This window comes from Tardiphaga sp., assembly GCF_028290785.1.
Classification (GTDB): domain Bacteria; phylum Pseudomonadota; class Alphaproteobacteria; order Rhizobiales; family Xanthobacteraceae; genus Tardiphaga.
This window is the reverse complement of record NZ_JAQGJD010000240.1, coordinates 1-43,209: the sequence shown is the minus strand read 5'-3', so window position 1 is coordinate 43,209 and position 43,209 is coordinate 1. Positions and strand designations below refer to the sequence as shown.

Annotated in this window: 45 protein-coding genes and 1 tRNA gene; 28 read left to right on the top strand and 18 right to left on the bottom strand. The window is 64.1% G+C overall.

All coding sequences use genetic code 11. The features are described from left to right. Window positions 1-1,702 (bottom strand): RNB domain-containing ribonuclease (locus JWR89_RS15205; protein ID WP_299717546.1); only part of this gene is annotated, 1,702 nt, incomplete at its 3' end. 2 nt (window positions 1,703-1,704) lie between these two features. Further along, window positions 1,705-4,491, bottom strand: coding sequence for a type I DNA topoisomerase (gene topA, locus JWR89_RS15200; protein WP_299717544.1), 2,787 nt, complete (start codon window positions 4,489-4,491; stop codon window positions 1,705-1,707). Window positions 4,492-4,817: 326 nt separating this feature from the next. Between topA and JWR89_RS15195 the strand changes: the two genes are divergently transcribed. Further along, window positions 4,818-4,949, top strand: coding sequence for a hypothetical protein (locus tag JWR89_RS15195; protein WP_299717542.1), 132 nt, complete (start codon window positions 4,818-4,820; stop codon window positions 4,947-4,949). Here JWR89_RS15195 and JWR89_RS15190 read toward each other — a convergent pair. Further along, a complete protein-coding gene (locus tag JWR89_RS15190; protein WP_299717540.1) occupies window positions 4,938-5,393 on the bottom strand; it encodes a helix-turn-helix domain-containing protein in 456 nt (151 codons plus the stop codon). The two genes, JWR89_RS15195 and JWR89_RS15190, sit on opposite strands and share 12 nt — an antisense overlap. Before the next feature lie 124 nt (window positions 5,394-5,517). Here JWR89_RS15190 and JWR89_RS15185 point away from each other — a divergent pair, with 124 nt between their 5' ends. Together JWR89_RS15185 and JWR89_RS15180 are read left to right on the top strand one after the other, a co-directional pair. Beyond that, entirely contained in the window at window positions 5,518-6,291 is a 774-nt protein-coding gene (locus JWR89_RS15185) for a glucose 1-dehydrogenase (protein ID WP_299717539.1), read from the top strand. A 166-nt stretch (window positions 6,292-6,457) separates the two neighbouring features. Next, window positions 6,458-6,613: a hypothetical protein gene (locus JWR89_RS15180; protein WP_299717537.1), complete on the top strand. Its 156-nt coding sequence runs from the start codon at window positions 6,458-6,460 to the stop codon at window positions 6,611-6,613. 1 nt (window position 6,614) lies between these two features. Here JWR89_RS15180 and JWR89_RS15175 read toward each other — a convergent pair whose 3' ends face one another. Then, a complete protein-coding gene (locus tag JWR89_RS15175; RefSeq protein WP_299717536.1) occupies window positions 6,615-7,223 on the bottom strand; it encodes an NAD(P)H-dependent oxidoreductase in 609 nt (202 codons plus the stop codon). A gap of 98 nt (window positions 7,224-7,321) precedes the next feature. Between JWR89_RS15175 and JWR89_RS15170 the strand changes: the two genes are divergently transcribed. Further along, window positions 7,322-7,702 (top strand): helix-turn-helix domain-containing protein, encoded by a 381-nt coding sequence (locus tag JWR89_RS15170; RefSeq protein WP_299717534.1) that lies wholly within the window; start codon window positions 7,322-7,324, stop codon window positions 7,700-7,702. Between the two features lie 6 nt (window positions 7,703-7,708). Here the strand turns inward: JWR89_RS15170 and dprA are convergent, their stop codons facing one another. Then, window positions 7,709-8,827, bottom strand: a complete 1,119-nt coding sequence (dprA, locus tag JWR89_RS15165; protein ID WP_299717532.1) for a DNA-processing protein DprA — start codon at window positions 8,825-8,827, stop codon at window positions 7,709-7,711. Between the two features lie 117 nt (window positions 8,828-8,944). On the opposite strand from dprA, the gene JWR89_RS15160 reads away from it, so the two are divergent. Continuing rightward, entirely contained in the window at window positions 8,945-9,403 is a 459-nt protein-coding gene (locus JWR89_RS15160) for a hypothetical protein (protein WP_299717530.1), read from the top strand. 26 nt (window positions 9,404-9,429) lie between these two features. On the opposite strand, the gene plsY is transcribed toward JWR89_RS15160, so the two are convergent. The 3 genes from plsY to JWR89_RS15145 are packed head-to-tail and all read right to left on the bottom strand — an operon-like array spanning window position 9,430 to window position 12,283. Beyond that, the gene (plsY, locus tag JWR89_RS15155; protein ID WP_299717528.1) at window positions 9,430-10,017 is read right to left on the bottom strand and encodes a glycerol-3-phosphate 1-O-acyltransferase PlsY; all 588 of its coding nucleotides are present in this window, start codon (window positions 10,015-10,017) and stop codon (window positions 9,430-9,432) included. A 6-nt stretch (window positions 10,018-10,023) separates the two neighbouring features. Next, window positions 10,024-11,325: a dihydroorotase gene (locus JWR89_RS15150; RefSeq protein WP_299717550.1), complete on the bottom strand. Its 1,302-nt coding sequence runs from the start codon at window positions 11,323-11,325 to the stop codon at window positions 10,024-10,026. A gap of 4 nt (window positions 11,326-11,329) precedes the next feature. Further along, entirely contained in the window at window positions 11,330-12,283 is a 954-nt protein-coding gene (locus JWR89_RS15145) for an aspartate carbamoyltransferase catalytic subunit (RefSeq protein WP_299717526.1), read from the bottom strand. Window positions 12,284-12,481: 198 nt separating this feature from the next. Here JWR89_RS15145 and JWR89_RS15140 point away from each other — a divergent pair, with 198 nt between their 5' ends. Both JWR89_RS15140 and JWR89_RS15135 read left to right on the top strand, forming a co-directional pair. Further along, window positions 12,482-14,128 carry an acyl-CoA dehydrogenase family protein gene (locus JWR89_RS15140; RefSeq protein WP_299717524.1) on the top strand — a complete coding sequence of 549 codons (1,647 nt, stop codon included), beginning with the start codon at window positions 12,482-12,484 and terminating at the stop codon, window positions 14,126-14,128. Further along, window positions 14,125-14,910 (top strand): CPBP family intramembrane glutamic endopeptidase, encoded by a 786-nt coding sequence (locus tag JWR89_RS15135; RefSeq protein ID WP_299717522.1) that lies wholly within the window; start codon window positions 14,125-14,127, stop codon window positions 14,908-14,910. The genes JWR89_RS15140 and JWR89_RS15135 overlap by 4 nt, the downstream gene beginning before the upstream one ends. Before the next feature lie 2 nt (window positions 14,911-14,912). Here the strand turns inward: JWR89_RS15135 and JWR89_RS15130 are convergent, their stop codons facing one another. Together JWR89_RS15130 and ruvX are read right to left on the bottom strand one after the other, a co-directional pair. Beyond that, window positions 14,913-15,839, bottom strand: a complete 927-nt coding sequence (locus tag JWR89_RS15130; protein WP_299717520.1) for an AEC family transporter — start codon at window positions 15,837-15,839, stop codon at window positions 14,913-14,915. 2 nt (window positions 15,840-15,841) lie between these two features. Next, the gene (gene ruvX / locus JWR89_RS15125; protein WP_299717518.1) at window positions 15,842-16,333 is read right to left on the bottom strand and encodes a Holliday junction resolvase RuvX; all 492 of its coding nucleotides are present in this window, start codon (window positions 16,331-16,333) and stop codon (window positions 15,842-15,844) included. Between the two features lie 44 nt (window positions 16,334-16,377). On the opposite strand from ruvX, the gene JWR89_RS15120 reads away from it, so the two are divergent. From JWR89_RS15120 to gatB, 8 genes are all read left to right on the top strand, one after another. Next, window positions 16,378-16,602, top strand: a complete 225-nt coding sequence (locus tag JWR89_RS15120) for a hypothetical protein (RefSeq protein ID WP_299717517.1) — start codon at window positions 16,378-16,380, stop codon at window positions 16,600-16,602. An 86-nt stretch (window positions 16,603-16,688) separates the two neighbouring features. Further along, a complete protein-coding gene (locus JWR89_RS15115; protein WP_299717515.1) occupies window positions 16,689-17,765 on the top strand; it encodes a nitronate monooxygenase family protein in 1,077 nt (358 codons plus the stop codon). A 70-nt stretch (window positions 17,766-17,835) separates the two neighbouring features. Then, window positions 17,836-18,123 carry an Asp-tRNA(Asn)/Glu-tRNA(Gln) amidotransferase subunit GatC gene (gene gatC, locus JWR89_RS15110; RefSeq protein ID WP_299717514.1) on the top strand — a complete coding sequence of 96 codons (288 nt, stop codon included), beginning with the start codon at window positions 17,836-17,838 and terminating at the stop codon, window positions 18,121-18,123. A 16-nt stretch (window positions 18,124-18,139) separates the two neighbouring features. Beyond that, window positions 18,140-18,358: a hypothetical protein gene (locus tag JWR89_RS15105; protein ID WP_299717513.1), complete on the top strand. Its 219-nt coding sequence runs from the start codon at window positions 18,140-18,142 to the stop codon at window positions 18,356-18,358. Then, window positions 18,359-19,837: an Asp-tRNA(Asn)/Glu-tRNA(Gln) amidotransferase subunit GatA gene (gatA, locus tag JWR89_RS15100; RefSeq protein WP_299717511.1), complete on the top strand. Its 1,479-nt coding sequence runs from the start codon at window positions 18,359-18,361 to the stop codon at window positions 19,835-19,837. A gap of 110 nt (window positions 19,838-19,947) precedes the next feature. Continuing rightward, window positions 19,948-21,045: a histidine kinase dimerization/phosphoacceptor domain -containing protein gene (locus JWR89_RS15095; protein ID WP_299717509.1), complete on the top strand. Its 1,098-nt coding sequence runs from the start codon at window positions 19,948-19,950 to the stop codon at window positions 21,043-21,045. Window positions 21,046-21,237: 192 nt separating this feature from the next. Further along, the gene (locus JWR89_RS15090; protein WP_299717507.1) at window positions 21,238-22,626 is read left to right on the top strand and encodes a patatin-like phospholipase family protein; all 1,389 of its coding nucleotides are present in this window, start codon (window positions 21,238-21,240) and stop codon (window positions 22,624-22,626) included. Window positions 22,627-22,706: 80 nt separating this feature from the next. Beyond that, window positions 22,707-24,191 (top strand): Asp-tRNA(Asn)/Glu-tRNA(Gln) amidotransferase subunit GatB, encoded by a 1,485-nt coding sequence (gene gatB, locus JWR89_RS15085; protein WP_299717505.1) that lies wholly within the window; start codon window positions 22,707-22,709, stop codon window positions 24,189-24,191. A 118-nt stretch (window positions 24,192-24,309) separates the two neighbouring features. On the opposite strand, the gene JWR89_RS15080 is transcribed toward gatB, so the two are convergent. Further along, window positions 24,310-24,696, bottom strand: coding sequence for a hypothetical protein (locus tag JWR89_RS15080; RefSeq protein WP_299717503.1), 387 nt, complete (start codon window positions 24,694-24,696; stop codon window positions 24,310-24,312). Window positions 24,697-25,568: 872 nt separating this feature from the next. On the opposite strand from JWR89_RS15080, the gene JWR89_RS15075 reads away from it, so the two are divergent. Further along, window positions 25,569-25,838 carry a hypothetical protein gene (locus JWR89_RS15075; protein WP_299717501.1) on the top strand — a complete coding sequence of 90 codons (270 nt, stop codon included), beginning with the start codon at window positions 25,569-25,571 and terminating at the stop codon, window positions 25,836-25,838. Between the two features lie 81 nt (window positions 25,839-25,919). Here JWR89_RS15075 and JWR89_RS15070 read toward each other — a convergent pair whose 3' ends face one another. Next, on the bottom strand, window positions 25,920-27,077 hold the full coding sequence (locus tag JWR89_RS15070; protein WP_299717499.1) for an AAA family ATPase: 1,158 nt from the start codon (window positions 27,075-27,077) through the stop codon (window positions 25,920-25,922). A gap of 146 nt (window positions 27,078-27,223) precedes the next feature. On the opposite strand from JWR89_RS15070, the gene JWR89_RS15065 reads away from it, so the two are divergent. Next, window positions 27,224-27,526, top strand: a complete 303-nt coding sequence (locus tag JWR89_RS15065) for a hypothetical protein (RefSeq protein ID WP_299717497.1) — start codon at window positions 27,224-27,226, stop codon at window positions 27,524-27,526. 75 nt (window positions 27,527-27,601) lie between these two features. Here JWR89_RS15065 and JWR89_RS15060 read toward each other — a convergent pair. Next, window positions 27,602-27,693 (bottom strand) — tRNA-Ser (locus tag JWR89_RS15060). A 687-nt stretch (window positions 27,694-28,380) separates the two neighbouring features. Here JWR89_RS15060 and JWR89_RS15055 point away from each other — a divergent pair. Beyond that, window positions 28,381-29,907 carry a porin gene (locus JWR89_RS15055; protein ID WP_299717495.1) on the top strand — a complete coding sequence of 509 codons (1,527 nt, stop codon included), beginning with the start codon at window positions 28,381-28,383 and terminating at the stop codon, window positions 29,905-29,907. A 193-nt stretch (window positions 29,908-30,100) separates the two neighbouring features. Here JWR89_RS15055 and JWR89_RS15050 read toward each other — a convergent pair whose 3' ends face one another. Both JWR89_RS15050 and JWR89_RS15045 read right to left on the bottom strand, forming a co-directional pair. Further along, window positions 30,101-32,254, bottom strand: a complete 2,154-nt coding sequence (locus tag JWR89_RS15050) for a transglycosylase SLT domain-containing protein (RefSeq protein ID WP_299717548.1) — start codon at window positions 32,252-32,254, stop codon at window positions 30,101-30,103. 56 nt (window positions 32,255-32,310) lie between these two features. Next, window positions 32,311-32,586: a hypothetical protein gene (locus tag JWR89_RS15045; protein WP_299717494.1), complete on the bottom strand. Its 276-nt coding sequence runs from the start codon at window positions 32,584-32,586 to the stop codon at window positions 32,311-32,313. Here JWR89_RS15045 and dapA point away from each other — a divergent pair. The 4 genes from dapA (at window position 32,576) to JWR89_RS15025 (ending at window position 35,160) form a co-directional block, all read left to right on the top strand. Continuing rightward, a complete protein-coding gene (gene dapA, locus JWR89_RS15040; RefSeq protein WP_299717492.1) occupies window positions 32,576-33,466 on the top strand; it encodes a 4-hydroxy-tetrahydrodipicolinate synthase in 891 nt (296 codons plus the stop codon). The two genes, JWR89_RS15045 and dapA, sit on opposite strands and share 11 nt — an antisense overlap. A 58-nt stretch (window positions 33,467-33,524) precedes the next feature. Then, window positions 33,525-33,941, top strand: coding sequence for a large conductance mechanosensitive channel protein MscL (gene mscL / locus JWR89_RS15035; RefSeq protein ID WP_299717490.1), 417 nt, complete (start codon window positions 33,525-33,527; stop codon window positions 33,939-33,941). Between the two features lie 67 nt (window positions 33,942-34,008). Further along, window positions 34,009-34,482, top strand: a complete 474-nt coding sequence (gene smpB / locus JWR89_RS15030; protein WP_299717488.1) for an SsrA-binding protein SmpB — start codon at window positions 34,009-34,011, stop codon at window positions 34,480-34,482. 102 nt (window positions 34,483-34,584) lie between these two features. After that, complete coding sequence (locus JWR89_RS15025) at window positions 34,585-35,160, top strand: peroxiredoxin (protein ID WP_299717486.1); 576 nt, start codon at window positions 34,585-34,587, stop codon at window positions 35,158-35,160. A gap of 12 nt (window positions 35,161-35,172) precedes the next feature. On the opposite strand, the gene JWR89_RS15020 is transcribed toward JWR89_RS15025, so the two are convergent. Further along, window positions 35,173-36,051, bottom strand: a complete 879-nt coding sequence (locus JWR89_RS15020; protein WP_299717484.1) for an NmrA family NAD(P)-binding protein — start codon at window positions 36,049-36,051, stop codon at window positions 35,173-35,175. 108 nt (window positions 36,052-36,159) lie between these two features. Between JWR89_RS15020 and JWR89_RS15015 the strand changes: the two genes are divergently transcribed. Further along, on the top strand, window positions 36,160-37,053 hold the full coding sequence (locus JWR89_RS15015; protein WP_299717482.1) for a LysR family transcriptional regulator: 894 nt from the start codon (window positions 36,160-36,162) through the stop codon (window positions 37,051-37,053). A 22-nt stretch (window positions 37,054-37,075) separates the two neighbouring features. On the opposite strand, the gene JWR89_RS15010 is transcribed toward JWR89_RS15015, so the two are convergent. Further along, window positions 37,076-37,786, bottom strand: coding sequence for a uracil-DNA glycosylase (locus tag JWR89_RS15010; protein ID WP_299717480.1), 711 nt, complete (start codon window positions 37,784-37,786; stop codon window positions 37,076-37,078). Further along, a complete protein-coding gene (locus JWR89_RS15005) occupies window positions 37,764-38,393 on the bottom strand; it encodes an NYN domain-containing protein (RefSeq protein ID WP_299717478.1) in 630 nt (209 codons plus the stop codon). Before JWR89_RS15005 ends, JWR89_RS15010 begins: the two co-directional genes overlap by 23 nt. 362 nt (window positions 38,394-38,755) lie before the next feature. On the opposite strand from JWR89_RS15005, the gene rpoZ reads away from it, so the two are divergent. The 5 genes from rpoZ to JWR89_RS14980 all read left to right on the top strand — a co-directional run bounded on the left by rpoZ (window position 38,756) and on the right by JWR89_RS14980 (window position 43,128). Next, window positions 38,756-39,148 (top strand): DNA-directed RNA polymerase subunit omega, encoded by a 393-nt coding sequence (gene rpoZ, locus JWR89_RS15000; protein WP_299717476.1) that lies wholly within the window; start codon window positions 38,756-38,758, stop codon window positions 39,146-39,148. A gap of 154 nt (window positions 39,149-39,302) precedes the next feature. After that, a complete protein-coding gene (locus tag JWR89_RS14995; protein WP_299717474.1) occupies window positions 39,303-41,612 on the top strand; it encodes a bifunctional (p)ppGpp synthetase/guanosine-3',5'-bis(diphosphate) 3'-pyrophosphohydrolase in 2,310 nt (769 codons plus the stop codon). 30 nt (window positions 41,613-41,642) lie between these two features. Continuing rightward, on the top strand, window positions 41,643-42,410 hold the full coding sequence (locus tag JWR89_RS14990; protein ID WP_299717472.1) for a pyridoxine 5'-phosphate synthase: 768 nt from the start codon (window positions 41,643-41,645) through the stop codon (window positions 42,408-42,410). Then, entirely contained in the window at window positions 42,407-42,826 is a 420-nt protein-coding gene (gene acpS, locus JWR89_RS14985; RefSeq protein ID WP_299717470.1) for a holo-ACP synthase, read from the top strand. Before JWR89_RS14990 ends, acpS begins: the two co-directional genes overlap by 4 nt. A gap of 68 nt (window positions 42,827-42,894) precedes the next feature. Next, window positions 42,895-43,128 (top strand): hypothetical protein, encoded by a 234-nt coding sequence (locus tag JWR89_RS14980; protein WP_299717468.1) that lies wholly within the window; start codon window positions 42,895-42,897, stop codon window positions 43,126-43,128. Window positions 43,129-43,209: the final 81 nt, after the last annotated feature.

The following is a 43,209-nucleotide window of genomic DNA, read 5'->3' as shown; positions in this document are numbered from 1 at the left end:
CGTAGCGGCGCAGGTTCAGACCGAAGTGTCCGTAATTCTCGGCGGAATATTCGGCCTGGGCCTGAGAGCGCAATACCACTTCGTTCACCAGCGGTTCGGAATCGTGACCCTTCACCTTCGCCAGCACACCGTTGAACAACGACGGTCGCAGCGCACCGGCCTTGGCAAATGGCAGATCGAGGGTCTTGAGGAATTCCTGCAGGTTGTGAACCTTCTCCTGCGAAGGCTCGTCGTGCACCCGGTAGATAAGCGGCAGGCCCTTTTTTTCAAGCATCTCGGCCGCCGCGACGTTCGCTAGGATCATGAACTCTTCGATGAGTTTATGGGCATCCAGGCGTTCCGGCACGATGACGCGATCCACGGTGCCGTCGGACTTCAGCAATATCTTGCGCTCGGGGATATCGAGATCGAGCGGATCGCGTTCGTCGCGCGCCAGCTTCACCAGGGCGTAGGCGTCGTACAGCGGCTTCAGGATCGGTTCGAGAATGGGGCCGGTGGTATCATCCGGTTGGCCGTCGATGGCCGCCTGTGCCTGCGCGTAGTTCAGCTTTGCCGCCGAGCGCATCAGGATGCGATGGAAGGTATGCGAGCGCTTGCGGCCGTCGGCGCCGATCACCATGCGCACGGCCAGCGCCCCACGCGGCTCGTTGGGCACCAGCGAACACAGGTTGTTGGAGATCCGTTCCGGCAGCATCGGCACGACGCGGTCGGGGAAGTACACCGAGTTGCCGCGGATCAGCGCGTCGCGGTCCAGCGCGGAGCCGGGCCGCACATAGAAGGCGACGTCGGCGATGGCGACGGTGACGATGTAGCCGCCCTTGTTGTCGGGATCGGGTTCGGCATAGACCGCGTCGTCGTGGTCCTTGGCGTCCGGCGGATCGATGGTGACCAGCGGCACCGCGCGCCAGTCCTCGCGGCCGGCCAATGTCGCGGGTTGCGCTTCTTCGGACTCGGCTATCGCGGCTGCCGAAAATTCCTGCGGGATTTCGTGGGAGTGGATCGCGATCAGGCTGACGGCCTTCTCGGTGGATAGCGAGCCGAGCCGCTCCTTGACCTTGCCGGATGCCAGGCCGTAGCCGCGGGTGTGGATCAGATCGACGCTGACGAGATCGCCATCCTCGGCGCCGTTGGCGTCGGCGGGGGCGATGTTGAGTTCGCCGCGTCCGGCCTGTTTTTTATCGACCGGGATCAACCGCCCGCCGCCGCCCGGAATGCTGCGAAAAATGCCGAGTAGTCGCGCCTTCGCCTTGTCGATCACCTTGATAACGCGGCCACGGTAGGCAACCGCCTCGCCTTCGGCCTCGATCTTCTCGATGCGCAACATCGCGCGATCGCCAACGCCGGCGGCAGTGCCGGGCAGGGGGCGGCGCGGCGTGTGGATGCGGATTTTTGGCGTGACGCCTTGCGTCGCTTCGTCCCATTCGGTGGGCGTGGCGAGCAACTCGCCGTCGCGGTCGCGGGCGGTGATGTCAACCAGTATCGTCGGCGGCAACGTGGCGGGCTGGTGGACGGTGCGGCCCTGCTTGGCGATCACGCCTTCATGAGCGAGCTCGCGCAGGATCTGCTTCAGCTCGATGCGGGCGGCGTTCTTCAGGCCGAACTCCCGCGCGATCTCGCGGGTGCCGATCTTGCCGGGATGGGTACGCACGAACGCGACGATCGCGTCCCGGGTTGGAAAGCCGTTATCCCGTTTCTTGCTCACAATTATCCGTTCTTGCCCGCGCTCTTTTTCGCGGCAGGTTTGGCAGTCTTCTTGGCCGGTGAGGTTTTCGCGGTCACGGGGGCACGCGCCGCGCTCGCGGCAGCACCCTCGGCTTTCGGCTTGGCTGCGATTTTCTTGACGGCCTTCTTGGCCACCTTCTTCTTGGCTGCTGCCTTCTTGACGGGCTTGGCGTCGATATCTGCGGATTTAGCCGCAGCCTTCTTGGCCGGCGTCTTTTTCGCGACGGCCTTCTTGGCGCCACGCTTCGGCTTGCCGCCGCCCTTGGCGGCGCGCTCGTCGATCAACGCGATGGCTTCTTCCAGCGTGATCGTCTCCTGCGTCTTGTCGCTGGGGATCGTCGCATTGACGCCGCCGGCGGTGACATAGGCGCCGTAGCGGCCGCCTTTGACGGCGACGCCGCCGAGGGTGGGATGCTCGCCGAGCGGCTTGCCTGGGTCGGCGCCGAACTTGCGGCCGCTCGGGCCCTTCAGGATCTTCTCGGCGATCAGCGTCACCGCGCGATTGAGCCCGATGTCGAACACCTCGTCGCCAGCCTCGAGGCTGGCATAGGTTTTCTCATGGCGCACGAAAGGCCCGAACCGGCCAAGCCCGGCGGTGATCGGCTCGCCCGTTTCCGGGTGCTTGCCGACTTCGCGGGGCAACGACAGCAGTTTGAGCGCGAGGTCGAGCTCGACGTCGCTGGGCGACGTGTCCTTGGGGATGCCCGCGCGTTTCGGCTTCTCGCCTTCGGCGTAGTCCTTGACGTCGCCAAGCTGGATGTACGGCCCGAAACGGCCGGCCTTCACCGCCACGTCGCGGTCGGTCAGCGGGTCCTTGCCAAGGATGCGGTCGGCGCTGGCGCCGGAATCCGCCGCGAGCGGGCGGGTGTAGCGGCATTCCGGATAGTTCGAGCAGCCGACGAAGGCGCCGAACTTGCCGGCCTTGAGGTTGAGCTTGCCCGTGCCGCAGGTCGGGCACTGCCGGGGATCGCCGCCGTCTTCGCGCGGCGCGTAGATGTGCGGCCCCAGCATGTCGTCGAGCGCGTCGAGCACCTGGGTGACGCGCAGATCCTTGATCTCGTTCACGGCGCCGATGAAGTCGGTCCAGAAATCGCGCAGCACCTGCTGCCAGGAGATTTCGTTGTTGGAGATTCGGTCGAGATTCTCTTCCAGCGCCGCGGTGAAGTCATACTCCACGTACCTGGCGAAGAAGTTCTCCAGGAAGGCCACGACGACGCGGCCCTTGTCCTCGCCGTACAGGCGCTTCTTCTCGAGCCGCACATAGCCGCGGTCCTTGAGAACCTGCAGGATCGACGCGTAGGTCGAGGGCCGGCCGATCGAGAGTTCTTCCATCCGCTTCACCAGGGAGGCTTCCGAGAAGCGCGGTGGCGGTTCGGTGAAGTGTTGGGTGACGGCGAGGTTCTCTTTCTTCAGCGTCTCGCCTTCGCTCATGGCGGGCAGGCGGCGTGAATCCTCGTCGTCGGTGTCGTCGTCCTTGCCTTCCTGATAGACCGCGAGGAAGCCGTCGAACTTCACCACCTGGCCGGTGGCGCGCAATTCCAGCACGCGGGCGCCGGCCTTGGCCGAGATGTCCACGGTGGTGCGCTCCATTTCCGCGGATTCCATCTGGCTGGCGATGGTGCGGACCCAGATCAGCTCATAGAGCTTGGCCTGGTCGGTATCGAGCCGGCCGCGCAGGCTGGCGGGGCGGCGCGACAGGTCGGTCGGGCGGATCGCTTCATGCGCTTCCTGGGCGTTCTTGGCCTTGGTCGAGTATTGCCGCGCGACGCCGGGGACGTACTGCTTGCCGTAGTCCTCACCGATCACTTCGCGCGCCTGCGTGATCGCCGAGCCGTCGATCTGCACGCCGTCGGTTCGCATATAGGTAATGAGACCGGTGGTCTCGCCGCCAATGTCGATGCCCTCATAGAGCCGCTGCGCGATGCGCATGGTGTGCGCCGGCGCGAAGCCGAGCTTGCGGCTGGCTTCCTGCTGCAACGTCGAGGTCGTGAACGGCGCCTGCGGATTGCGGCGCGCCGGCTTGGCTTCGACGGTGGTGACTTCGAACTTGGCGGCCTCGATCGCCTTGCGGAAGTCTTCAGCCTCTTCGCCGGTGCCGATGTCGAGGCGCTGAATCTTCTTGCCGTCGGCGCCGATCAGGCGCGCTTCAAAGCTTTCGCCGCGCGGCGTCGCCAACGTGGTGACCAGCGACCAGTATTCGCGCGGGATGAATTTTTCGATTTCGAGCTCGCGGTCGCACACCAGCCGCAACGCGACCGACTGCACGCGGCCGGCCGAACGCGCGCCGGGCAGTTTTCGCCACAGCACCGGCGACAGCGTAAAGCCGACCAGATAATCGAGCGCGCGGCGCGCCATGTAGGCATCAACCAGCGCGCCATCGATCTGGCGCGGGTTCTTCATCGCCTCGGTCACCGCCTGTTTGGTGATGGCGTTGAACACGACGCGTTCGATCTTGTGATCCTTGATCGCGCGTTTTTCCTTCAGCACTTCGAGCACGTGCCAGGAAATCGCCTCGCCTTCGCGATCCGGATCGGTTGCGAGGATCAGCTTGTCGGCGCCCTTGAGAGCCTTGGCGATGTCGTTGAGACGGCTGGCAGCCTTGGGATCGACCTCCCAGATCATCTGGAAATTGGCGTCGGGATCGACCGATCCGTTCTTGGCGGGAAGGTCGCGAACATGGCCGAACGATGCCAGCACCTCGTAGTCGGGCCCGAGATACTTGTTGATCGTCTTGGCCTTGGATGGCGACTCGACAATGACGATATTCATGTCATTCCAATAGCTTAATGGGGAAAGTCGGGCCGGTTCCGCGAGAGTCGCGTCGGCCGTTTCGCCGCGAACATGGGTGTGAAGGGGGCGCGTGTCAAATATTGATCTGTTGATGGCCGCTGAAAGCAGCCCAGGTGAATATACTCTTGGTTGTATTGTACATCTTATGGTTGCGTAAAACTGAGCGTTCGTGGTAACTAGGGAAGGTCGCAACAATCTGTTGCCGAAGGGACTGTCGATGACGCCACCGCCTGGAAGCGATCGTTTCGACGATGGCGAGCCTCCGCGGGACGGCGGTCCGGAGGAAGCCGCTCATTATATAAAGAGTGCGCTCGAAGACCCTCGCGCGCGTCGCGCAGCGCCATGGTCACGGCATGCTCGTCTACCTGATCGACATGGCCCACATGGAGGCGGAGGAGATCGTGCGACAGGCCGGCAACCGCCGTTCAGCCCGCTGATGCGACCGGCTTGATCGCGGTATCGCCGACGCCGAGCAGCCGGCCATCCGCGGCGTGCAGTTCGAGCGGGCGCACCCGCTTGCCGGCTTTGCGATCGACCATGATGTTGGTGGCTTCGCCGGGCGCAAACGCAAAATCCTCGCCCCACTGCCGCAGCGCCACCATGATCGGAAATACCGCGCGGCCTTTCGGCGTCAGCACGTAGTCCTGATAGGCGCTGCCGTCGGACGCGGGCTCTGTCGTCAGGATGCCATCGGCCACCAGCGCCCGCAGCCGGGTCGTCAGGATATTCTTGGCCAGTCCGAGATGCTTCTGGAATTCGCTGAAGCGACGCAGCCCCATCATGGCGTCGCGGATGATCAGCATTGACCAGCAGTCGCCGATCGATTCCATCGATCGCGCTATCGGGCAGGCGTTGTCTTTCAGGCTGGTGCGCTTGGCCATGGCGGCTCTCCTCGGCGTCCTCACGAAAACGTGGGCATCCGAATATCTGGTTGCAATATAAAACCGGTCCGCCTAGATGGCAACACGGTTGCAAAAAGCAACCGGTTGGCTTCAGGAGCGCACCATGAGACTCGCAGGCAAGACGGCGTTAATTACCGGCGGCAACAGCGGTATCGGACTGACCACCGCACGGCTTTTCGTGGCGGAAGGCGCCAAGGTGGCGATTACCGGTCGCGACAAGGCCAGGCTGGACGCGGCGGTCGCGGAGCTCGGCTCCAATGCGGTGGGGATCGTTGCCGATGCCACCGATATCGCCGCCACCGAGAACGCCGTTGCCAAAGCGGTGGAGAAATTCGGCAAGCTCGATATCGTGTTTGCCAATGCCGGCATCAGCGGCAGCACCCCGGTCGGGGGTACCTCCCTCGACCTGTTCGAATCGATCCTGAAGACCAACATCACGGCTGTGTTCTTCACGGTGCAGGCGGCAGTGCCGCATCTCAATGACGGCGCCTCGATCATCCTCAACGGCTCGGTAATCTCGGTGCTGGGCAACCCCGGTTACGCGGCCTACGCCGCGAGCAAGGCCGGGGTGCGCGCGATGGCCCGCGTCATGGCGTCGGAACTGTCGCCGCGCGGCATCCGCGTCAATGTCGTTTCGCCAGGTGCCACCAGCACGCCGATCTGGAGTCGCCACGCACCTACGCCCGAAGCCGTCACCGCGCTCGAAGCGAAAATCTCCCAGACGATTCCGCTTGGCCGTTTCGGCAAGCCGGAACAGGTCGCGAAGACCGTGCTGTTCCTGGCGTCTGACGATGCGTCGAACATTCAAGGCGCCGAGATCTTCGTCGATGGCGGCTCCACTGCTTCACCGGCTGGCGCTCCGGCGTATCGCGGCTAGGCACCATCGATCCATCGCGCGGAGAGCCTGCACCACAACCTCAAAGTGGCGTGCGGGTGGGATGCGTTGCGAGGATGTATTTTCAGTATTTGCTCTGGTCCGCTGAACCGCTGCGCATGACGTGAAGACTCCCGTGGGAGGGCAGGGCCACCCACGGGAGTTCGATATGGCAGATGTCACACGGATTGTTGCGGTTCCGAAGCCTGCTGAGGCCACGGAAACGCATCCGCTCGTCGCCATCGCGCTGTTTTGCGCGATCGGACTGCTGCTATCGTTGAGCGTTATCGTGCTCGACCAGTATTTGCCCGGCGAGTGGTTCTAGCCTATGCCGCGCGCAGATCGGTTGCCGCCTGCAGCGCCGCAGTGACTGCCTTTTCGCGATGGTCCGGTCCAAGGTTGACCCCCTCGGCAACAATGACTTCAATATCGGTAACGCCAATGAATCCGAACACGCCGCGCAGATAGGTTTCTGCGTGTTCATAGGCTGCAGCGGGTGCGCCGACGCCGTAGAAATTGCCGCGCGATAGCGCAATGACGATGCGTTTGCCGCCGGCCAGGCCCTGGACGCCACTGGCGTCGTACTTGAACGTCTTGCCAGCCACCGCGATGCGGTCGATCCATGCCTTGAGCTGCGTCGGGATCGTGAAATTGTACATTGGCGCACCGATTACCACGATGTCCGCAGCGAGGAAGTCGTCGAGCGCCGTCTGGCCGGCGGCGAGGTCCGCACCCAGGCTGACCTCGGGCGTGGCTCCCTGTGCGGCGGCGAGATGCGCGCCCGACAGATGCGCCAGCGGCGTGGCGGCGAGGTCGCGATAGGTCACTTGCAGACCCGGCGTGGTGTCCGTCAGATGGCGGACGACCGCCGCGGATACCTGCCGGCTGACGAAGTTTGGGCCCAGCACGCTGGAATCGATGTGAAGCAGTTTCATATCAGTTTTCCTATGGTATAGGTTTGTAACTGACGCTACATGAGTGACTATTGGAAAACGCACAAGAAGGCACAGATTTGAAACCCGAGCACATCGATGTGCCTGTCCTTCCGCCCAACGCGCATCTCGGCAGCGACTGCCGCGGCGTCGCGGCGGTGCTGTCGCGGGTCGGCGACAAATGGAGCGTGCTGGTGATCATGCTGCTCGGCGGCGGGCCGCGCCGCTTCAACGAACTCAAGCGCATGATCGGCGGCATCTCGCAGCGGATGCTGACGCTGACCCTGCGCGGGCTGGAACGCGACGGCCTCGTAACCCGCACGGTATTTCCGACCGTCCCGCCACGGGTCGATTACGAACTTACCGATCTCGGCCGTGGCCTGAGCTTGCCAGTGATGGCGTTGGGTGCCTGGGCGCAGGAGCATCAGCCGGACATTGAAACCGCGCGACAGAATTTCGACGGCCGCAATTCGACCGGCTGAGCTTGCTCAGATCATCGACACCAGCCCGCCGCCATGGCGCTCGAGACGGCCGGCGAGTTCGAGCTCCAGCAGCACCGTGCGTACCACCGCGGCCGACGTGCCGCTGAGGCGGATCAGGTCGTCGATGCCCACCGGGCTCGGCCCGAGCAGCGCGACGATCCGCGCGCGGTCGCTATGATCGGGCTCGTCGAAGGAAGCGATATCGTCGGGCTCGCGGCTTGGCAGTTCCACCGGGCGCTCCATGATCGGCGTGACGGCGTTGATGACGTCGGCGGCCTCGGTAATCAGGGCCGCGCCCTGCTTGATGAGATCGTTGGTGCCGGCGGCGCGCGGGTCGAGCGGCGAGCCAGGCACGGCAAACACCTCTCTGCCCTGTTCGGCGGCGCTCCTGGCCGTGATCAGCGAGCCCGAGCGATGCGCGGCCTCGATCACCACGACGCCCAGCGAAGCGCCGGAGATCAGTCGGTTTCGGCGGGGAAAATCCCGTGCCCGCGGCACATGGCCGAGTGGCATTTCCGAGATCGCTCCGCCCTGTTCGAGGATCGCGAACAGCAGGTCCTCGTGCTCCGGTGGATAGATTTTGTCGTGGCCGCCGGCGAGGACCGCCAGCGTGCCGCTCCGGACGGTGGCGCGATGCGCGGCCTGGTCGATGCCGCGGGCTAGGCCGGAGGCAATGACAAAGCCGGCGTCGCCGAGATCATGCGCTAGCTTCGCTGCGAATTTCAGCCCGGCGGCGGAGGCGTTGCGCGAGCCGACAATGGCGATCATCGGCCGCATCAAGGCGTCGGCCGTGCCGCGGACGCCGAGCAGGGGAGGCGCGTCTTCGATGCCGGCCAGGCGAGGCGGATAGCCGGCTTCACCGGGCGCCAGCAGCGCGACGCCGATCTTGCGGCAGGCTGCAAGTTCACGCCGGGCGTCGTCTTCGCTGGCAATCCGGCCGGGACGCGTGGCCCCGCCGCGACGCGCCAGATCCGGCAGCCGCTCCAGAGCCGCGCGAGCGCTGCCGTAATGATTGACCAGCGAACGGAACGTGCGCGGGCCGACATTATCGCTGCGGATCAGCCGCAGCCAGTCGATGCGCTGGGCGTCCGTGAGGTGTGCTGTGCCCGATGTATTGCTGTCCAAATGCTGCCCCTCCGACGAACAGCATTGCGCAACTTCAGGATGTGTTCAATTGACATTCGCACGGAGGGTGCGAGAGTAGGGGTGAGGCCGCGGGACGGCTTCTGTGCAGTGACAGCAATGCTTTTGGAATTCAACAACTACCAGCGGGTTGGCGCTTCGAGCAACGCCGCTGTCGGTCGTGAATTTGAGGAAGCCGCGCAGATCTTCTTTCACTCCGAAGGCGTGGTGCTGGCCCGCAATTTCGTTGTGCCCGTCGGCTACAAACTGCGGAAGAACAAGCGCTTCGACCTGGGCAGCGCCAGTCCACGCATCCTGGTGGAGTGCAAATCATACACTTGGACCGCTTCCGGCAATCCGCCGAGTGCGAAGATCAGGGGCATGAACGAGGCGATGCTGCTGTTCAGCGTAGCGCCAAGGGACTATCGGAAGATCCTGTTCGTGCTCAAACACCTTCATCCGCATTCGAAGGTGAGTTTGATCTCCCACTACATCAGGAACAACGGCCATCTGATCGGCCCCGGCGTCGAGATCTGGGAATTCGATCTCGGCGCAAGGCAAGGCGCGCGGGTGTTCTAGAGCGGGCGTCGCACGTTGGCTTCTTGCTACTTCGCGCCGATCTTGCCTTCGGTGCCGGCCGTCAGTCGCTTGATGTTTTCGCGGTGCATGAACCATAGCAGGGCGGTGAGGACCGTCGCCAGCACCGCCAGGTTGGGGGCCTTGGCCCACCACAGGAAGATCGGTGTGATGGCGCTGGCGGTCAGCGCAGCAAATGACGAGTAGCGCGAGGCAAAGGCGCAGGCCAGCCAGGCCATGCAGAATACCAGCGCCGCCGGCCAGAACAGCCCGAGCATGATGCCGATATAGACCGCGACCCCCTTGCCGCCCTTGAAGCCGAGCCAGACCGGAAACAGGTGGCCGAGAAAGGCGGCGAGACCTGCGACCATTGCCGCGTTGGGTCCGCCGACGCTACCGGCGATGATTACGGCCACTGTGCCCTTCAGCGCATCGAGCAGCAGCGTCGCCGCGGCGAGGCCCTTGCGGCCGGTGCGCAGCACGTTGGTGGCGCCGATGTTGCCGGAGCCGATGGTGCGGATGTCCTGGGTGCCGGCGAGCCTGGTCAGCACCAGCCCGAACGGGATCGAGCCGAGAAAATAGCCGAGCGCGGCGGCGAATACATAAACGACAATCATGACGACCTACACATGTTCATACACCGTGCGTCCGCCGACGATGGTGCGCGCGACGCGGCCGGTGAAGCGGGCCTCGTCGAACGGCGTGTTCTTGCATTGCGACTTCAGGTCGGCGGGATCCAGCACCCACGGCACGTCGGCGTCAATGACGATGATGTCGGCGACAGCGCCGGGGCGCAACGATCCGCCGGGCAGGCCGAGCAATTCGGCCGGCCGCGTCGACATGGCGCGGATCAGCCGGGTGAAGTCCAGTTCCCCGCTATGGATCAGGCGCAACCCGGCCGACAGCATGGTTTCCAGCCCGATCGCGCCGGGGGCGGCCTCGGCGAACGGCAGCCGCTTGGTCTCGACATCCTGCGGATTGTGGTCGGACATAATGACGTCGATCAGGCCGGAGGCGACCGCAGCCACCAGCGCCTGGCGGTCGTCCTCGGTGCGCAGCGGCGGCGACAGTTTCAGGTAGGAGCGGTACGGGCCGATGTCGATTTCGTTCAGCGTGAGATGGTTGATCGAGGCCGAGGCGCTGACGCGCAGGCCAGCGTCGCGGGCGCGCTGCAGCACCTCGATCGACTCGATGCAGGTCAATGAGGCCGCGTGGTATCGACCGCCGGTCAATGCGACCAGGCGCATGTCGCGCTCCAGCAGTACGGCTTCGGCAGCGTTGGGAATGCCGATCAGGCCAAGCCGCGAGGCGCGCTCGCCCTCGTTCATGACGCCTTCGCCGACCAGGTCGGGGTCCTCGGTGTGGTGCACGATCAGCGCGTCGAAATCGCGTGCGTAGGTCAGCGCGCGGCGCATCAGTTGCGCGTTGGTGATGCTCCTATCGCAATCAGTGAAGGCGACGGCGCCGGCGGCCTTCAACAGACCGATCTCGGTCATCTCAAGGCCCTGCATGCCCTTGGTCAACGCCGCCATCGGATGGATGTTGACGATGGCGGTGTCGCGGGCGCGCCGCAGCACGAAATCGACGGTGGCCGGATTGTCGATCACCGGCGAGGTGTCGGGCTGGCAGATGATGGTGGTGATGCCGCCGGCCGCCGCCGCGCGGCTGGCGGAGGCGAAGGTCTCGCGGTGGTTGGCGCCGGGCTCGCCGACGAAGGCGCGCATATCGACCAGGCCGGGCGCCACGATCATGCCGGCGCAGTTGACGATGTCGGTGCCCTCCGGCACGCCGGCGGCGCCGATGCCGCGGCGGGCGTCGCGGATCACGCCGTCGGCGATCAGCACGTCGCCGGGGCCGTCGATGTTGCGCGACGGATCGATCAGGCGGGCGTTGGCAAGCAAAATGGGGCGGCGGTCGGTCAGCATGGGATCACGCATTCGGGAGGTTGCGCGCAAGCGCTTCAAGCACGGCCATGCGGACGGCGACACCCATCTCGACCTGTTCGCGGATCAGCGATTGCGCACCGTCGGCGACGATGGAGTCGATTTCGACGCCGCGATTCATCGGGCCGGGATGCATCACCAGCGCGTCGGGCTTGGCGTAGGCCAGTTTTTTCTGGTCGAGGCCGAAATACTGGAAATACTCGGCGGAGGAGGGCACGAACGAACCGTTCATGCGCTCGCGCTGCAGCCGCAGCATCATCACGATGTCGGCGCCTTCAAGCCCCTCGCGCATGTCGCGGAATACCTCGACACCCATTCGCTCGATACCCGGAGGCAGCAGCGTCGAGGGCGCCACCACGCGGACGCGGGCGCCCATGGTGTTGAGCAGCAGGATGTTGGACCGCGCGACGCGCGAATGCAGGACGTCGCCGCAGATCGCGATCACCAGCCCTTCGAGCCGGCCCTTGTTGCGACGGATGGTCAGCGCATCCAGCAGCGCTTGCGTGGGATGCTCGTGCGCCCCGTCGCCGGCATTGATGACGGAGCCATCGACCTTGCGCGCCAGCAGTTCGACCGCGCCGGAGGCGTGGTGGCGCATCACGAGGATGTCCGGGTGCATCGCATTCAGCGTCATCGCGGTGTCGATCAGCGTCTCGCCCTTCTTGATGGACGACGATGTCACCGACATGTTCATGACGTCGGCGCCGAGCCGCTTGCCGGCCAGTTCGAACGAGGACTGGGTCCGCGTCGAGTTCTCGAAGAACAGGTTGACCTGGGTGCGACCGCGGAGGCTGGTGCGCTTTTTGTCGACCTGGCGGTTCAGCTCGACATATTCCTCGGACAGGTCGAGGAGGCCGGTGATATCCGCGGCGGAAAGGCCCTCGATGCCCAGCAAATGCCGGTGGCCGAGGACAAACGTCGATTTCGTTGCAAGGGTCATTAAAGCAAGAGCTATAGGCAGAGTTCAAAAGCGGGGCAAGCGGCAATCGGCCGGTTCCGGGTTATCCCCCGGTCTGTCGTCAGAAGGGTAAACCCCGTCAGCAAAAATCGCCGCAAAGTCGCCGCGATTGCAGCCCGTGTGAAATCGCTGCCGATGCGCGTAAACTGCGCCGAATCCATTCGGGACCGGAATCCATCCATGACGCACGATACCGCCGCCACGACCGAGGCGCTGAACCAGTCGCCGCCGTTCGAGGACATCGACCTGTTCGCGACCGATCGTTCGCTGGTGGAGGCGGTGGCGCTGAACGAGGGATCGTCGGCCTATGTGGAGCATTCCGAATTCGGTCAGCTCTGGGGTTCGGCTGCGATGGCGGCGCGCGGTCGCCTCGCCAACGAGAACCCGCCGAAGCTGAAAACCTTCGACGCCCGCGGCAACCGCCGCGACGAGGTCGAGTTTCACCCGGCCTATCACGAGTTGATGGCGCAGTCGGTTGCCGCCGGCATTCACAATTCGACCTGGAGCAAGGACGGCCAGCCGGCCGGCAAGGCGTCGGAAGTCGCGCGCGCGGCAAAATTCTATATGGCGGCGCAGGTCGAGACCGGGCATCTCTGCCCGATCACCATGACCCGCGCCGCGGTGGCGGCGCTGGCGTCGCAACCGGACGTGCTCGCGCAGGCGATGCCGATGATCGCCAGCCGCCATTACGATCCGCGCTTCGCGCCGTGGACGGCCAAGCGCGGCATGACCCTCGGCATGGGCATGACCGAGAAGCAGGGTGGTACCGATGTGCGCAGCAACATCACGGCGGCCACCCGCGACGGCGATGCCTACCGAATCCAAGGCCACAAATGGTTCATGTCGGCGCCGATGTGCGACGCCTTCCTGGTGCTGGCGCAGGCCGGTGACGGGCTGAGCTGCTTCTTCATGCCGCGGTTTCGGCCGGACGGTTCGGTCAACGCCATCGAATTCCAGCGGCTCAAGGACAAGCTCGGCAACCGCTCGAACGCCTCGTCCGAAGTGGAATTCAAGGATGCTTACGCGCTGCGTGTCGGCGACGAGGGCAAGGGCATCCGCACCATCCTCCAGATGGTGCAACTGACGCGGCAGGATTGCGCCGTCGCCAATGCCGGTCTGATGCGCTCGGGCCTGGCGCATGCGCTGCATCACGCCCGGCATCGTAGCGTGTTCCAGAAACATCTGGCCGATCAGCCGATGATGCAGAGCGTGCTCGCCGACATGGCGCTGCATGTCGAAGCCTGCACGGCACTGGTAATGCGGCTGTGCCATTCGTTCGACCGCGCGCCGGAAGATGCCGCGGAAGCCGCCTATATGCGTCTGCTGACGCCGGCGATCAAATACGGGGTCTGCAAGAGCGCGCCGGGCTTCCTGTTCGAGGCGATGGAGTGCATGGGCGGCAACGGCTATGTCGAGGAGGGCATCCTGGCCCGGCACTACCGCGAAGCGCCGGTCAATGCGATCTGGGAAGGCTCTGGCAATGTAATGTGCCTCGACGTTTTGCGCGCGCTGTCGCGCGAGGGCGACGGCGCGATCGCGGTGCTGCAGACGCTGGTCGATGAGACCCGCGGATTGCCGGGCGCGTCGGAGGCGGCGTCGTTCGTGATCGGGACATTGTTGAGGACCGACAGCGAGCGGGTGGCGCGGCAGGCAGTGGAATCGCTGGCGCTGCTGGCTGCCACCGCGGCGCTGAACCTCGTGCACCCCGCCCATGCCGAACTGTTCGCGAGGACACGGCTCGATAGCGCGCGCGGCACCATGTATGGCGCGGCGGAGTTGAGCGAGGCGCAGTGCCGCGGCCTGCTCGAGCGGGCGCTGCCGCAATGACGTCGCTGGAAACGCCGCTCGTCCCTGTCGCTCCCGTCGAAGCACCGCCGGCGAAGAGGCCGCCGCGGGTGTGGAAGTTCGTCGGCACCAGCCTGTGGGGGTTGTTCGCCTTTGCCGCGATGTTCGTGGGCCAGTTGACGGTGGTCGCCTACTACCTGCTGGTGAAGGATGCGCCACTGGACGCATCGCTGCTGACGACGACGCTGGCCAATGGCACCACCATCTCGATGTCCGTCATCATGGGACTGCCGGCGGTCTGCCTGGCGCTGTGGCTGGCGACCTGGTGGGCCCGGATGCCGTTCGCCGACTACCTGGCGCTGCGCGGCGCCTCATGGAAGCATTTCGTGCTCGGTTCGGTCTGCCTGATCGTGCTGGTGACGGGGTGGGACTTGCTGGCCCGCGCCATCGGCCGCGATTCCTCGCCGGGCTTCATGCTGGACGTGCTGAAATCGGCCCGCGCCGACGGCGCGCTTTGGCTGTTGGTGATTGCGTTCTGCGTGGCCGCGCCGGTGACTGAAGAGTTCTTCGTCCGCGGCTTCCTGTATCGCGGCTGGTCGGAATCGTTTTTGCGGCCGTGGGGCGCTATCGTGTTGTCGTCGGCGGTGTGGACCGCGATGCACATGCAGTACGACTGGTTCTTTTTCGGCGAAATCTTCTCCATCGGGCTGCTGCTCGGCTGGCTGCGTTACCGCAGCCATTCGATTTGGCTGACAATATTCGTCCACGGGCTGAACAACTCGGCGGCCACGGTGCAGAGCTTCTGGCTGGCCACTTACCCCTGAAGTTACGCCGCCAGCGCAATGACGACCGGCATGGTGAGTACGGCGAGCAGCGTTTGCAGCGTCAGGATCTGCGCCAGTAGCGGCGCGTCGCCACCCATCTGGCGGGCGAGGATGTAGCCGTTCGAGGCCGACGGCACCGAGGCGCAGCACGCAACGACCGCAAGGCTGGTGCCGGTCAGGCCGAACGCCATGCCGAGCGCGATCGCCATGGCCGGCATCACCGCCAGCTTCAGCACCACTGTGAGCATCGCCGCGCCGCCCAGACGGCGCAGGCCGTCGAGCTTCAGTCCGGCGCCGACCACCAGCAGGCCCATGGCGAGGGAGCATCGACCGAGCGCATCGGCGAATTCATGCAGCGGTTTGGGGACGGGCAAGCCGATCAGGTTGATGGCGAGACCGACGATGCAGGCCCAGATCAGCGGGCTCTTGGCGATGGTCAGCAGCAGGTTCGGCCAGGACAGCCGCCGCGGCGAGGCGTAATGCGCCAGCACCCAGACGGCGAGAATATTGAGGAGTGGGATCATCGCCACCATGCCGACCGCCGCCAGCGTGACGCCCGGATCGCCCCACAGGTTGCCGGCCACCGACAACGCCACGAAAGTCTGCCATCGCGTCGCGCCCTGAAACACCGATGTGAAGGCCGGTCCGTCGATGCCGAGCCACCGTACCAGCAGAGGCCGCAGCGCCAGGCACAGCGCCGACATCAGCAGCACCGACAGCAGCAACGCGCCGCCGACTCCGGCGATCGGCACCGAGGCGAGGTTGGCGCGCGACAGGGTGTCGATCAGCAGCGCGGGAAACAGCACGTAATAAACGAGGTGTTCGAGCCCGACCCACACCACATCCTGGGTCAGCAGAGCGCGGCGCAGGATGTGGCCGAGCACGATCAGCAGGAACACCGGGACCAGGGCCGCGAACGCTGTCAGCATGGTCAGCGGATATCCGGCGAGCGCAGCAGTGCGGCGAGGCGATCCAGCGCGCCCTGCAGGATGAAGATCGCCGCGTGTTCGTCGATCACCTTGGCGCGCTTGGCACGGCTGACGTCGTTGGCGATCAGTTCGCGCTCTACGGCAGAGGTCGATAGACGCTCGTCCCAGAACCCGATCGGCAGTTCGGTCAGCTTGGAGAAATTGCGGGCGAAGGCGCGGGTCGATTGCGCGCGTGGGCCCTCGCTGCCGTCCATGTTTATGGGCAGGCCGAGCACGAAGCCGCAGATTTGGCGCTCGTTCGCGAGTTTGATCAGCCGCGCGGCATCGGCCTTGAAGGCGGTGCGCTCGACGGTCTCGACGCCGGTCGCCAGCCGGCGATCCGGGTCGGACACTGCGACGCCGATGGTCTTGGTGCCGAGGTCAAGGCCGATCAGCGCACCGCGCGCCGGCCAGTGCGCGGCGGCCTCGACCAATGGTAGGATGAGTGCAGGCATGTGCTCCGCATAACACGCTTGTTGGCCAATAGGAAAATTCCTCCATGGACGCCCTTACCCTGTTCGGCCTGTTCGCTGTCACCGCCATGCTGGTCTGCTACACGCTGGAGGACCGCAGCCGCTGGTACGTGCTGGCTTTTGCCGGCGCCTGCGGGCTGGGCTCGCTGTACGGCTTCCTGCAGGGCGCCTGGCCGTTCGGGCTGGTGGAGGCGATCTGGGCCGGGGTCGCACTGCGCAAGTGGTTGCTCATCCCTCGCGCCAGCGCATAGCTCGCCGCAATGAGGTTGTGCTAGGTTGAGTGTGGCCCGGCAACGATGCGCGCGCCGATCCCTCCCTTTATTGAACGAGCGTCCACATGTGGCCCAACCGCAGGCTGATCGATCTGTTGAAGATCGAATTTCCCATTGTACAGGCGCCGATGATCGGGCCGGTCGATACCGACATGGTAATCGCCGTTGCGCAGGGTGGCGGCTTGGGGTCGCTGCCCTGCGCAGCAGTGACGGTGGAGAAGGCCCGCGAACAGGTCAATATTGTGCGGCAGCGGGTATCGGCGCCGGTCAACATGAATTTCTTCTGCCACACCGGCGTCGAACCCGACCCGCAGCGCGAGGCCGGATGGCGCAAGCGGCTGTCGGCCTATTTCGCCGAACTCGGACTGCCCGTTGATGCGCCCAGCACTGTCGCCAACCGTGCTCCCTTCGGCGAGGAGATGTGCGCGCTGGTGGAAGAGCTGAAGCCTGAAGTGGTCAGCTTCCATTTCGGCCTGCCGGAGCCTTCGCTGCTGGCACGGGTCAAGGCCGCCGGCTGCATCGTGCTGGCGTCGGCCACCATCGTCCGCGAAGCGGTCTGGCTGGAGCACAACGGCGCCGACGTCATTATCGCACAGGGCGCCGAAGCCGGCGGCCATCGCGGCATGTTCCTGACCTCGGACATCACCACCCAGCCCGGTCTGTTCGCGCTGCTGCCGCAGGTGGTCGATGCGGTGAAGCTGCCGGTGATTGCCGCCGGCGGCATTGCCGACGGTCGCGGCATTGCGGCGGCCTTTGCGCTGGGCGCCGCCGGGGTGCAACTCGGCACCGCCTTCCTGCGCACCCCGGAATCCAAGGTGAGCGGACCAGCCCGCGCGGCGCTGGCCGAATCGGCCGATGACGGCACCGTCATCACCAATGTCATGACCGGGCGCCCGGCACGCGGCGTCATCAACCGGGTGATGCGCGAGGTCGGGCCGATCTCGGCCGATGCGCCGGCGTTTCCGCATTCTGCGGTGGCGCTGGGCCCGCTGAAGGCCGCCGCCGAGAAGCTCGGCCGGGTGGATTTCACCAACCTGTGGGCCGGGCAGGCGGTGCGTATGGGGGGCGAAATGCCCGCCGCCGAGCTGACCCGGGCGCTGGCAGCGTCGGCGCTGGCGCGGATGCAGCAACTGGCCGGCTGAGGGGCGTGGTTGCGGCGCGAAACCTCCGTCTGCTATACGGCGGGCTGAATTCCGCCCCGAGGCTCCCTATATGTCCGTCGATGCCGCCACCGTTCGCCGTATCGCGCATCTCGCGCGGATCGCGGTTACTGACGCCGAGGTTCCCCATCTGCAGGGCGAGCTGAACGCCATGCTGGCCTTTGTCGAGCAGCTGCAGGAAGTGAACGTCGAGGGCGTCGAACCGATGACCTCGGTGATGCCGATGGACATGAAGAAGCGCGAAGACATCGTCAACGATGGCGAGATCGTCGACAAGGTGACGGCGAACGCGCCGGAGTCCGAGGACCATTTCTTCCTGGTCCCCAAGGTCGTGGAATAACGGACGGGAACATCGCATGTGCATGCTTTGCGACGATGAAAAATCCTATCAGCTCTACATGGATTACCTCGACGCCATGGAGAAGCAGGGCAAGATCGTCGATGCCGACAAGGCACTCGACGCCGTGCTCGACCAGCTGCAGGCCGCCGATCTCGCCTCCGAAAAACTCCGCCGCGATGCGCCGGAAAACGACAAGACGCTCTCTCCGTTCTTCTGCAGCCCGGTCAATAAATAGATGACAAACCTGACGTCGCTGACGCTCGCGGAGGCCCGTGACGGTCTCGCGAAAAAATCCTTCACGTCGGTCGAATTGACCGATGCGCATATCGTGGCGGTCGAAAACGCGCGGGTGCTGAACGCCTATGTGCTGGAAACGCCAGTGCATGCCCGCGCGATGGCCGCGGCGGCCGATGCGACTATCGCGAAAGGCGAGGCTGGCCCGCTGGCCGGCATTCCGCTGGGCATCAAGGACCTGTTCGCCACCAAGGACGTTCACACCACCGCGTGCTCGAAAATCCTTGGCAACTTCATTCCGCCCTATGAATCCACCGTGACCTCGCAGCTCTGGCGCGACGGCGCGGTGATGCTCGGCAAGCTCAACAACGACGAGTTCGCCATGGGCTCGGCGAACGAGACCTCGGCGTTCGGGCCGGTGGTCAATCCGTGGCGGCGCGATGGATCGGACGTCAATCTCGTCCCCGGCGGCTCGTCCGGTGGCTCCGCTTCCGCCGTGGCCGCGGGTCTGTGCCTTGGCGCGACCGCCACCGACACCGGTGGCTCGATCCGCCAGCCGGCGGCCTTCACCGGAATCGTCGGACTGAAGCCGACCTATGGCCGCTGTTCGCGCTGGGGCATCGTGGCGTTCGCCTCGTCGCTCGACCAGGCGGGGCCGGTGGCGCGCACGGTTCGCGACACCGCCATTCTGATGCGCTCGATGGCTGGCCACGACCCCAAGGACTCCACTTCGGTGGACCGCGCCGTGCCGGACTATGAGGCCGCGATCGGCAAGTCCGTGAAGGGCATGAAGATCGGCATTCCCCGGGAGTACCGCATCGACGGCATGCCGGCCGAAATCGAAAAGCTCTGGATGGACGGCGCCGCGCAGCTCAAGGCCGCCGGTGCGGAACTGATCGACGTGTCGCTGCCGCACACCAAGTACGCACTGCCAGCCTATTACATCGTGGCGCCGGCCGAAGCGTCGTCAAACCTGGCGCGCTATGACGGCGTCCGCTACGGCCTGCGCGTGCCCGGCCGCAACATCGGCGACATGTACGAGAATACCCGCGCCGAAGGCTTTGGCGCCGAAGTCCGCCGCCGTATCATGATCGGAACCTATGTTCTGTCGGCGGGCTACTACGACGCGTATTACCTGCGCGCGCAAAAGGTCCGCACGCTGATCAAGCGGGACTTCGAGGAATGCTTCGCCACCGGCATCCACGGCATCGTGACCCCGGCGACGCCCTCGGCGGCGTTCGGCATTGGTGAGAAGGGCGGCGCCGATCCGATCGAGATGTATCTGAACGACATCTTCACGGTCACCGTGAACATGGCGGGCTTGCCCGGCATCGCGGTTCCCGCCGGGAAGGATGCCCAGGGGCTGCCGCTCGGGCTGCAGTTGATCGGCCGGCCTTTCGATGAAGAGACGCTGTTTTCGCTCGGCGAGACCATCGAGCAGGCCTCGGGGCGATTCACGCCGCCGAAGTGGTGGGCCTGATATCTGCGCCAAATAATCGGGCCGGCATAAATCTGGCCCGAGTGTTGCAGCTTTGACGTTGCGTTTTATGGAAGGCTTGGTCATGGTTTGTCCATGAGCATGGTACGCGTATGAGCGCCGACGACGGTCTCCCGTCCTCCCAACAGGTCGACCAGATTCTGGGTTCGTCCAAGCTTGCGTTGGCGATCGAGAATGATCGCTACAAGCATCTGCTCGACCATGTTCCCGTCGCCATCGCCATCTCGCGCGGTTCCAGCAGCGAGCAGCAGGTCGTCTACGCCAACAAGGCGTTTGAAATCCTGATGTCCATGATGGTTTCCGACGTGGAGGGCCAAAGCTGGACCTGCCTCGACGGCTTCCTCAACGAAGACAATCCAGCCCAAACGCTCGGCGAAGCGATCCGCGACGGCGAGGATTTTATCGGCGTGTTCCGCCCGGCCGGACCGGTCGATCGCCTGGTCATCGTGCAGGCCTATGCCTCGGTGATCGAGAGCGACGACGGCGTCGAGAACTTTCGGATTGCCGCGCTGGTCGATGTCGGCGGCCGCGAACGGGCGCAGATCGAGCAGTTCGAGAACCAGATCCGCGACCGCGACATGCTGATGCGCGAGCTGCAGCACCGCGTGAAAAACAACCTACAGCTGGTCACCGCGCTGGTTCGCATCGAAGCGCGCTCGGCTGCGGAGGGCGAGTCCGTGGCGCTGGCGCGGCTGGCCAGCCGGATCGACGCGCTGACGGTGTTGTACCGGACGCTGTCGGCGGAAGACGCCACCGCGGATATCGATCTCGGCCAGTACCTCGCCGACGTTGCAACGGCCGTCATGGCCGCCAATGCCCCGCAGGGTATCGAACTCGACGTTCAAGTTGGCTATTGCCCGATGTCGATCAACGTCGCCATGCCCGCGGGCCTGCTGGTCAACGAGATGCTGACCAATGCGCTAAAATACGCGTTCGTCGGCCGTGCCGGCGGTCAGTTGAAGCTGATCTGCAAGCTCGAAGATGGCCGCGTTACCGTGGTGGTTTCCGACGACGGGGTTGGCCTGGGCGAGGGCCAGGAATGGCCGTCGCCGCGCAAGCTCGGCGCGCTGATCCTGCAGACGCTGAAGGAAAATGCGCCGAACGTGAAGTTCAACGCCGTGAGCATTCGCGGGCAGGGCACCTGGTTCACGCTGGTGTTCGACACGGTGCCAGGCACGCCGCCGAACTGATCCGGCGCCGGGGCTTAGTCTTTCAATAACCATGATCCCGACGCATATGCGTCCTCCCTGCCGTTTTGCATCAAATGGCAACAGTTTCCCTTACGATGTGTTGAAAGCTTTCCGAAACGCACGGTCGTCACTGACTTGGCCCACCCGGCAAGTCGGCGGACATGATCGGCGGAAGGCGCGAGCGGAAGTCTAATGAGCAGGTTGGGTTCATTCGGTGTCATCGTCACGAGCGCCGCTTTGCTGCTGGGATGCGCGTCGGTCTACAACATTCCCCTCAATGTGCCGCTGGGCTCCGCCGGCGTCGTCGATCACTTGACCATCGGCTTCGCGGACCCCGCCGCGCTTGACGATCTGTTGATCGGCCTGTCGTTCTCCGGCGGCGGCACCCGCGCCGCGGCGTTTTCGTTCGGCGTGTTGCAGGAGATGGACAACACCCCGATGCCGCATGCCTCGGACAAGATGCTGGACCGCATCGATTTCATTTCCGGCGTGTCGGGCGGCTCGGTGACCGCGGCCTATTTCGGCCTGAAGAAGCGCGAGGCGCTGACCGATTTCCGCGAGCGCTTCCTGTTGCTCAATGCGGAGGAGGGCCTGCAGACCACGCTGTCGCTGGGTACCATCGGCCGCGCTTTGGGTGGCGGCATCAACGATTCCACGGCCTTCACCAAATGGCTCGACGCGCATCTGTTCGACAACGTCACCTTCGGCCAGTTCCGCAATGTCGGATCGCCGCGGGTCTGGATCAACGCGTCCGATATCTACAACCATGTGCCGTTTGTGTTCGACGCCACGGCCTTCACCGCGATCTGCAGCGACCTCAGCCAGTACCCGCTGTCGAGCGCGGTCGCGGCATCGGCCGCGGTGCCGATCGCCTTTGCGCCGGCCGTGATCAAGGCCTATCCGGGCACCTGCCACGATCCGCTGCCGCCCTGGATCGCCAAGGCCGCTGCCAACCGCAATTCCTCACCGATGCTGGGTTCTTACGCCAAGGCCGTGATGCGCTACCGCGAAGGCGCGGTGCCTTATCTGAAGCTGATGGACGGCGGCCTGGTCGATAATTACGGCATCTCCGGCTTCACTATCGCGCGGGAATCGTCCGACACCGCCTATGGGCCGCTGACGCCGCAGCAGGCGGTGAAGCTGCGCCGCGCGATGTTCCTGGTGATCGACTCCAAGGCCGGCATCTCCGGCGACTGGGTCAAGACCGTGCAGGGCCCCGACGGCGTCGATATGCTGAAGGCGGCGATCGACACGACGATGGATTCCAGCGTCGGCGCCAGCTACTCCGCCTTCGATCGCACCATGAAGGACTGGCAGGCCTCGATGATCAAATGGCGCTGCGGCCTGTCGGGCGCCGAACGCGCCCGCTACGGCGCCAAGCCCGGCTGGGACTGCAAGAACGTGCAGTTCTTTATCGGCCGGCTCGGCTTCGACCAGCTCGAGCCGGAGCGGGCCGCCGTGCTGGAAGCCGTGCCGACCCGATTCCAGCTGCCGCAGGGCCAGGTCGACGACGTCATCGCCGCCGGCCGCGACACCTTGCGCGCCAGCCCGATTTTTCAGGCATTTGCCCGGGGGCTGTGAGCGTTCGATTGCTGTGCGAGCGGCGCCGGAAAACGCCGCAGGGGGTTTTCTCGCCCCCGCCATCGGAGTAAAAGCCGCCTATGAACGCACCTGTCAAACCGTCGAAACTCATCAAGGGCGCCACCGGCGACTGGGAAATCGTGATCGGGCTGGAAGTCCACGCCCAGGTCACTTCTAACTCCAAGCTGTTCTCCGGTGCCTCCACCGAATTTGGCGGCGCGCCGAACAGCCATGTGTCGCTGGTCGATGCGGCGATGCCGGGCATGCTGCCGGTCATCAATAGACATTGTGTTAGCCAGGCGGTGCGCACGGGCCTCGGGCTGAAGGCCCAGATCAATCGCCGCTCCACCTTCGACCGCAAGAACTACTTTTATCCGGACTCGCCGCAGGGCTATCAGATCAGCCAGTACAAATCGCCGATCGTCGGCGAGGGGGTGGTCGAGGTTGACCTGCCCGACGGTGGCAGCATAGCGATCGGCATCGAGCGGCTGCATCTGGAGCAGGACGCCGGCAAGCTGCTGCACGACCAGAACCCGACGATGACGCTGGTCGATCTCAACCGCTGCGGCGTGGCGCTGATGGAGATCGTCTCCAAGCCGGACCTGCGTTCATCCGAGCAGGCCAAGGCCTACGTGTCGAAGCTGCGCACCATCCTGCGCTACCTCGGCACCTGCGACGGCGACATGGAAAAGGGCAGCCTGCGCGCCGACGTCAACGTCTCCGTCCGGCACCCCGGCGATCCGCTCGGCACCCGCTGCGAGATCAAGAACGTCAATTCGATTCGCTTCATCGGCCAGGCTATCGACTACGAGGCGCGGCGTCAGATCGGCGTGCTCGAGGACGGCGGCTCGATCGATCAGGAGACGCGGCTGTTCGACGCCGGCAAGGGCGAAACCCGCTCGATGCGCTCCAAGGAAGAGGCGCACGACTACCGCTATTTCCCGGATCCCGACCTGTTGCCGCTGGAATTCAGCGAGGAATACGTTGCGGCGCTGAAGGCCGACCTGCCGGAACTGCCGGACGAGAAGAAGGCGCGCTTCATCGGTGAAGTCGGGCTGACGCCCTACGACGCCGCGGTGCTGGTCAGCGAGCGCGAGAGCGCCGACTTCTTCGAGGCGGTGCTCGACGGGCTCAAGGACAAGGCGCGCGACGGCAAGCTGGCCGCCAACTGGGTGATCAACGAACTGTTCGGCCGGCTCAACAAGGAAGGCCGCGATATCGCGACGTCACCGGTGTCGGCGGCGCAGATCGCGGACATCGTCGATCTAATTGGCGAGCAGGTGATCTCCGGCAAGATCGCCAAGGATCTGTTCGAGATCGTGTGGACCGAAGGCGGCGACCCGCGCGCGCTGGTGGAAGCGCGCGGCATGAAGCAGGTCACAGACATGGGGGCGATCGAGAAGGTGGTCGATGACATCATTGCCGCCAACCCCGACAAGGTGGCGCAGGCGCAGGCCAAGCCAGCGCTAATGGGCTGGTTCGTCGGCCAGGTGATGAAGTCGTCGGGCGGCAAGGCCAACCCGCAGTCGGTCAATGACCTCTTGAAGAGCAAGCTCGGCCTCTGACGGCGACCGGATGTGCTGCCGATGCCGCGCGAGCGGCATCGTTTTGATGGTCGATGGCGTCGTCGAATGTCGTCCAGCGGACGCTGATGCGTCGCAAGTCCGACAAGCGAACCACGAATCAGCCATCGGAAATCCGGCAAAAAATCGGGTTGCGCCGGGCGCCGATAAGTCGCAAATGCGATTTTTCTGAAAATTTATTTATTGCCAAAAATCCCGACTCAGAGTCCGCGACTCCCATTTTCAGCTTCTCGGCGTGAGTCGGCGATGCCGGCCGTTTGTGTAGTTGATTGATATCACGAATCTCGAATAGCTGCGCAGCACAGGCATTTCCTGCAATCTTGACAATCGAAAACGTAGGGTTTTCGCGCATTATTCGCATCGCTGCGAAGGCGCAATGCGAGTTGTCCCTGAGCGCGTAGGGCGAACGGCGCCATGACGTCATCAACACTTCCTTAAGCGGACACTGTTTTTTTGAATTTGTTGGTGTATTCGAGATGTAGTGCATTTCGATTCTCGGGTGCACGCAGCGATTAAGCCATCTCAACACTATCGGAGGGCACCATGGCCAAGAAAGCTAAGAAGGCGAAGAAGGCAGTGAAGAAGGCAACCAAGAGCGCGGTGAAGAAGACTGCGAAGAAGACCAAGAAGGTTGCCAAGAAGAAGTAACTTCTTCTCCTGAGAATATCTGCCGGCGGCGACGCCGGTGACGTCACGAGAGCCTCGACGAGAGTTTGCTTCTCGAAGCGGATTTGAAGGCGGGGCCTGGTCGGCGAACAGAGGGTGTCGGCGAGACATCAGGTCAAACGGCTGTACCGTACTTCAGGGCAGGGCGTGCTCTACCCGCGAAACGGTTCGGCAAGGAACGCAGTACTCGTTATTGGTGTTCTTTATTCGGTGCGGATCATTGGTCCGCAGTCTCAAGCGGTCTCCGCCATGAGATCTGATCCTGACGTGTTGCCGACGCCCTCGTCTTCTGCCGGTGCGGTTGATCCCCGGCACGATCGATTTCCCATTTCCCCGAGACCATTTCGTTCAGCCGTTTGCGGCACGACCGCCGTCGGTGTTTTGCGCCGGGCTTGCCGCAGGCAGGTATTGCCGCCGCCTCCCTGCATCGATGGTTACGGCATCGCCAACCGGCAAGGTAAACCGATTCCGCGATTTCGCGGAAAAGCCCTGCAAACACTGGTTTTTGCATCGCAGCGCGCGCCGAGAAGCCGCGCCTGTTCACAGTCGATTCATCGCGATGATTAAACTGCTCTTCAAATTTTATCGGTCATGATGATCCCAACAAGCCGGCAAACGGCGGTTGGGATTGCATCGAATAACGGACAGGAGCCGCGCTCGGATCAGGGCGGCAAAACCAAAAAGGATAGAACGATGTTTCAGGGAACGATTGATTTCGGCTCGGCCACGCCGATCGAGGCGACCGCCATCCAGGACGTGCTGTTCGAACGCGGGTTGTACTGGGCCAGCGGCCGTTCCGGCATCGTCGATCTGATCGCCGCGCACAAGTGGTTCAATCTCGCGGCGCTCAAGGGCCGCGTCGATGCCATTGCGATGCGCCGCGAGGTCGCCGAGATGATGTCCGAGGTCGAGATCGCCGCCGCCCAGCGCGAAGCCCGCGCCTGGATGAACACCGTCCACTGACGGGTGCAGGCTCCGCCAACCGCACCGTCCAACAACGCGGTGAACTCGTCGGCACCGGGCCTCGACTTCTTTAGTTGCCTCTCAGCGCGTAGGCCACGTCCATGATGGCGGCACGCCGTCCAGCACGACGGTCTCGCCCAAACGCTTCTCCAGAAATATCTGCCGACTGTCCGGCTCGGCATCGAGGGCGGACACCAGGGCCGCGGCATGGGAGACGACCACGATCTGCGAGCGTTTCGCGGCCTGTGCGATCAACCGTGCCAGCGGCGCGAGCAGGTCGGGATGCAGGCTGGTCTCCGGCTCGTTCAGCACCATCAGTGCCGGCGGCCGCGGTGACAGCAAGGCTGCCACCAGCAGGAGATAGCGCAGCGTGCCGTCCGACAGCTCCGATGCCTTCAGCGGCCGCAGCAGGCCGTGCTGGGTCATCTCCAGTTCGAACATCCCGCCTTGGCTGGTGACCTCGATGCGCGCGCCTGGAAAGGCGTCGGCAACGGCTTCGTCCATCTCATCGCTGGCGCCGATCTCGCGGATGGTCTGCACGGCCGCGCCGAAGTCGGCGCCGTCTCCGGCCAGTACCGGCGTATAGGTGCCAACCTGCGGCTTGCGAGCGGGGGCGTCGCGATCGGTGCGCAAGTGGTCATAAAATCGCCAGTCGCGCATCTGCTCGCGCAGCCGCAGTAGTTCGACCGCGTCGTGCGGATCGCTGCAATGGGTCATCATGCTGTCGAAGGTCGACAGATGCTCGTAAGCCAGCCGCCACGCGCCACTATCGTCGCGGATCCGGACGCCCGGACCGCTGCGGGTGGCGAACACGTTGGAGCGCCCCATCATCTCGCCGGTCCACAGGTTCTCCGACTTGATCGCGGGGTCGCTGGAGAATTTGGACGTCGAGTCGGGCAGGGGCAGGCCGAGATCAATGGCGTAGCCATAGTCCGTGCCGCCGAAGCCCAGCTTCAGGCTGACGGGACTCTTGCGGACGGTGCCTTGCACGCTTTGCCGTCCGGTCTTCATGGCGCGTGAAAAGGATTCGGGCCCCGCCCATAGCGTCGATTGCAATCCGCCCTCTGCCGCGAGGGATTGAATGATGCGGCCCTGCGCGATGTCCGCCAGCAGCTTGAGGGCGCGGTACAGGCTCGACTTGCCGCTGCCGTTGGCGCCGGTCACGACGTTGAGCGGGCCGAGGACGATGCGCACGTCGCGCAGCGAACGATAGCCGGAGATGGCGAGGCGAGTCAGCATGCGGCGCTATCTGTTACTTGTTCGTGATCGGCGTCACGGGCTTGTGACGAGCATTTCGCTTGTGTCGGACCTGTGCAACCCGATGTTTCACCTGTCACCCATCATCACAGACGCCGCTGGCGCCAGAGCACGACAAGGAAACAGCTATGTCGATGAAAAAAGGTTTGATTTCTTCCATGGGCCCGAGTGTTGCTCTGGCCGTTGTCGCCGCCGCCCTGTCGGCGACTGCGCCGCCTGCAGCGATCGCTGCGCCGGCTGCTTCATTCTCCACCGGCCAGGCCGCGATCTCCGCCACCGACGTCAGCGCGGCGCGCCGGCGGCATCACGCCCGCACCGCGCCGCGCGAGGCCTTTGGCAGCATCAGTGGCGGCTCCGTGACCTACGGAGCGCCATCGTATCAGGGGTATGGCTACGGGTATGGCGACAATTCGCACAATCAGACCTGGTGAAACGGAGCCGATGAGGCGATCGCCGGACGATGTCCGGCGAATGCCAAGCTTACCGGCAAGATATCAGCAGATAATTGGCGGAGCCGGAGGGATTCGAACCCTCGATACCCGGTAAAAGGTATGCCGCTTTAGCAAAGCGGTGCCTTCAGCCACTCGGCCACAGCTCCATCATGGCTGGATATGCCCGAGGTGGCCTTCAGCCGCAAGCGCAAGATCGCTGCTCACCACGTTCCGTCCCTGAAATTCGCACCGATCGGCGGGGGCGGGCGGGGTGTACCTCGTACGGACCGCCCTTGCGCGAGCTGGAGCGACGCTGCGCGCCATGCGGAAACGCGCGCCTGGGGGGCTGCTTATCAACAGCAATCGGCCGATCAGACCTTTCCCGGCCAACCAGTGACGCAAGCACTTCCGCGAATCGCAGCGTGCGTGAGCGGGATTCGAGGTTTAATCCCGTGATGCGTGTGTCCTTGTGCGATGCACGCATAAACAGACACACACGGGGCGTTACGCGCCTCTTTTAAAAACCCTTTTAAAAGCAGTAAGTTAGGCGGTTCCGCCAATCACGAAAGCGTGTGATTTGTGCAACACCCCCTTGGAAACGGCCGGATGGTGGCGCCTTTGCGGCGTTCCATTGTTGCGAAGCGGGAAGGGTTAGGAGATGGTCACGGTGCGACGGAGGGGGGCATCCCGAGGTCGTCCCGTGAAGGTGGTTCGTTCAGGACCTCGCTCGCATTCGTGCGGGCGTGTCCTAAAGAGCCGAAACGCCTAGCGGGTTGTCAGGGACTAAGGGACTTGTCTTCAGGGTGATCCTCACCCCGTTGCGGAACCTTCCCTAAAGCAACTTGGAGGTTTACATGAAGACGATTAAGGGCCTTATTCTCGGCTCAGCGGCGAGCATTCTCGCCATCGGCGGAGCCCAGGCAGCCGATCTTCCCGTTAAGGCCAAAGCGGTCGAATACGTGAAGGTTTGCTCCCTCTACGGCGCGGGTTTCTACTACATCCCGGGCAGCGACACCTGCGTCAAGATCGGCGGCGCGATCCGTCTCGAGACGACCCTGAACGGCCAGGCTTCCGGCAACGGTAACTGGTACGGCGGCGCAGACGGCTCGCAGGCATTTGGCGCGAACTGGTACGGCACCCGTACCCGCTTCAACCTGAACGTCGATACCCGCACCGCCACCGAATACGGCGTTCTGCGCGCTTTCGGCGACATGAAGGTTGACTTCACCCGCGGCACCTCGGGCATTTCCGGCGGTACCATTGCTGAAGTCGATTACGTCTTCATCCAGTTCGCCGGCTTCACCCTGGGTAAAGCGGTCTCGATGTTCGATCCGCAGTGGATCCTGTCCAAGCCGACCATCTCGTCGGGCTTCCAGGCCGGTTCCAACGATGCGACGGGTATCCCGCAGCTCGCTTACACCGCTTCGTTCGGCAACGGCGTGTCGGCAACGATTTCGGCCGAAGACGCCCAGCCCTACCGCACCGCCGGTCTGGTCAACACCTCGGCTGCGTTCATCGCTCCGTTCCAGGCCAACGTCCTGCCGGCCGGCACTTACGGCCTCGGCAACTTCACGGGCAACGCCGTCAGCGGCGATCACGTTCCTGACATCGTCGGCAACATCCGTATCGATCAGGCCTGGGGTTCGGCCTTCGTGTCGGCCGCCGGCCATGAAGTTCACAGCACTTACTACACCAACGCCGACTCCGGCCGGCCCGAGACGACCTGGGGCTACGCAGTCAGCGGCGGCTTCGAGTTGAAGAACCTTCCGACCGGTGCTGGCGACAGCTTCAAGCTGGAAGCCACCTACGCCAAGGGCGCCGCCAAGTACGTCTGGGGCGGTACGCAGGATACTTCTGGTGCAGGCCGCTATGCCCGCGCAAGCGGAAATAGCGCTGGCAGCAGCATGGCTTTCGGTTACGTGCTTGACGGCGTGTACTCCGGTACCAACTCCGCTAACGGCACCGGCATCAGCCTCAGCACCGCCTGGGACGTCAGCGCGTACTACGAGCACTACTGGAACCCGAAGTGGCGTACGTCGCTTTACGGTAACTACAGCACCATCGACTACGGTGCAGGTGGCAGTGCTGCTCTGATTGCCGCTCTGTCGGCTGGTGGCGCGACCGCTGGCGTGACCGGCACCCTCAATGCTACCGGTGGCAGCATGAAGTTCTCGTCCGCCCAGGTTGGTACCAAGACCGCCTGGCAGCCTGTCAAGGACCTGACCTTCTCGGCTGACTTCCTGTACACCCGTCTCGACCAGAACCTGGTCGGCACGTACACCTCCACCTCCGCCGTCTCCGGCGCTCCGTCGGGCCGCCAGTTCACCCTGGGCGACCAGAACATCTACCAGCTCCAGCTCCAGGCGCTGCGCTCCTTCTGATCCTGATCGTCTCACGACGCTCATTGTCTGAACCAAAGACCCCCGGCAGGAAACTGCCGGGGGTTTTTGCTTGAGTAGGGCGGATTAGCGAAGCGTAATCCGCCACCCTGATAGCCACGGCGGATTACGCGTCCGCCTCGCTCTGCAAGCGACGCGTCCGCTAATCCGCCCTACGCATATTCTTGGATGCGGCCTATTCCACGCTGCCACGATGCAGGTCGGCTTCGATCTGCAGCTTCGAGCCGCCGCCGAAGCGGGCGCGATAGACCTGCAGGTTCTCCATGATCCGCTGCACGTAGTTGCGGGTTTCCGAGAACGGGATCGATTCCACCCAATCGACCGCATCGACCTTGGGATCTCTGGGATCGCCGTAGCGTTCGACCCATTTGCGCACGCTGCCGCGGCCCGCATTATAGCCCGCGAAGGTCATGATGTAGGAGCCGCGATAGTCTTCGAGCAGCCCGCCCAATTCGGCCGCGCCGATCGACGCGTTGTAAACCGGGTCGCTCTTGAGTTTAGCCAGATCGAATGTCGCGCCGTATTTCTTGGTGACGTAGCGTCCGGCGTCCGGCGTCACCTGCATCAGCCCGTAGGCGTTGGCCGGCGACACCACGGCTTGATTGAACGCGCTTTCCTGCCGCGCGATGGCATAGACAACGCTGCGCTCGACCTCCGGACCGACGGTCGGATAGGCGGGAATCCCGACGGTCGGATAGGCGTAGTGATCGAACGGCAGGCCGCGGTTCAGCGCGGACTTGCCGATCAGCAGCATGCCGCGGGCATCGGAATTGCGCGCGGCGACTTCGCTGAGACCGAGCACCGCGTCGGGATCGCCGTTCTCGCCCATGTCGCCGAGAATCGGGATCGCGATCTCGCGTTCGTCCATGGCGTAGAGCAGGGCCACGGCCCGCACGATTTCCAAGCGCTCTATGCCGCGACCGCGCGCGCTCGGTGCACCGTTGATATCGAGCTGCGGAAGGCCGAGCTTGGCGCGCGCCAACTGGCCGTAATAGCTGGTGGATTGCTCCGCGGCCGAGGCATAGGCTTGGCGTGCTTCCTGGCTGCGGCCGGCGGCTTCCGCGGCGCGGCCCTGCCAGTAGCCGGCGCGCGCCAGCGCGGTCGGATTGACGCTGCCGACGCCGATGCGGGCGAAGTGCTGCGCGGCGGTGGCAGGGTCCTTCAGGAAACGCAGCGCGATCCAGCCGGCGGTGAATTCCTGTTCGGTCTTGTAGATATCGCGCGCCGGCAGCGCGGCGTCGCGCGCAATCAGATAGGCCGAGCGATGCTCGCCGACGTCGAGCATTTTTCGCGATAGCAGGCGGCGCTCGATCCACCATTCGTCGAGATTGTGCAGGCGCGCGGGCTCGCGCGGCGCCGAGATCATCAATTGCGCGGCTTCGGCGAAGCGTTCGTCACGGCGTAACTGCTGGATTTTTGCGAACATGTAGCCGGGATCGCTGTGCAGTTCGCCGGGCACCGCTTCCAAGAGCGCCTTGGCGTTGCCGGCCTTCTTGGTGACGGCGATGCGCGCGCGCGCGAGCGCCATCTGCGCCGGGCCGAGCCGCTTGGCGGCCCTCAACGCGGCGTCGGTGTCGCTGCCATAGAGCAGCAGATCCATTCGTGCCTTGTGATCGCCGCCCGAGATGAACGGGCCGAACAGGTCGAGCACGGTGGTTTCGACATCTCCGGAAATCGAATCCTTGCGCCAGGCGTCGCGGACATGCTGCTCGGCAGTGGCGCGATCGCCGCGCGCGATCAGGGCGCGGGCCAGCGCGAACTTGCCCTTCGCCGACAGCGGTTTCTCGTTCTGGAAGTAGCCGAGCACGGTGTCGTCATCGCGATGGTCGTCCCACAGCGCTGCTTCGGCGCGGCGGCGCAGGAAGGTCTGCGAGGGCCAGCTCGGATTGGCGCTGAGGAACGCGCGGTAGCGCTCGACCGAGGCGCCATTGTCGTCGCTGCGCAGGATCAGCCATTCGGCAAGTTTTCGCGCGACGGGATCGCCGATTCCCTGTGCGACCTGCGAGGCGTCCACCGGCTTGTGCTTGCGGATGAGGTCGATGACGTTTTCCACCGCTTCGGCATCGGCCTGTGGCGTCGACGAGGTCGCCGCCATCGCGGCAGGTGCGATCTGTCGCTTCGCCGGCGGCGTCACGGCGGCGTGCTGACGAGTGGCGGGCTGGATCGCCGGCGCCGGGCTGGCCTGATCGGCGGATAACGGCTTGGCGGGGGATGCGGCCGGGGTGACTTTCGGCACGACGTTGCGCGCGATCGGCCGTGGTTTCGGCAATGGAACTTGTGTCGCGGCCCAGGCATCGACCGACAGCGCGGCGACGCTGACGCTCAGCATCAGGCCGGTGCCGAGTGCCGTCCATCGGGCGGCAGCAGAGTGGGAAGCCAATCGGGTCACGGCGTTCCTTCGCGGCGAATCAGGAAATCGCGGTCGTTCACCGCTGTATTTGATTGAAAATATGGACAAAATGTCAATTTTTGGCAGCCGCCCCCTTTCTGCCCGATCACAGCGGCGAAATCGCGGCTGAAACTGCCGCGAAACCGCTTTGGGCGGTCTTTCGCCGCCGCCGGAGAGTCGGTAAGACTTGCCGTTCGATCAATCGGTTCAAGCAGACGGCCCACGAGACGGCCAAAGCCGCAACGCGTTCGGAGAATGACCATGGCAGCCAAGACGAATTTTCGGGGGTCCTACGCCGCCTTGGTCACGCCGTTCAAAAACGGCGCGCTGGACGAGGCGGCGTTTCGCGCCCTCGTCAGCTGGCAGATCGATGAGGGCACCAACGGCCTGGTGCCGGTCGGCACCACCGGCGAGAGCCCGACCCTGAGCCATGACGAGCACATGCGCGTCGTGGAATGGTGCATCGACGAGGCCAAGGGGCGCGTGCCCGTGATCGCCGGCGCCGGCTCGAATTCCACCCGGGAAGCCGTCGAACTGGCCAAGCACGCCGAGAAGGCGGGGGCCGACGCGGTGCTGGTGGTGACGCCGTATTACAACAAGCCGACCCAGGAGGGCATGTACCAGCACTTCAAGGCGGTGAACGATGCGATCGGGATTCCGATCCTGATCTACAATATCCCGCCGCGCTCGGTGGTCGATATGTCGGTCGATACCATGTGCCGGCTGTTCGAACTGAAGAACATTGCCGGCGTCAAGGACGCCACCGCCAACCTGGCCCGGGTCTCGCAGCAGCGCCACGCCATGGGCCCGGACTTCATCCAGCTCTCCGGCGAGGACATGACGGCGCTGGCCTATATGGCCGCGGGCGGCCACGGCTGCATTTCCGTTGTCGCCAATGTGGCGCCGAAGCCCTGCGCCGAACTGATGGCCGCCGTGCTGAAGGGTGACTACGCCGCGGCGCTGAAAATCCAGGACCGGCTGGTGCCATTGCACGACGCCATCTTCCTGGAGCCGGGCCTCGCCGGCGCCAAGCACGGGCTCGGGCTGCTCGGCCGGCTCCAGGAAGAAGTGCGCCTGCCGCTGCTGCCGGTGACGGCGCCGACCGGCGCGACGATCCGCAAGGCGATGGTCCATGCGGGCTTGATCAACTGACCAGGCGATTTTCGCGATGCCGATTGCTGTGCGGGATATCGAACAAAAGGGATTGGGCATGCTGAAGGAATTCCGCGAATTCGCGATGAAGGGCAACGTGGTCGATCTCGCCGTCGGCGTGATCATCGGCGCGGCCTTCGGCGGCATCGTGACCTCCCTGGTCGGCGACATCATCATGCCGATCGTCGGCTCTATCACCGGCGGCCTCGACTTCTCGAATTACTTCACCGGCCTGTCGAAAGCGGTGACGGCGACGAACCTTGCCGACGCCAAGAAGCAGGGCGCGGTGCTGGCCTGGGGCAACTTCCTCACTTTGACCATCAACTTCGTCATCATCGCCTTTGTGCTGTTCTCGGTGATCCGCTTCATGAACCGGCTGAAGCGCAACGATGCGGCGAAGCCGGCGGAGCCGCCGAAGCCAAGCCGCCAAGAAGAACTGCTGACCGAGATCCGCGACCTGCTCAAGAAGGCGTAAGCCTCACGCTTGAAGCGCGCGTTATCGGGCTTATGTTTTCCAAGATAACGCCCAGGGCACCCAGACGATGGCTGAGAAGAAAGAGCGCCCGATCAAGGTGATCGCGGAAAACCGCAAGGCGCGATTCCATTACGCGATCGAGGACACGCTGGAGGCCGGCATCGAACTGACCGGCACCGAGGTCAAGTCGATCCGCAATGGCAAGTCGACCATCGCGGAATCCTATGCCGATCCCAAGAACGGCGAAATCTGGCTGATCAACTGCAACATCCCCGAATATCTGCAGGCGAACCGCTTCAACCACGAGCCGAAGCGGCCGCGACGGCTGCTGATGCACCGTAAGCAGATCAACAAGCTGATGGGCGCGGTGGAGCGCCAGGGCATGACTCTGGTGCCGCTGAAGATGTATTTCAACGAGCGCGGCCGGGTGAAGCTGCAACTGGCGCTGGCCAAGGGCAAGCAGCTCCACGACAAGCGTGCCAGCGAGAAGGATCGCGACTGGGGCCGCGAGAAGGGCCGTCTCATGCGCGCGAGGGGCTGATCTGCAGGATGGGTTGAGCCCTTGCGAAACCCATCGACAGCGACACTGAGGTAATGGGTTTCGCAAAGCGCTCAACCAATCCTACGACCGGACGAGGACTTGATGACTCAAAGCAATCTTCTGGAAGTCGACTGGAGCAAGATCCCGGCTCCCGAGGATGACGGTGCCGCGGCGCATCTGGTCGGCCTGGCGATCCCGCCGGTCAGCCTGCGCGCCACCAACGACACCGCGGTGACGCTCTCCGAGCTGAAAGGCCGCGTCGTCGTGTTCGGCTATCCGCGCACCGGCGAGCCCGGCAAGATCGCGCTGGTCGATGACTGGGACATGATCCCCGGCGCACGTGGCTGCACGCCGCAGACCTGCGCGTTCCGCGATCTGTTCGCCGAGCTCAAGGCCGCTGGCGCCAGCCATGTGTTCGGACTATCGACGCAGGACAACGACTACCAGACCGAGATGGCGTCGCGATTGCATCTGCCGTTTCCGGTGCTGTCGGACCAACAACTCGAACTCACCCACGCGCTCGATCTGCCGACCATGGAGGTCGCCAACCTCACCATGATCAAGCGGCTGGCGCTGGTCATCGACGACGCCAAAATCACCCATGTATTCTATCCGGTGTTTCCGCCGGACAGGAACGCGGGTGACGTGCTGGCATGGCTGAAGGCCAACCCGGTCTGAACTGGCTGCGATCTAACCGGCGTCGGACGGCGTCCTCGCCACTAGCGCGGCAATCGCCTGGTCGATGGCGATCGTTCCCTTGCGCGAACCAGCGTCGCGCTGGGCAAAGTCGATCCAGCCGTCGTTGAAGCCATCGAGCATCTGCATGCGCGGCGTGGGGTTCCGCATGCCCTGCGCGCGAAACAGTGCATCCCAGCTGTCGCGTGCAACGATACGGGCCGTGACCGGCCGGTTCAGCGCGCGTGAAAAGGCGCCAGCAATGTCGTTCGGCGAGACACGAAACGGACCTTCGAGTTCGACGACGCGTCGATCGCTCCAGCTATCGAGAAGCAGTTCGGCCGCGGTGCGGCCCACATCGTCAGTGGCGATCATCGGGAACGCCTTGTCCAGCGGCTGCAGGTAGCTCGTGATCGCGCCATCGGTCCGCGCAGCCGCGACATCCCACGAAGCATTCTCCATGAACCAGGCCGCGCGCAGGAACGCCACTGGCATCGGCAGGTCGGCGAGAGCTGTTTCCAGCAGTCCCAGTTGATTGAGCAGGTTCGGCTGCGACGCATCGGCGCCGATGGTCGAAAGCACCACGACTTTCGCAGGCCGGGCCTGCAGCAGCGCGGCGCGGAAAGCGGTGACTACAGCCCGCGCCTCGGAGAAGCCCGGCGTCGGATCGAAGGTCGACGGCAACATCACGAAGACGCCCTCGCTGTCCGAGAACGCCGCTGTCAGTGCCGCGGCATCGCCGCTGTCGGCGACGGCGACCGCGGCGCCACACGCCGACCAGGCTTTGCCTTTGTCGATATCTCGGACGACGACGCGAACGGATCGATGGGCGGCCAGCAGGGTGCGGGCAACCGCACCTCCCACTTTGCCGGTGGCTCCGGTGATGGCGAACATGATGGGGCTCCTGTGAACGGGGTGGCGGTGCCGTTGTGTCATCTCTCCGAATTTGACTGAAATGGGAATTAGTCACATGACTGATGACTAGATATCAGGAATGGCAGAATGGATGGACGGCTTCTGACCGGTGTGACGGTGCTGGATGCGGTGATCGAAAGCGGCGGCTTTTCGCGCGCGGCCGAGGCGCTGGGCATGTCGGCTTCCGGTGTCAGCCACGCCATTGCCCGGCTGGAGGCGCGACTTGGCGTGCGTCTGCTGGATCGCACCACGCGCTCGGTCGCACTGACCGACGAGGGGCGGCGCTTCTATGAACGCGTGCGCCCGTCGCTTGAGGAGATCGAGGAGGCGGCGATCGACGCGACCGGGGCATCGGCGCGGGTGCGCGGCCGGTTACGCGTCAACGTCGATCCGCTGTTTTCGCGGCTGGTGCTGGCCGGTCATCTGGGAGATTTCCTGGCGCAGTATCCCGAACTGGCGCTGGAGACCATCACGCGCGAGCACGTCGGCGACCTGGTGGCGGATGGCATCGACGTCGCCATCCGCTTTGGCGACCCGCTCGGCGCTTCACTGGTGTCGCGAAAACTCGCGGACATCCAGGTTCAGACCGTGGCTTCGCCGGCCTATCTGCAACGCCACGGGCGGCCGCCAACGCCGCAGGATCTGTTGAAGCATCTATGCATCGACTTTCGCGACCCGCTTACCGGACGTCCCTATGACTGGGAATTTCATCGTAAAAGCGAGATCCTGCCGGTCCGGATCTCAAGCCGGCTGATGTTGAGCGACGCCGGCACCATGCTCACCGAGTGCCTCGCGGGCACCGGCATTTGCCAGGTGCTCGCCATCGCGGTGAAGCAACTGCTTGCGGATGGGCGGCTTGTAAATCTGTTTCCGGATTGGCCCGACGAGAGGTTCTCGCTCTACGCCCTGTACCCGTCGCGTCATCACCCGGCCGCCAAGGTGCGCGCCTTCATCGAGTTCGTCTCGCAGACGATTCGATGAACAAGCCAGCCACGACGGCGATCTACTGACTCAGATCCGCCTTCACCCGGGCGAACACGCTGCGAAACATGTCCGTGGTGAGCACCCGCGTATTCGTGTTGTAGCGCGAGCAGTGGTAGCTGTCGTACAGCTTGAAGCGGCCGGCGTCGTGCACCGCGCCGTGGGAAAACGGTGCCAGCACCGCGCGGATGCCGAGCGTCTTCAGCATGGTGTCATGGGCGACGCGGCCGAGCAGCACGATGGCGCGCAGCCGCGGCATCGTTTCTATGGTGGCAATCAAGAACGGCCGGCAGGTGTTGATCTCGACGGGCAGCGGCTTGTTCTGCGGCGGCACGCAACGCACCGCATTGGTGATGCGGCAATCCTGCAAGGTGAGCCCGTCATCGGGCCGCGCCAGAAATTGCCCGCTGGCAAAACCGTATTCGAGTAGCGTGCCGTAGAGCAGGTCACCGGCATAGTCGCCGGTAAATGGCCGGCCAGTGCGATTGGCGCCTTGCGCTCCAGGCGCGAGGCCTACGATCAGCAGCGCGGCGTCCGAATCGCCGAACGACGGTACTGGCGAATTGAACCCGCCGGGATCGCGCGCCCGCAGCTCCATGCGATATTCGACGAGGCGCGGACACAACGGGCAGTCACGCCCGGGGTAGGTCGAGCTGCCAGCGGAAATCACGGGTGCGACTACCGCCGGCTGTTGTCTGCTAATAAGCGTCTTAGTCTTCGAATTCTTCGTCATCGCCTCGTGGCGCCATGGTGGTCGCGCGCTGCAGGAATTGCGGCGTCTGGTGACGTGGCTCGCGCGGTGCCGGGCGTTCGGCGGGATCGCGGCCGAGCTTGCCCTGCAGTTCGACCAGATCGGTAAACACATCGGCCTGACGGCGCAACTCGTCGGCAATCATCGGCGGCTGGCTGGAGATGGTCGAGACCACGGTGACGCGGACGCCGCGGCGCTGGACGGCTTCAACCAGCGAGCGGAAATCACCGTCGCCGGAGAACAGCACGATCTGATCGACGTGTTCGGCCAGCTCCATCGCATCGACTGCGAGCTCGATGTCCATGTTGCCCTTGACCTTGCGGCGGCCGGACGCGTCGATGAACTCCTTGGTCGCCTTGGTAACCACGGTGTAGCCATTGTAGTCGAGCCAGTCGATCAAGGGGCGAATCGACGAATATTCCTGATCTTCGATGATCGCGGTGTAATAAAACGCGCGGACCAGCGTACCGCGGCTTTGGAACTCCTTGAGGAGGCGCTTGTAGTCGATGTCGAAGCCAAGCGTCTTGGCGGTGGCGTACAAATTGGCACCGTCAATGAACAGGGCGATCTTGTCAGATGTGGGGGACATCAAGTGTTCTCATATGGTTTGTTGTTGTTAACGTTTTTGGCACGGCCTAATTGACCGCACATTGAACGAAGTGGAGCGTCGCAAACGGCTCACTTGGGTTCATTGCATCGTGCATCATGTGACGTGGGACCGATAAGCCCATACATTTGCAGTTGCAATGAAGCGTTTTGGTGTCGGCGGAGAAGGGGTCTAACGTCGGATGTCGGTATCTTTCTGGTCCGACGCAGGGTATCATAATGGGGTATCAGACGGAAGCCCGCCACGCCAGATGCCAAATTTGGGCCTTGCGAATGTCCTCGAGCCCCTATACCTAGCAGGTCTAATCATCATATTCGGTCCCCACACCAACGGAGCGACATTTAATGGCGCGCGTCACCGTCGAAGATTGCATCGATAAAGTCGATAACCGGTTTGACCTGGTCCTGCTGGCTGCCCACCGGGCGCGCATGATCTCGTCGGGGTCGCAACTGACGATCGATCGCGACAACGACAAGAATCCTGTCGTATCGCTGCGCGAGATTGCCGATTCGACGATTTCTCCGGAAGACCTCCGCGAGGAGCTGGTGCATTCGCTGCAGAAGTTCGTCGAGGTCGACGAACCCGAACCGGACACCATCCCGCTGATCGGTTCGGCCGGTGCCAGCGTCGATGCCGACGATACCGAAGTCGCGGTCGAGCGCATGACGGAAGAGGAGCTTCTGAAGGGGCTCGAAGGCCTGGCGCCGCCGGAAGAGCAGCCCGAGGAAGACGAATAATTAGGTATTCGGCCTGTTCGTTTAACCTTCTCGACGATCAATTCTTTGCAAGGCCCGGACCGTTGTCCGGGCCTTTGCTTTTGCGGACACTTTCAGGGCAAACTTGTGGCGAACAGTGCAGGTCCGACATGGTCCTGACGGAAACGAGGCCACGATGGCGACTTCGCGCCGTACTTCACGGCAGATGCAGGCGGCGAGCGACACGGTCGCGGCCGAGCCATCGGCGACGCCTGTCACGCCCGCGGCGCCGGCCAAGGTGCCGCGCGCCTCGCGCGCGCGGATGATGCGGCAATACGACCTGGTCGAGCGCGTCAGGTCGTACAATCCCAATACCGACGAAGACATGCTGAACCGCGCCTATGTCTACGCCATGGTCGCCCACGGCGAGCAGACGCGGGCCTCGGGCGATCCGTATTTCACCCATCCGCTGGAAGTGGCGGCGATTCTCACCGACCTCAAGCTCGATGATGCCACCATCGTCGCTGCGCTGCTGCACGACACCATCGAGGACACCGAGGCCACGCGGGCCGAGATCGACCGGCTGTTCGGCGCCGAGATCGGTGCGCTGGTCGAGGGCCTGACCAAGCTGAAGCGGCTGGAGCTGGTGTCGCGCGAGGCCAAGCAGGCGGAAAACCTGCGCAAGCTGCTGCTGGCCATCGCGGACGACGTTCGCGTGCTGCTGATCAAACTCGCCGACCGCCTGCACAACATGCGGACCATGGAATTCATGCCGCCGGCGTCGCGCCGCCGCATCGCCGAGGAAACCCTCGACATCTATGCGCCGCTGGCCGGCCGCATGGGCATGCAGGAAATGCGCGAGGAACTGGAGGAGCTGTCCTTCAAGGTGCTCGATCCCGACGCCTATCAGGTGGTGATGCAGCGGCTGGATTCGCTGGCGGAGCGTAACCGCAACCTGATCGGCATGATCGAAAGTCAGCTCTCCACGAACCTGGAGAAGAATGGCATCGCCGCCCGGGTCAGCGGCCGCCGCAAACGGCCGTTCTCGATCTGGACCAAGATGAAGCGCAAGTCGGTCGGCTTCGAGCAGCTCTCGGACATCTTCGGCTTTCGGGTCGTGCTGAAGGACATGGAAGCCTGCTACCGCGCGCTCGGCGTGGTGCATACCACCTGGCCGGTGGTGCCTGGTCGCTTCAAGGACTACATCTCGACGCCAAAGCAGAACGACTACCGTTCGATCCACACCACCGTGATCGGCCCCGGCAACCAGCGCGTCGAACTGCAGATTCGCACCGAGGACATGAACCAGATCGCCGAATACGGCATCGCCGCGCATGCCTTCTACAAGGATGGCAAGGGTTCGCCGACCGAGATGCTGCAGCGCGAATCCAACGCGTTCTCCTGGCTGCGCCACACCATCGGAATCCTGTCGGAGAGCACCAATCCGGAAGAGTTCCTCGAGCATACCAAGCTCGAACTGTTTCACGACCAGGTGTTCTGCTTCACCCCCAAGGGCAAACTGATTGCGCTGCCGCGCAACGCCAATGTGGTCGATTTCGCCTATGCCGTGCATACCGACGTCGGCAACAGCGCGGTGGGCTGCAAGATCAACGGCAAGTTCGCGCCGCTGTCCTCGGAGCTGCAGAATGGCGACGAGGTGGAAGTGCTGACGTCGGCCGCGCAGCAGGCGCCGCCGTCGGCGTGGGAATCGCTGGCCGTTACCGGCAAGGCGCGCGCCGCGATCCGTCGTGCTACCCGCACCGCGGTGCGCGACCAGTATGCCGGCCTTGGCCGCCGCATCGTCGAGCGCCTGTTCGTGCGCGCCAAGATGGAATATGCCGACGACCAGTTGAAGGGCGCGCTGCCGCGGTTGGCGAGGTCCTCGATCGATGACGTGATGGCTTCGGTCGGGCGCGGCGAACTGCGCGCCTCGGACGTCGCCCGCGCGATGTATCCGGACTACAAGGAAGAGCGGGTCGGCCGCTTTGCCGCCAGTAACCGGAAGGCCACGGCGGACAGGGTGAAAACGCCCGACGGCGCGGCAAAGGTCACCTCGATCATTTCGATCGGCGGCTTCAACCCCGATCTGCCGGTGAAATTCGCGCCGAACGGCGGCGCCGTGCCGGGCGACCGAATCGTCGGCATCGTCACGCCGGGCGAGGGCATCACGATCTATCCGATCCAGTCGCCGGCGCTGAAGGATTTTGAGGAAGAACCGGAGCGCTGGGTCGACGCGCGCTGGGATGTTGATGAATCCTCGCCGCAACGCTTCCCGGCGCGTCTGTTCGTGCAGAACGTCAACGAGCCGGGCAGTCTGGCGCAGATCGCCCAGGTCATCGCTGACCACGACGGCAATATCGACAATATCAGCATGCACCGCCGCTCCCCTGATTTCACCGAGCAGAACATCGATATCGAGGTCTATGACCTCAAGCATCTCAGCGCTATCATCAACCAGTTGCGCGCCAAGGCCGTCGTCGCCAAGGTCGAACGCGTCAACGGATAGCGTCCTCTTCAAGCCTCCCGGAATGCCGTCATGACCAAGCCTCTGCCGCTACGCCTCGGCGTCAACATCGATCACGTCGCCACCTTGCGCAATGCGCGCGGCGGGCGGCGTCCCGATCCGGTGCGCGCGGCACTCGCCGCCATCGAGGCCGGCGCCGACGGCATCACCGCGCATCTGCGCGAAGACCGCCGCCATATTCGCGACGAGGATATGGTCCGGCTGAAGGCCGAGATTTCCAAGCCGCTAAATTTCGAAATGGCGGCCACGCCGGACATGGTCGAGATCGCGCTGGCGACCAGGCCGCACGCGGTCTGCCTGGTACCGGAGCGCAGGGAAGAACTGACCACCGAAGGCGGCCTCGACGTGGCCGGCCAGCATAACGCGCTGGCGCCGGTGATCGCCCGGTTCAACGACGCCGGCGTGCGCGTCTCGCTGTTCATCGCCGCCGATGTCAGGCAGATCGAGATAGCCGCCAAGTTGCGCGCCCCGGTGATCGAGCTGCACACCGGCGCCTGGTGCGATGCCATCGAGGACGGCGACACAGCGAAAGCCGCCAGCGAATGGCAGCGCATCGTCAAGGGCGCGGCGCTGGCAAAATCCGCCGGCCTCGAAGTCCATGCCGGCCACGGCCTCGATTACGCCACCGCCGAGACTATCGCGGCGCTGCCCGAGATCATGGAGCTGAACATCGGCTACTACATGATCGGCGAAGCGCTGTTCGTGGGCCTCGGCGAAACCGTGCGCGCCATGCGGGCGGCGATGGTGCGGGGGCGGGGACTGCTGACGGCCAGCGCATGATCATCGGCATCGGCAACGACCTGATCGACATTACCCGCGTCGCCAAGGTGATCGAGCGCCATGGCGAACGTTTTCTCGACCGCATCTTCACCGACGCGGAGCGCGCCAAAGCGCAACGCCGCGCCGGCAACGAGAAGATGCTGGTGGCGACCTATGCCAAGCGCTTCGCCGCCAAGGAGGCCTGTTCCAAGGCCCTCGGCACGGGGATCCGGCAGGGCGTCTGGTGGCGCGACATGGGCGTGGTCAACCTGCCGGGCGGGCGGCCCACCATGCGGCTCACCGGCGGGGCGCTGGCCCGGCTGCAGGCGCTCACTCCCGCGGGGTATGAGGCGAGGATCGATCTCACCATCACCGACGACTGGCCGCTGGCGCAGGCATTTGTGATCATTTCGGCGGAGCCGACAAAGGCTGCCTGATCCGGCTGGTATTTACGAACGCAACTTAAGCGTGTCAAATACGGGCGCAAACGGCTCCAGGACGCCTCATGAACAAGGCTGCATCTAATGAACAGTTGAAGCTGTTCGCCAATCTGGTCAATTCGCTTGCCGCCGCATTTATATCGGTAGGCTTTATTGGGCCAATGTTCGCGTTCTTCTACGGACTCGTTGCTGTCAGCATCGGTCCTTTGCTGATCGCGATAGGGATCGCGATTTGCGTGGCTATGAGCCCAGGTCTACATTTGGTTGGGCGGGCAATCCTTGGAGGCATCCAGGAATGAGCAATTATGCGATCTTTGCTTTTGCTTGGCCAGTTGAGGGCACGGTGCTTCACTGTGCGTTTGGCCTGTTCTTGGCCCGCA

Coding starts and splice junctions, on each gene's coding strand:
- topA (WP_299717544.1), bottom strand. CDS start 4,491: ATGAATATCGTCATTGTCGAGTCGCCATCCAAGGCCAAGACGATCAAC.
- JWR89_RS15190 (WP_299717540.1), bottom strand. CDS start 5,393: ATGGCCAAGCGCACCAGCCTGAAAGACAACGCCTGCCCGATAGCGCGA.
- JWR89_RS15185 (WP_299717539.1), top strand. CDS start 5,518: ATGAGACTCGCAGGCAAGACGGCGTTAATTACCGGCGGCAACAGCGGT.
- JWR89_RS15180 (WP_299717537.1), top strand. CDS start 6,458: ATGGCAGATGTCACACGGATTGTTGCGGTTCCGAAGCCTGCTGAGGCC.
- JWR89_RS15175 (WP_299717536.1), bottom strand. CDS start 7,223: ATGAAACTGCTTCACATCGATTCCAGCGTGCTGGGCCCAAACTTCGTC.
- JWR89_RS15160 (WP_299717530.1), top strand. CDS start 8,945: ATGCTTTTGGAATTCAACAACTACCAGCGGGTTGGCGCTTCGAGCAAC.
- plsY (WP_299717528.1), bottom strand. CDS start 10,017: ATGATTGTCGTTTATGTATTCGCCGCCGCGCTCGGCTATTTTCTCGGC.
- JWR89_RS15150 (WP_299717550.1), bottom strand. CDS start 11,325: ATGCTGACCGACCGCCGCCCCATTTTGCTTGCCAACGCCCGCCTGATC.
- JWR89_RS15145 (WP_299717526.1), bottom strand. CDS start 12,283: ATGACCCTTGCAACGAAATCGACGTTTGTCCTCGGCCACCGGCATTTG.
- JWR89_RS15140 (WP_299717524.1), top strand. CDS start 12,482: ATGACGCACGATACCGCCGCCACGACCGAGGCGCTGAACCAGTCGCCG.
- JWR89_RS15135 (WP_299717522.1), top strand. CDS start 14,125: ATGACGTCGCTGGAAACGCCGCTCGTCCCTGTCGCTCCCGTCGAAGCA.
- JWR89_RS15130 (WP_299717520.1), bottom strand. CDS start 15,839: ATGCTGACAGCGTTCGCGGCCCTGGTCCCGGTGTTCCTGCTGATCGTG.
- ruvX (WP_299717518.1), bottom strand. CDS start 16,333: ATGCCTGCACTCATCCTACCATTGGTCGAGGCCGCCGCGCACTGGCCG.
- JWR89_RS15120 (WP_299717517.1), top strand. CDS start 16,378: ATGGACGCCCTTACCCTGTTCGGCCTGTTCGCTGTCACCGCCATGCTG.
- JWR89_RS15115 (WP_299717515.1), top strand. CDS start 16,689: ATGTGGCCCAACCGCAGGCTGATCGATCTGTTGAAGATCGAATTTCCC.
- gatC (WP_299717514.1), top strand. CDS start 17,836: ATGTCCGTCGATGCCGCCACCGTTCGCCGTATCGCGCATCTCGCGCGG.
- JWR89_RS15105 (WP_299717513.1), top strand. CDS start 18,140: ATGTGCATGCTTTGCGACGATGAAAAATCCTATCAGCTCTACATGGAT.
- gatA (WP_299717511.1), top strand. CDS start 18,359: ATGACAAACCTGACGTCGCTGACGCTCGCGGAGGCCCGTGACGGTCTC.
- JWR89_RS15095 (WP_299717509.1), top strand. CDS start 19,948: ATGAGCGCCGACGACGGTCTCCCGTCCTCCCAACAGGTCGACCAGATT.
- JWR89_RS15090 (WP_299717507.1), top strand. CDS start 21,238: ATGAGCAGGTTGGGTTCATTCGGTGTCATCGTCACGAGCGCCGCTTTG.
- gatB (WP_299717505.1), top strand. CDS start 22,707: ATGAACGCACCTGTCAAACCGTCGAAACTCATCAAGGGCGCCACCGGC.
- JWR89_RS15080 (WP_299717503.1), bottom strand. CDS start 24,696: ATGCACTACATCTCGAATACACCAACAAATTCAAAAAAACAGTGTCCG.
- JWR89_RS15075 (WP_299717501.1), top strand. CDS start 25,569: ATGTTTCAGGGAACGATTGATTTCGGCTCGGCCACGCCGATCGAGGCG.
- JWR89_RS15070 (WP_299717499.1), bottom strand. CDS start 27,077: ATGCTGACTCGCCTCGCCATCTCCGGCTATCGTTCGCTGCGCGACGTG.
- JWR89_RS15065 (WP_299717497.1), top strand. CDS start 27,224: ATGTCGATGAAAAAAGGTTTGATTTCTTCCATGGGCCCGAGTGTTGCT.
- JWR89_RS15055 (WP_299717495.1), top strand. CDS start 28,381: ATGAAGACGATTAAGGGCCTTATTCTCGGCTCAGCGGCGAGCATTCTC.
- JWR89_RS15050 (WP_299717548.1), bottom strand. CDS start 32,254: ATGCTGAGCGTCAGCGTCGCCGCGCTGTCGGTCGATGCCTGGGCCGCG.
- dapA (WP_299717492.1), top strand. CDS start 32,576: ATGGCAGCCAAGACGAATTTTCGGGGGTCCTACGCCGCCTTGGTCACG.
- mscL (WP_299717490.1), top strand. CDS start 33,525: ATGCTGAAGGAATTCCGCGAATTCGCGATGAAGGGCAACGTGGTCGAT.
- smpB (WP_299717488.1), top strand. CDS start 34,009: ATGGCTGAGAAGAAAGAGCGCCCGATCAAGGTGATCGCGGAAAACCGC.
- JWR89_RS15025 (WP_299717486.1), top strand. CDS start 34,585: ATGACTCAAAGCAATCTTCTGGAAGTCGACTGGAGCAAGATCCCGGCT.
- JWR89_RS15020 (WP_299717484.1), bottom strand. CDS start 36,051: ATGTTCGCCATCACCGGAGCCACCGGCAAAGTGGGAGGTGCGGTTGCC.
- JWR89_RS15015 (WP_299717482.1), top strand. CDS start 36,160: ATGGATGGACGGCTTCTGACCGGTGTGACGGTGCTGGATGCGGTGATC.
- JWR89_RS15010 (WP_299717480.1), bottom strand. CDS start 37,786: ATGACGAAGAATTCGAAGACTAAGACGCTTATTAGCAGACAACAGCCG.
- JWR89_RS15005 (WP_299717478.1), bottom strand. CDS start 38,393: ATGTCCCCCACATCTGACAAGATCGCCCTGTTCATTGACGGTGCCAAT.
- rpoZ (WP_299717476.1), top strand. CDS start 38,756: ATGGCGCGCGTCACCGTCGAAGATTGCATCGATAAAGTCGATAACCGG.
- JWR89_RS14995 (WP_299717474.1), top strand. CDS start 39,303: ATGGCGACTTCGCGCCGTACTTCACGGCAGATGCAGGCGGCGAGCGAC.
- JWR89_RS14990 (WP_299717472.1), top strand. CDS start 41,643: ATGACCAAGCCTCTGCCGCTACGCCTCGGCGTCAACATCGATCACGTC.
- acpS (WP_299717470.1), top strand. CDS start 42,407: ATGATCATCGGCATCGGCAACGACCTGATCGACATTACCCGCGTCGCC.
- JWR89_RS14980 (WP_299717468.1), top strand. CDS start 42,895: ATGAACAAGGCTGCATCTAATGAACAGTTGAAGCTGTTCGCCAATCTG.